Source organism: Glycomyces tenuis DSM 44171, assembly GCF_000427885.1.
Taxonomy (GTDB): domain Bacteria; phylum Actinomycetota; class Actinomycetes; order Mycobacteriales; family Micromonosporaceae; genus Glycomyces; species Glycomyces tenuis.
The window spans coordinates 55,618-111,922 of the sequence record NZ_ATYW01000004.1 but is presented as its reverse complement, the minus strand read 5'-3'; the positions used below and the strand labels follow the sequence as shown (position 1 = coordinate 111,922).

Below are 56,305 nucleotides of genomic sequence, written 5' to 3'. Positions count from 1 at the left end.
GCGCCCGAGGCGCCGAACGGCGGGCTCCACAGCCTCGGCGAGTACGAGAGCGAGGACATCGTCGACGCCGTCCGGTACGCGCTCGAGAACGGCGCGGACGACGTCGTCCTGCACGGCTGGTCCATGGGCGGCGCGATCGTCTCCACCGCCGCCCGCGAGCTCGCCGACACCGACGCGATCAGAGGACTGGTCCTCGACTCGCCGGTCATGGACTGGAACTCGACGCTCGACATGCAGGCCGACGCCCGCGACGTCATCGCCCCGATCACCTGGGCCGCCAAGCGGATCGTCGAGCTCCGCGCCGACATCGACCTCGACGGGCTGGACCAGCGGAACTTCGCCGACGAGTTCGACATGCCCGTGCTCCTGTTCGTCGACACCGCCGACGAGACGGTCGACCACACCGCGACACTGGACTTCGCCGAGCTCCTCCCGCCCGAGCGGGCCACGGTCGTCACCACCGCCTCGGGCCACACCGCCTCCTGGAACGAGGACCCGGCCGCCTACGCCGCGGCCCTGGAGGGCTACCTGGCCGCCCTGTGACGCCCGGTGGCGCTTCGGTCCCGGGCCGGTTCGCCGCCGCCGTTCGACGGGGCCGAGGCGCTCGCCACCGTTGTACGATCGTGAGGAATCCAGGAGGTGTCATGGCGGCGACCCTGCACGATGTCGCGAACCTTGCGGGCGTGTCGTTCAAAACGGTCTCGAACGTCGTCAACGGCTATCCGCACATCCGCCCGGCCACCCGCGAGAAAGTCGAGCGCGCGATCGCCGAGCTCGGGTACAAGCCGAACCTCAGCGCGCGCAGCCTGCGCTCGGGCCGCACCGGCGCGATCGCCCTCGCCGTGCCCGAGCTGAACCTGAGCTACTTCGCCGAGCTCGCCGGCTTCGTCATCGCCGCCGCCGAGCGGTCCGAGCTGGTCACGCTCGTCGAGCAGACCGGCGGCGACCGCGAACGCGAACTGGCGCTGCTCCAGAGCCCCCGGCTGCGGATGACCGACGGGCTCATCCTCGACCCCCTAGGGATGAAGCAGGAGGACGCCGCGGCGCTGGACGTCTCGTTCCCGCTGGTGCTGCTGGGCGAGCGGACCTTCGACTGGCCGTGCGACCACGTCACCATGCGCAACCTCGACGCGGCCCGCGCGGGAACGGAGTACCTCATCGAATCGGGACGCCGCCGCATCGCGGTCATCGGTGAGAACGAGGACGAGGTGATCGGCTCGGCCAGGCTGCGGCTCCGCGGCTACCGCGAGGCGCTCGAGGCGCACGGCATCGCCTACGACGAGCGGCTCGTGGCCCGGGCGACCCTGTGGCACCGCGCCGACGGCGCGCGGGCGATGCACGAGCTGCTCGAGCGGGGCGCGGAGTTCGACGCGGTCTTCGGGTTCAACGACACGCTGGCGCTCGGCGCGATGCGCGTGCTCCAGGAGGCCGGGCTCCGCGTGCCCGAGGACGTGGCGGTGCTCGGCTTCGACGACCTGGACGAGGCCGCCTATTCGATCCCGTCCTTGACCACCATCGATCCGGGTCGCGAGTGGATCGCGCGCACGGCGGTCGAGACGCTGCTCGAGCGCATCGGCCGCGGTGGATCGGCGCTTCCGCCGCGCACGAAGCTGGCGGACTTCGGCATCGTCGAGCGGGAGTCCGCGCCGCGCGCGTGACCGCGAGGCGACCGAGCGGGGCGGGCTCCCCCCCTCCCGGCCCCGTCTCCTGGATGCCCTCCTTCACCGGCCGCCACTGCCGGCAGGGGAGGCCGTTGGACGGCCATTGCCGGGCGACGGCCCGTCCGCGGTCGAGCAGGCGTCGATTTCAAGCGCCTTCCCGCTGTTGAGGTTGATCAGGGGGACGGCGCCTCCGGCGGGCTCGATCGTCCACCGCCGCGGCGCGTGGCCGGTGTCGCCCCACTGCCCTGCGGCCGCTCCGTCGGCGGTGAGGGCGCCCAGTGCCTCCGAGGATTCGGGGCCTCAAGCGGGTCGTTCCCGTGGAGTCGGGGTCGGGTGGTGTAAACTCGCTTGTACAACGTTGTAAAATGTGATGCGGCTCATCGCAGACCGAGCTCGTGGCGATAGTCGAGACCAGAGGTCACGAAACAGAGAAGATCCGAGGGGGCGCGCCACGCGGCATTGACAGCGGACGCGCGCATGGGTAGCTTACTGGAAATTACAACGTTGTAGAACGGTATTACCGGGGACAACGTCGAATCAAGCGCAGACAGCGCAGTCTCGCACTGAGGGAGAACTCGGATATGACACGCATGCGAACCCTGCTGGGCGCCGGAGCCGCGGCGCTCACGCTCATCGGGGCCGGCTGTTCAGGCGGCGGCGACGACGGCGGACCCGTCGAACTCACGTTCTGGCACGGATACACCGAAGCCGACGGCGACGTGCTGGAGGAGATCGTCGACGACTTCAACGCCTCGCAGAACGACATCACGATCTCCACCGAGGTGAAGACCTGGGACAGTATCGACGACACACTGCTGACGGCACTGTCCGCCGGCGAGGGGCCGAACATCGTCGCGATGCCCGCCGAGCGGCTGCCGGTGTACGCCTCGAAGGGCGCGTTCGCGCCATTGGACGACTTCTACGCCGACGAGAGCAGCAACACCGCGAATCTGAACCCCAACGCAGTCGCCATGGAAGAGATCGATGGCGAGAAGTACGGCGTGCCCAGCGGGTTCGTGCCATTGGCGGTCTACTACAACACCGCGCTCTTCGAAGAGGCCGGCATCGGCGAGTTCCCGCGGACGTGGGACGAGTGGGTCCAGGCGGCCGAGCAGCTCACCGTCGACGAAGACGGCGACGGCACACCCGAGCAGTACGGCATCGCCCTGCCCGACCACGCGACCGTCGCCAACGGCCTGTGGCCCTCGCTGTTCTACGGCAACGGAGGCGGCATCGTCGAGGACGGCGAAGCCGTGGTCGACTCGCAGGAGAACGCCGAGACGCTCGAATTCTGGCGCTCGGCGATCGTCGGCGACAGGATCTCGCCGACGGGCCTCGACGGCATCGGCTCCGACGAGCTGTTCAGCGGCGGCAAGGCCGCGATGACCGTCGGCGGGCCGTGGATGGCCTCGATCGCCACCGAGAACGACATCGACTACGCGATCGCGCCGCTCCCCGCCGGGCCCGCGGAGCAGGCGGCCTCGGCGATCGGCATCTCCATGGCGACGACCGTCGACTCCAGCGACGCCGAACTGGCCGCGGCCGAGGAGTTCTTCGCCTTCTTCCTCAACGAGGAGAACTCCGTGAAATGGTCGCTCGGCTCCGGATGGCCGCCGCTGCGGACCGACATCCCCGCCGAGGCGGTCGCGGAGAACCCGGTGGTGGCGTCGCTCACCGAGATGTCGGACCTCGGGCGGCCGCTGCTGCCCGGCGTCGTCAACAGCGTCGACGTGCTCACGGCCGTCGACGAGCTCACGCAGAAGGCGATCGCCGGCGAGGACGTCGACACCCTGCTCGGTGAGGCCCAGACCGAGATCCAGGACGCGCTCGACGACTAGCGCCGAACAGCGGACGGGGGCGCCCTGCCCGGGCGTCCCCGTTCCATGAAGGTTGAGAGGAAGCAATGAGTCTTCACCATCCGCCGACTCGCCGGTACCGCCCGCCGGCGCCGCTGGGCGGGCGGCGCCGCGCCGCGGGCGGCCGGCCGCTCCGAAACGCCAAGGCCGCCGCGTTCCTGGCCCCCGCGCTGATCATCCTCGGCCTGTTCGTCATATGGCCGATGCTCTCGGCCCTCCGCCTGTCGTTCACCGACGCCAGCGGGTTCGGCCGGGAGGAGTGGATCGGCCTGGAGAACTACATCGAGGTCTTCACCGACCCCGACATCCTGAACGCGGTCGGCAACACGCTCCTGTACACCGTGCTGTTCACGCCGACCGCGGTCGCCGCGGCGCTCGGGCTGGCGCTGCTCCTCAACAGCCCGCACATGCCGTTCCGCTCGTTCTTCCGCACGGCGCTGTTCATACCGTTCGTCATCTCGTTCGCCGTGGCCGCCTTCGCGTGGAGCTACCTCATCGATCCGCAGGTGGGCCTGCTGAACTACTGGCTCCGCGGCGCCGGGATCGAGCTGGGCAACGTGCTGGAGGACCCGACGCTGGCGATGCCGGCCGTCGCGTTCGTCGCGGTGTGGAAGCTGTTCGGGTTCTACTTCGTGATCTTCCTGGCGGGGCTGCAGGACATCCCGTCCTCGCTCTACGAGGCCGCGCGGGTCGACGGGGCCCGCGCGTGGTCGCGGTTCCGGCACATCACGCTGCCGCTGCTGTCGAACACGATGGCCTTCGTGCTCGTCTTCGCGATGATCGCCGCGCTCCAGGCCTTCGACCAGATCTACGTGATGACCGGCGGCGGCCCCTACGGCAATACGCAGACGGTGGTGATGGAGATCTACGAGTCCGGTTTCAGGAAGCTCGACGTCGGCTTCGCCTCCGCCTTGTCCTATGTGCTGCTCATCGCCACGCTGCTGCTGAGCCTCGTCCAATTCGTGTTCTTCGGCCGCAGGGAGAAGGAGCTGTCATGAGCGCCCTCGCCACATCGCGGAGGAGACTCCGCGACATCACGCCGGGCACGGTGATCGCGACGCTCGCGCTCGTCGTCGTCAGCGCCGTCGTGCTCCTGCCCATCGCGATCATCGTGTTCACGGCGTTCAAACCGGTCGCGGAGGTCAACGCCTTCCCGCCGAGCCTGCTGCCCGGGACGTGGACGCTGGACAACCTCCAGCAGATCACCTCCGAGCTGCCGTTCTTCAGGCTCATCGCCAACAGCTTCGTCTTCGCGGGCGGCGTGACCGCGTGCGCGCTCGTCTTCGACTCGCTCGCGGCCTACGCCCTGGCGCGCATCGACTTCACGGGCCGGCGGTTCCTGCTCATCACCATCATCGCGACGCTGATGATCCCGTTCCAGGCCACGTTGATCCCGCTCTACCAGCTGGTCTCCGACCTGGGGTGGGTGAACACGTACGCGGCGCTCATCGTGCCCCGCGCGGCCGACGCGTTCGGGATCTTCTTCCTGCGCCAGTTCTTCCTCTCGCTCCCACGCGACCTCGACGCCGCGGCCCGCATGGACGGCGCCTCCGAGTTCCGCGTGTTCCGGTCCGTCGTGCTGCCGAACGCCATGCCCGCGCTGCTGACGCTCGGGCTCTTCACCTTCGTGAACAACTGGAACGACCTGCTGTGGCCGCTGGTGTTCACCACCGACTCGGAGATGGGCACGATCACCTCCGGGCTGACGCTGCTGACCGGCCCGGGCGGCATCGTGCCGCACGGGGTGATGATGGCCGGCTCGCTCATCGCGATCCTCCCCCTCGTCATCGCGTTCCTCTTCGTGCAGCGCCGATTCATCGAGAACATCGCGACGACGGGACTCAAATGACCGGTTCACACCATTGGCACAAGGACGGTCTCCTGCACTTCGCCGTCGGCGTCGAGGACACCTTCGTGCCCCAAGGAGGGCCGGGCGAGCGGCCGATCGACGAGTACGAGCTCACCGAGCACTACGAACGGTGGCACTCCGACCTGGCGCTGGCGAAGGACGCCGGCGCGGAGCTCGTGCGCTGGGGCGTGCCCTGGTACCGGGTGCAGCCCGAACCGGACCGCTGGGACTGGGACTGGCTCGACCGCGTCATGGGCCGCTTCGCGGAGCTCGGCCTGCGCCCCATCGTCGACCTCATGCACTACGGCACGCCGCTGTGGCTGGAGCGCCAGTTCGCGCACCCCGACTACCCGGCGCTGGTCGCCGAGTACTCGGCGCGCGTCGCCGAACGCTACGCCCCGTACGGGATCACCGATTACACGCCGGTCAACGAACCGATGATCCACGCCCAGTTCGCCGGGGAGTACGCGTACTGGCCGCCGTACCTGTCCGGTCCGGACGGCCTCAGCTCGATCGTGTCGCAGCTGGCGCGCGGCTTCGTGCTCTCGCAGCGCGCCATGCGGGACGTGCTCGGCGAGCAGGCGGTCTTCGTGCACGTCGACGCGGGCATGCGCTATGTCGGCGACATCGACGCCCCCGAGCACCGCGAGCTCGCCGCGCGGCTGAAGGAGCAGGTCTTCCTCGTGGAGGACCTCGTCACCGGCCGCGTCGACGAGGCCCACCCGCTCGCGCCGTTCCTGCGCGGGCACGGATGGGGCGACGAGGACCTGGCATGGTTCCGACAGGCGCCGGTGCGGCCGGACGTGGTCGGCGTCAACTACTACCCGCTCCACTCGACCGAGGTGTTCGAGGCCGGCGTCTTCCACTCGGGCGGCTTCCCCGATCCGCGCCCGTTCCAGGACGACGGCACCGCGGGTCTGACCGAGCTGCTGCGGACGGCGGCGGAGCGGTACGGGGCCCCGGTCATGGTCACCGAGACCTGCGTGACCGATTCGGTCAAGGCGCGCATCGACTGGCTCGACGAGTCGGTCGCGGCGGTGCGGGGCCTGCGCGAGTCCGGAGTGGACGTCGTCGGGTACACCTGGTGGCCCCTGTTCGACATGTACGAGTGGACGTTCCGGCATTCGCGGCTGCCGCGCGAGGCGCACCGCCTGACGATGGGGCTGTGGGAGCTCAAGGAGGGCGAAGGCGGACTCGCGCGGGTCCGGACGGCGGTCGCCGACCGCTTCCGCCACCACGCCGCCGGCGGACGGTGACCGCCCGGGGCGTTCAGACCCGTTCGGCGCCGCGGGGCGCGGCGCGGAAGCCGTCGATCATCAGGGTGAACCAGCGGTCCCGCACCCGTTGGGGCTGGTCGATCGGGACGGTGGCGAAGAACAGGTAGAAGTCGTCGATGGTGAGGTCGGACCGCAGGTCTCCGGCGGCCTTGCCGGTCTCGATGAGGCGCTCCATGGCGCGGACGCCGCGGTGGCGGTCGCCGGCCTTCTCGTAGTCGGTGCCCAGGGCCCGCGCCGCGGCCTTGACGGCCTTGTTGCTCGCGCCGGTCTCCATGACCATGCGCGCGAAGGTGATCAGTTCGTCGAGCGCGCGGGAGCCGGCGTCGATGCGGTCGGCGGCGGCCTCGGCTTCGCGGGTCATCTCCTCCAGATGGGCCTCGAGCACGGCCTGGACCAGCTCGGTCTTGGTGGGGAAATGCCGGTAGAGGGTGCCGACGGCCACGCCCGCGTCCTCGGCGACGGCCTCCATGGGGACCTCAGGGCCGCGGGCGATGATCTGCCGGTTGGCGGCCTCCAGGATGCGGGCGCGGTTGCGGGCGGCGTCGGCGCGCATCGGCCTGGCTTCGGGCATCGGGTCTCCTTTCGATCACATCATAGGCCTCCACGCCTTGCACTAAGGTGAATTATGATTCACTATTATGGTGAAGCCAGGTTCATCATACGTCTCGACAGGAGCCGCCATGAGCAGCAAATGGACCACCGCCGACATACCCGACCAGGCCGGACGCACGTTCATCGTCACCGGCGCCACCAGCGGCCTCGGCCTGGAGACCACGCGGGCACTCGCCCGCAAGGGCGCGCACGTGGTCATGGCCGTCCGCGACGAGGCCAGAGGCCGCGCCGCCGCGGCCGCGATCACCGAGGAGCGGCCCGGCGCGGACCTGGAGGTCCGCCGTCTCGACCTGGCCGACCTCGAGACGGTCGAGTCCTTCGCCGCCGATTTCACCGGCCGCGTCGACGTCCTGGTCAACAACGCCGGGATCATGGCCCCGCCGCACTCGCTGAGCCCGCAGGGCCACGAGTCCCAGTTCGCCACCAACCACCTCGGGCACTTCGCGCTGACCGGGCTCCTGCTCGAGCGCGTCGAGCGGGGCCGCGAGCCGCGCGTGGTCACCGTCAGCTCCCTGGCGCACGGCCACGGGCGCATCCACTTCGACGACCTTGCCGGCGAGCGGCGCTACTCCCCGACCGCCTACTACGGCCAGTCGAAGTTCGCCAACATGCTGTTCGCACTCGAACTCGACCGGAGGCTCCGCGCGGCCGGCAGCCCGGTCCGCAGCCTCGTGGCCCATCCCGGTCTGGCGGCCACCAATCTCATCCAGAGCTTCAGCGCGCCGGTCCGCTTCATCTCGCGGCTGGTGGTCCCGCTGATCACGCAGTCGGCGGCGGACGGGGCGCTGCCACAGCTCTACGCCGCCACCGATCCGCGCGCCGAGAGCGGGCAGTACATCGGCCCCGACGGCAGGCGCGAGCACAAGGGCGCCCCGACCGTGGTCCGGCCGGTCGAGGCGGCGGGAGACCCCGACACGGCCCGGCGCCTGTGGGAGCTGTCCGAGAAGCTCACCGGGGTCCGCTTCCACCTTCCCGTCCCGACAAGGCCGTGAATCGGTGGCGGACCGCAGGGGCTGAGAGCAGACTTGGGCTCAGAGGCACGAGAGGGGACGGACATGTCGGATCGGGATCGAGGCCGGATCGTCGTCGGCGTGGACGGCTCGCCGTCGTCGACGAAGGCACTGCGGTGGGCGCTGCGGCAGGCGGCGGCGACGAATGCGCGCGTGTCGGCCGTGCAGGCGTGGCAGACTCCGGGCGTCTACGGCACCGTGATCACGCTCGTCCCCGGAGAGGAGCTCGCCGCGGCCGCCCGGGAGTCGCTGGACGCCGTTCTCGCCGCTGCCGACGCGGACGCCGACGCGCCGGACGTGGAGGTGGACCGCCGGGTCGTCGGCGGCCACCCGGCGAGGGTGCTGCTGGAGGAGGCCGAGGACGCGGACCTGCTGGTCGTCGGCAGCCGCGGGCACGGCGGCGTCGTGGGCTCGCTCATCGGCTCGGTGAGCCAGTACTGCATCAACCACGCGAGCTGCCCGGTGGTCGTCGTCCGCGACACCGAGTGAGGGGCGGCCCGCTCAGCCTCGGAACGCCTCGAGCTCTTCCTCGGGGACCCGGCGGCGGGAGCGGATGAGCTCCTCGACCTCTCCCATGCGGTCCCAGGTGTTGACGGCCATGGCGGCCTGGACCCGCCCTTCGGCGGTCCAGAAGGCGACGAACTCCAGCCGGTCGATCGAGCCGCTCACCACGGGCTCCGCGGCGGGATCGGCGACGAAGCCCAGGTACTCCATGCCGAGCTCGTACTGGTCGGTGAAGAAATAGGGCAGGCGGTCGTACGGCTCCTCCGAGCCGAGCATCGCCCTGGCCGCGTGCGGTCCGGTGTGGAGCGCGGTGTCCCAGTGCTCGACCCGGAGCGGGCGGTCGTAGTGCGGCGAGGGGACGCTCGCGACGTCGCCCGCGGCGAAGACGTCGGGGTCGCTCGTGCGCAGGGCGCCGTCGACGGCGATCCCGCCGCCGAGCTCCGCGCCGCGGAGCCGGAGCCCGGCCGCCGCGGCCAGCCCGAGGTTCGGCGCGGCTCCGACGGCGACGAGCACGAGGTCGGCCTCGACGGTGTCGCCCTCGGCGGTCCGGACGCCGGTGACGCGCCCGCCCGAGCCGGTGAAGCCGGTGACCTCGGCGTTTCGGCGCAGCTGGACGCCGCGATCGGCGTGCAGGCCCGCGAAGACCTCGCCCATGCGCGGTCCGAGGACGCTGAGCGGCCGCTCGCCGATGCCGAGGACGGTGACCTCCAGGCCGAGGCTGCGGGCGGAGGCGGCGACCTCCATGCCGATCCAGCCGTCGCCGACGATCGCCGCCTTGCCGCCGCCTTCGCGCGAGGCCGCCCGCAGTGATGCGGCGAGCAGGTCGGCGCCGTCGACGGTGCGCAGCGTCAGCACGCCTTGCAGGTCCGCTCCGGGCAGGCGCAGCGGGCGCGGCTCCGATCCGGTGGCGAGGAGCAGCTTCGCGTAGTCCACGGCGGTGCCGTCCGCGAGGCCGAGCCGGTGCGAGGCGGTGTCGAGGCCGACGACGGCCGAGCCGGTGCGCAGGTCGACGTCGTTGTCGCCGTACCAGGTCTCGTCCAGCGGGAACAGCGCCGTCCGCTCGGCCTCGCCGCGCAGGTAGTCCTTCGACAGCGGCGGGCGCTCGTAGGGCCGGTGCGGCTCGGCGGTGATCACCGCCAGGGCTCGGTCGTAGCCCTCTTCACGCAGCGTCTCGGCGGCGTGCGCGGCGGCGAGACCGCCGCCGACGATGACGAACGGTGCCTCGGCCATGAGCGTCCTCGCATCCGTGGTGCTTCGCAACGGTCAGGCTCCCATTGTCGCGCACCGGCCGCGCTTCGGCACGGCTTACTGGGCGGCGGTGAGGGCGAGCGTCGCGACCGCCAGCGCGAGGAACACGCCGGGAAACGGGATGTTGCCGAGGACGCGGGCCCGCAGATGGGCGATGATCGCCCCGACGAAGAACAGGACGAGGCCGAGCGCGGCGGCCACGCCGAGCGGGCGCAGCCCGAGCAGGCCCAGGGTGAGGCCGGCGGCGCCGGCGAGTTTGAGCACGCCGAGCCAGAAGAGCCAGGAGCGCGGGAGACCGAGCGCGTCCGAGTTGGCGACCACGGGATCGGCCTTCATGAAGTCGATGACGGCGGCCCACACGTTGGCCGCGATCGTGAGGACGGTGACAATGGCATAGGCGGCGAGCATCCGGTGCCCTCTCGTGTCGGCTGTGTTCGCCGCCAAGTCTTGTCGAGTTCTCCGAAGGCATCCAATACCTGTATGTATAACCTCTGGGAATGGATGTGGACACGCGGCTGCTCCGGTCGTTCGCCGCCGTCGCCCGGGAGGGCGGTCTGACGCGCGCGGCCGAGCGGCTCTTCATCTCCCAGCCCGCGCTCACCAAGCAGGTCAAGCAGTTGGAGCGGCTGCTCGGCGTCACGTTGTTCACCCGGTCGAAGGCCGGCATGGCGCTCACCGAACCGGGCCGGGCTCTGGCCGAGCGCACGCCGGAACTGCTGGAGAGCTGGGACGCGGCGGTGCGCGCCTGCGAGCTCGCCGGGCGCGCGGCGGCGCGGGTGCTCCGCGTCGGGTTCATCGCCAGCGCCGCCAACGAGGCCACACCGGACATCATCGCCGCGTTCAACCGCCTCCGTCCCGACTGGAGGGTCGACATGCGGCAGACCACCTGGTCCGAGCCGACGGCCGGGCTCGACACCGGGGAGGTGGACGTCGCGCTGCTACGCCTGCCCCTGCCCGGGCGGGAGCGGCTGCGGATCGCGGAGCTGTTCACCGAGCCGCGGTGGGTGGCGCTGGCCGAGGGCCATCCGCTGGCCGATCGCGAGGAGATCGCGTTCGCCGAGCTGTGGGACGAGCCGTTCGTGGCCGCTCCGGTCGAGACCGGGCCGTGGCGCGACTACTGGCTCGCGACCGACGAGCGCGACGGCCGCCCGCCTCGCATCGGCGCCGTCACCGAGCAGTCCGACGACTGGCTCAGCGCGATCGCCAACGGCTACGGGATCGCGCTCGCGCCGGAGTCGTCCCGACGCTTCTACTCGCGCCCCGGCGTGGTCTACCGGCCCGTCAGCGGCGTGAGCCCGAGCACGGTCGGCGTCGCCTGGACGCGGGCGGGCGACGACGACCCGGTCGTGCGGGATTTCGTGCGGTGCTGCGTCGAGTGCGCGCGCCGCTGAGGGCGTCCGTTCGTTTACATCAGGTTCACAGCCCGGTCCGTACGGTGCTCCCCATGAGACGAATCATCTCCATCGCCGCGGCGGCGCTGATGCTCACCGCCTGCGGCACCGAGCCCGCCGGATCCGACGAGACCGCCTACACCGAGGCGGCGGCCTGCGACGACGAACTGGTCGGCGCCCTGAGCCGTTGGGCCGAGGCCGGCTTCAGCGGCTCGATCGCGATCACCGGCGAGGAGGGCTTCGCCTGCGAGGCCGGCTTCGGCTTCGCCGACGCCGAGAACGAGGTCCCGAACACCGAGGAGACGGTGTTCGCCATCGGCTCGGTCAGCAAGTCGTTCACCGCCGCCGCCGTGCTCGACCTGGTCGACGCGGGCGCCTTGGCGCTCGACGACCGCGCGGGCGATCTCGTGCCCGGCCTCGGCGGCCCGGCCGCCGAGGCCACCGTGGAGCAGCTGCTGCTGCACACCAGCGGCCTGAGTGGCTCGCACGGCGACGACCACGTCCCGCTGGACCGGGACGCGGCGATCGCGGCCCTGAGCGAACTGGAGTCCTCGTTCGGGCCGGGCACCGGCTTCGGGTACTCCAACAGCGGATACACGCTGCTGGCGTTGATCATCGACGAGCTCTCGGGCAGCGGCTACCGGGAGTACATGGCCGCCGAGATCATGCGCCTGCCGGGATCGGACGGGCGGATCGGCGGCTTCTGGGACGGCGAGCCGGCGCCGCGGGGAGACAAGGCGGTCGGCCTGGTGGACGGGGCGCCCGCCGCCTCGCTCGGCGACTTCGCGGGGCCGTACTGGGCGATGGAGGGCAACGGGGATCTCGCGATGACCGCCTCCGAACTGGCCGCGTGGACGGCGGCCCTGTTCGAAGGGGAGGTCATCGCGCCCGAGGCGGTCGAGCTGCTCACCGGCACCGTCTTCGACCAAGGGGACGGCACCTCGGAGATCCCCGGCTGGGTCGCCCTCGACGAGACGGCCTACGGCGTCCCGGTCTACACGGTCGCCGGCGGAGGCGGGGACACCGGGCACAACGCGGTCGCCGTGTGGCTGCCGGAGACACGGCGATCGCTGGCGATCACCTCGAACACCTCGGAGATCACCGCCTCGGAGCTGCTCGACGCGATCGGCCCGGCACTGGCGGCCGGTGAGCCGCCGCCGGTCCCCGACACCGGTGTCGAGGTCGACCCCGCCGAGCTCGCGGCGGCCGAGGGGGCGTACGCCTTGGACTCGGGCTCGGTCTTCACCGTCACGGCCGCGGAGGACCGGCTCGAGGTCGCCGCGGACGGCGCGGACGCGATCGACGCGCTGTTCGTGCCGACCGGCGGTTTCACCGCCGAGGACGTCGAGCGGCACGAGGCGGCGGTCGCCGCGCTCCTGGCGGGCGGGACCGAGGCGGGCCGGGAGGAACGCGAGGTCCTGGAGTCCGAGCTGGGCCCCCTCGGCGAGATCACGACCGTGGGCACCGTGGTCGAGGAGGGCGAGCTGCGGACCTATGTGACGATCGAGGCCGACGAGACGACGCTCGCCTGGTACGCCGTCGACGAGCACGGCGGCGTCGCCGCGGTCCTGCTCGACCCCGGGCCTCCCGTGTTCACGCTGGTGCCGACGGGCGAGGGCGACTACCGGCAGGAACGCCTCGACGGCGCCGGACTCGGCGTGCGGGTGTCCTTCGACGGCGAGCTGATGACCGTCGCCGGCCCCGAAGGGGCCGTCGAGGCCGACCGGTCCTCCTGAGCGGCGCACGAGCGAAAGGCCTGAGCATGCGCATCCTGTTGGTCGAAGACGACCCCGAGCTGGGGGCGGTCGTCGCGCTGGGGCTCCGCAACGAGCACTACGCGGTCGATCTCGCCGCGAGCTGCGCCGAAGCCGAGGAGCTGCTGTGCTGCAACAACTTCGACGTCGCCTGTCTCGATCTGGGGCTGCCGGACGGCGACGGCATGGAGCTGGTGCGCAGGCTCGCCGACGACCCGTGCCTGCGGCGCCCGCGGCGCATCCTGGTGCTGACCGCGCGGGACGCGGTGGACGACCGCGTGGCGGGCCTGGACGCCGGGGCCGACGACTACCTGGTCAAGCCGTTCAGCTTCGAGGAACTGGCCGCGCGGCTGCGGGCGCTGGCGCGGCGGGCCGAGACCCGCAGCGCCGTCCTCACCGTCGGCGGCCTGCGGCTCGACCTGGCCGCCCATCGGGCTTGGAGAGGCGAGGAGGAGCTGGCCCTGACGCCGCGAGAGTTCTCGATGCTGCGCTACTTCATGCATCATCCAGGGCGGACGGTCTCGGCCGAGGACCTGTTCGAGCACGTCTGGGACGCGCAGGCCGACCCGTTCACCGGCTCGGTGCGGGTCATCCTGAGCCGGCTGCGGCGCAAGCTCGGCGCGCCCGCGCCGATCGTGACGATCACGGGCGTCGGCTACCAGCTGCAGGAGTCGCCATGATCCGGGCCATGCGTTCGCTGCGTTTTCGGCTCACCTTCGCGGGCTCGCTGGCGATCTACCTGCCGGTACTGCTGGTGTTCGTGATCACCTCCGTGACCGAGAGCGAGATAACCGAGCTCGACTCGGACGGCCAGGGCTGGAAGGCCGATCGGTCCATGGTGGATCCATCGGATTGGACGGTCGTCACGGTGGTGGCGCTCGGGCCGGTCGCGGTGGCGCTGGCGTGGTGGTGGTCGGGGCGGGCGGTGCGGCCGTTCGAGCGGATCCGCTCGGCCGCGGAGCACATCGAGGCCTCGGACCTGAGTCTGCGCATCGGGCCGGCGAGCGGGCCGAGCGAGGCGGTGGCGCTGGCGGCGAGCTTCGACGCCATGCTGGACCGGCTGGAGCACGCCGCGCAGGTGCAGCGGCGGCTCATCGAGGAGACCAGCCACGAGCTGCGCACTCCCCTGTCGGTGCTCATCGCGGGCGCCGAAGTGCTGCTCCAGCATCCGTCGCCGAGCCTCGAGCTGTACCGGGAGGGCCTGGAGCGGACGCGGACCTCGGCCGAGCGGATGCGGGAGACGATCAGCGAGCTGCTGATCGACGCGCGCGGGCGGGCCCGCCGAATCGACCGGCGGCCGGTGGACCTCGTGGCGCTGGCGCGGGGCGTGCTGGAGGACTTCGCCGCCCCGGCGGCGGCGAGGTCGGTGGAGCTGGCGGGGCCCGCCGGCGGGCCGGTGGAGTGCGCGGTGGACGAGGCCACGGTGCGCAGGGCGGTCGCGAACCTGGTGGACAACGCCGTGAAGCACGCACCGGTCGGTTCGGCGGTCGAAGTGGAGGTGGAGCGCTCGCGGGCCGGAGCGGAGGTGACGGTGACCGACCACGGGCCGGGCATTCCCGAGGCCGGGCGGGAGCGCGTCTTCGAGCGGTTCTGGCACGGCGGGGAGGGGGCGGGCACGGGCCTGGGTCTGCCGATCGCGCGCCAGATCGCGCAGGCGCATGGCGGTGAGGTGACGGTGGAGAGTCCAGGTCCGGCCGGGGACGGCTGCCGCTTCCGCCTCGTCTTCCCAGACCCCCGCTCCGACGGCATCGAGGAATAGAAAGGAGGTGCGGCGTCTTCGGCGGGGCTCACTGAGGCCCTGCCGTGTCGGAAGCCCGAGAACACGACGAATTCGGCGGGCGGTCGACCGGAACCGCCACACGAGCGCTAGAGGGCACGAGCGTTAGTAAGGAGGAGGTCGATGGCGTGAAGAAGCGGAGAGGCGACACCGAAGCCTCCCCGGGACACGGCTCGGAGCGGCAGCCGACAGCTGGAACCGACACATGTCCGCTCAGGGGGTGGTCGATGGCGTGAACGAGCGAAGAGCGGCGATGCCGAACTGCGCCGAGGCGCGGCACGGCGAAGCCGCCGGGGGGAACCCCGGCGGCTCGGCGGTCCCGCTGTCAGCTCTGGAGTTCTGCCAGGGCCTTCTGCCAAGCGCCTTGGTCGCGGGGCTCACCGGGCATGTTCATCTCGCTGAAGCGGACGACGCCCGCCTTGTCGATGACGAAGGTGCCGCGGTTGGCCATGCCCTTGTCCTCGTTGAAGACTTCATAGGACTGGGCCACCGCGCCGTGAGGCCAGAAGTCGCTCAAGAGCGGGAACTCGAAGCCCTCGCGCTGCGCCCACACCTTGTGGGCGAACGGGGAGTCGATCGAGACGCTGAGCACCTGGACGTCGTCGGACTGGAAGGCGTCCAGGTTGTCCCTGATGCCGCACAGCTCGCCTTCGCAGACGCCGGTGAACGCGAACGGGTAGAACACCAGCAGGACGTGCTTGTCGCCGCGGAAGCCCGAGAGCGTGACGTCCTGGTTGTTCTGGTCCTTGAGCGTGAAGTCCGGGGCGGTGGTTCCGGGTTCGATCGGCATGGGTGCTCCTTGCGCAATACCGGCCTCCGGGCGGAGGGCCGTCGGTGGTCTGACGGGCTCGACGGTAGCGCCGGGCCGCGGCCGCACGCCGAGCGGCCCGGTGCGAATGAGAACCAGTGCGGATGAGGCTCAAAAGCATCGGACCGCAAGCGGAGGTCCTGCACCGGCCGGTGCCGCCTCGCAGCCGAGCGCCGTTCTCGGCTCCGAAACCGGCGTGGCCGAGGCGCGTTCGGGGGTGCGACCGCCCGCGGGGGCCTGGGGAGTCCAACGTCTCGGGCCGGGCCGCAAGCGGCGGCCCCACCACGACCCGCGCTGCCGCGCCTCCCGCTCGGGCCGCCTCCCCGGCTCCGAAACCGGCGTGGCCCGATACAGGCTCGCCGCGAGGCGTGCCATGGCGCTGGGTGCGGCCGTCCGTTCCGAGGCGCGGCGCTGGGGGCGCCCGCCTCGGTGGCGCCTCAGCGCCGGGCCACGACCATTCTCGAGGCCACCCAGTCCGGGGAGGCGTTGAGCGTCTTGGTGGACTGGAGGCCCGCCAGGGCCGCCGACTCCTCGATCGTGACCGGGTCGATGTGCCCTTCCCGGCCGGCCTTGGGGGTCAGCAGCCACACCGTGCCCCCGTCGGCGAGCGGGTCGCGCGCGTCCAGCAGGAGGTCGACCAGGTCGCCGTCGTCCTCACGACACCACAGCAGGACGGCGTCGACGATCTCGTCGGAGTCCTCCCCGAGCAGTTCGCCGACCGCCTCGACCACCGCGGCGCGCAAGGTCGCGTCGACATCGGTGTCGAAGCCGATCTCCATGACGGCCTCGACGCCGTCGAGTCCGAGTCTCTGCGCCACGCTGCTTCCGTCCACCGGGCTGCCCGGAGCGTTCACGTCGTCGCCTCCATCCGTGTTCCATCTGAGCTTGTGCACAGCATATGAAGTAGAGCATATGAGGTGCAGCATATGGGTCGCTTGCGCGGCTTGCCGCCCGCCCACGCGGTCCGGAAGCATGCCGCTCCGAGGCGAATGCGAATGCAACACCGCTTGAAGCGGAGGTGAGCACACGTTCACGGAGTTGTGATCTTCGATGCCGTCGCCGTCGGGCGATCACGCAGGTGGGCGACGGTCGAGGTCGCCGAGAGTGTGGGCGCGGTCGCATCAACCCGGGTGGGCGGGCGACGGTCGCGGTAGATTCGGGGGAGGATGGTAGAAATCGATGACACTCTGCCCTATCGACAGTGCAGTCTAAGAACGAGGGATCGCCCGTGACCACGGAACAGAACCGGCCGCCCATCAGTGACGGATTGCCGACCCAAGTACCGGACACTGACCCCGAGGAGACCAGCGAATGGCTGGAATCCCTGGACGGCCTCCTTGACGCAGGCGGGCGGACTCGTGCCCGCTATGTAGTACAGCGGCTGCTCGAACACGCCCGCAAACGGCAGATCGCCGTCCCCGCGGCGACGAGCACCGACTACGTCAACACCATCCCGGTCGAAGACGAGCCGCACTACCCCGGCGACGAGGAGGTCGAGCAGCGCATCCGCGCCTACGTGCGCTGGAACGCCGCGATGACCGTCCACCGGGCCCAGCGCCCGGGCATCGGCGTCGGCGGCCACATCTCCACCTACGCCTCGGCCGCGAACCTCTACGAAGTGGGCTACAACCACTTCTTCCGGGGACGGGGCCACTCCGGCGGCGGCGACCAGGTGTTCTTCCAGGGCCACGCCTCGCCCGGCATGTACGCCCGATCCTTTATGGAAGGCCGTCTGACGGCCGACCAGCTCGACGGCTTCCGCCAGGAGGTCTCCCGCGCCCAGGGCGGCCTGCCGTCCTACCCGCACCCGCGTCTGATGCCCGACTACTGGCAGTTCCCGACCGTGTCGATGGGTCTGGGCCCGATCAACGCGATCTACCAGGCGATGTTCAACCGCTACGCGCACGACCGCGGCATCAAGGACACCTCGCAGCAGCAGGTGTGGGCCTTCCTCGGCGACGGCGAGATGGACGAGGTCGAGTCGCGGGGAGCGCTCCAGTTCGCCGCCGGCGCCGAGCTCGACAACCTCACCTTCGTCGTCAACTGCAACCTCCAGCGCCTCGACGGCCCGGTCCGCGGCAACGGCAAGATCGTCCAGGAGCTCGAGGCCTACTTCCGCGGCGCGGGCTGGAACGTCATCAAGGTCATGTGGGGCCGCGAGTGGGACCCGCTGCTCGCCGCCGACGCCGACGGCGCGCTGGTGAACCTCATGAACACCACGGCCGACGGCGACTACCAGACCTTCAAGGCCGAGTCCGGCGCGTTCGTCCGCGAGCACTTCTTCGGACGCGACACGCGCACCAAGGCCATGGTCCAGAACCTCAGCGACGACCAGATCTGGGACCTGCGCCGCGGCGGCCACGACGACCGCAAGATCTACGCGGCGTACAGGGCCGCCATGGAGCACGAGGGCCAGCCGACGGTCATCCTCGCCCACACCGTCAAGGGCTACAAGCTCGGCTCCACCTTCGAGGGCCGCAACGCCACCCACCAGATGAAGAAGCTGTCGCTGGACGACCTCAAGGGCTTCCGCGACTCCCTGGCCATGCCGGTCACCGACGAGCAGCTGGAGGCCGACCCGTACCGGCCGCCGTACCTCAGGCCCGAGGACGGCAGTCCCGAGGCCGAGTACCTGGCCGCCCGCCGCCACGAGCTGGGCGGCTCGATCCCCTCGCGCAAGAACACGGTCATCCCGTTGAACCTGCCGGGCGACGACGCCTACAAGTCGGCCAAGCGCGGCTCTGGCAAGCAGAAGGTCGCCACCACCATGGCGCTCGTCCGCCTGCTCAAGGACCTCATGCGCGACAAGGAGATCGGGAAGCGCTGGGTGCCGATCATCCCGGACGAGGCCCGCACCTTCGGCATGGACGCCATGTTCCCGACCGCGAAGATCTACTCCCCGCACGGGCAGCAGTACCTGTCGGTCGACCGCGACCTGTTCCTGTCGTACAAGGAGTCGGAGCAGGGGCAGCTGCTGCACCTGGGGATCAACGAGGCCGGTTCGGTGGCCGCGTTCACCGCCGCGGGCACCTCGTACGACACGCTCGGCGAGCCGATGATCCCGTTCTACATCTTCTATTCGATGTTCGGCTTCCAGCGCACGGCCGACGCGATCTGGGCGGCGGCCGACCAGCTGAGCAACGGCTTCCTGATCGGCGCGACGGCGGGGCGCACCACGCTCAACGGCGAGGGGCTCCAGCACGAGGACGGCCACTCGATCCTCATGGCCCACACCAACCCGGCGGTCGTGTCCTACGACCCGGCGTTCGGCTACGAGATCGGCCACATCATGCAGGACGGCCTGCGCCGCATGTACGGCGAAGGCGAGCACGTCTTCTATTACCTGACCGTCTACAACGAGCCGATCGTGCAGCCGGCCGAGCCCGAGGGCGTCGACGTCGAGGGCATCCTCCGGGGCCTGCACAAGGTCGCGTCCGGCTCCGGCTCGGGGCCGCGCGTGCAGCTGCTCGCCTCGGGCTCGGGCATGCCGTGGGCGCAGAAGGCCGCCGAGCTGCTCGCCTCGGACTGGGGCGTGTCGGCCGACGTCTGGTCGGTCACCTCGTGGTCGGAGCTCAACCGCGACGCGGTCGAGGCCGAGCGGCACAACCTGCGCCACCCCGAGGCCGAGAAGCTCGTCCCGTACGTGACGCGGAAGCTGTCGGGCGCCGAAGGGCCGTTCGTGGCCGTGAGCGACTACATGCGGTCGGTCCCCGACCTCATCAGCCGCTGGGTGCCGGGCGATTACACCTCGCTGGGCACCGACGGCTTCGGCCACTCGGACACGCGCGGCGCGCTGCGGCGCCACTTCAACGTCGACGGCGAGTCGGTCGCGGTGGCGGCGCTCCAGCAGCTGGCCGCGCGCGGCGAGGTCAAGCCGGAGCTGGCCTCGCAGGCCGCGGCGAAGTACCAGATCACCGACCCCACCGCCGCCGAGGCGGGCGAGGCCGGCGGCGACTCTTAGTCGCACACCGAACAGAGCGGGGCCGGGAGGTGATCCTCCCGGCCCTCTTTCCGTCGCGGCCGCGCTCGCAGCGCCCTTATAGACTCGGTGCCCGAAACGCGCCGCTCCCGCGCCTCCCCGAGAACGCCCCGGAGATCGAATGCAGCATCAGACCCCCGCCGAAACCTGTGCCCACCTCTGGCAGCACGGTGTCGCGCTGCTCAACAGCGGAGAGGCCGAGCGAGCCGCGGACAGCTTCGAAGCGGCCGTCGGACACGACCCGAGGGCCGCCGACGTGTGGCTGGGACTGCACGCGGCCGGGCGGCGCCGCCCCGAGGCGGTCGACGCCATGTACGAGCACCGGAGCCTCCTCGGCGGCCTGCGCTCCAGGTTCGGGGTGGAACTCCAGTCGCGGTTCGACATCGGGCTGTACGTGACCTACCGGCTCAGCAACGTCGGCGACGTCTGGCTCGCCAAGGTCGCGAAAGCGATCGACGAGGACGAGCACGACCAGGCGCGGGCCTGGTTGGAGTCGGTCGCCACCGAGGACGACCAGATCCGGTTCCTCCGCGCGCGGCACGCCTTCTGCAGGCAGGAGTGGCAGGACGTGGTCAAGTTCGCCCGCGGCATCGAGGACGGCTTCCTCAAGGACGAGACGCAGCTGTACAACGGCCTCGCCTTGGCTCTCCTGGGCATGCACTACGCGGCCCTCGACGCCTTGGAGCCGCTCCCCGCCACACTCGATCCCGGAGGCGCCTTCGAAGGCGAGGTCGCCTTCGCGCGCGGCCTCGCGTGGGAAGGCCTGGGAGAGAACGAGAAGGCGTCTCGCGCGTTCCAGCACGCCTACCGGTGCTCCCCCGAGACCGAGCTCTTCGCCGAGCGGGCCAAGGCTCCCGCCCCGGCGGAGACCACGTCGCGGCGCCGGGTGGAGCGGACGGACGGGCCTGAGGCCGCCACCGGCGAGCAAGGCGATCTCACCGCCGAACAACGATCCGAGATGCTGGCCGAGGCCAAGCGGCAGCTCGACGGGATGATCGGCCTTGAGCCGGTCAAACAACAGGTCAAGACCTTGACCGCCCAGTTCAAGATGGCGGCGCTGCGTCAGGACAAGGGCTTGAAGGCCGCCGCGCGGCCGCACCACTTCGTGTTCGCGGGGCCGCCCGGCACCGGCAAGACCACCGTCGCCCGCATCATGGGAGAGATCCTCGCCGGGCTCGGGCTGCTCGAACACGGCGAGGTCGTCGAGACTCAGCGCGGGGACCTGGTCGGCCAGTACCTCGGCCAGACCGCGAAACAGACCAGGGAGAAGATCGAAGCGGCGCTCGGCGGCATCCTGTTCATCGACGAGGCGTACGCCCTGTCCAACGCGGCGGGCTACGCGGGAGGCAAGGACGCGTTCGGCGACGAGGCCCTCCAGGAGATCCTGACCGCCGCCGAGAACCAGCGGGACCGGCTGGTCATCATCCTCGCCGGCTACCGCCAGGAGATCAACGAGCTGATCGCCACCAACCCGGGCCTGAAGTCCAGGTTCTCCACCGTAGTCGACTTCCCGTCCTATTCGGCCGCGGAACTGACCGACATCGCGGCCTCCGTCTGCGCCGCGGCCGGCGACGAACCGTCCGCCGCTGCCGAAGAGGCGCTCGCCACCTGCTTCCGATTCGCCGCCGACCAGGGCATGGTCGACGACCTCGGCAACGGCCGCTTCGCGCGCGAACTGTGCCGCAAGGCGGCCGCACAGCGCGACCTGCGGCTTCTCGAGACACTCGGCGACGCCGAGCCGACCGCCGAACAGATGGTGACGATCGAAGCCGCCGACGTGCTGAGCGCCTACAGGGAGCTCGTACCCGAATCGCCCTTCGGCTGACGGCCGGGCGCACGGCGGGGGCGGGCGTGCCGTGGCACGCCCGCCCCCGCCGATGTCGTATGCGGTTGCCCCCGGGATCGCCGGGTGCTACGCCTGAGCGTCCTCGGCGCCCTCTTCCTTGGCGATCTGCTCGCGGACCTCGTCCATGTCGAGCGCCCGCACCTGCCGGATGACCTCTTCCAGCGCCTCACCGGGCAGCGCGCCCGGCTGGTTGAACAGGAGGATGCCGTCGCGGAAGGCCATCAGCGTCGGGATCGACTGGATGCCGGCCGCCGACGCCAGCTCCTGCTGATCCTCGGTGTCGATCTTGCCGAACACGATGTCGTCGTGCTTCTCGCTCGAGGCGTCGTACGTCGGCGCGAACTGCTTGCAGGGACCGCACCAATCCGCCCACCAGTCCACCAGCACGATGCCGTTGTCGGTGACGGTGTCTTCGAAGGTGTCCTTGGTCAGTGCAACCGTGGCCATAAAATCAGGCCGCCTCTCTATCGTGGCTCGATTTCGGTGCTATTCGGGCAACGATAGTGGCAAGTCCCGTATTCCGCCCGACGTCGGCGCGAGGCGCGCACCACGTCTGGCAGGCTATAGGGCATGGATCTGGCCACCACCATTCAGAACATCGAACGCTCCTCATCGGCGCTGACGACCCAGTCGCTCACCCGAATGGATGAACGGCTCCCCTGGTTCCGCGAACTACCGGCCGAGCAGCGCTCGATGGTGACCCTGGTGGCCCAGGCGGGCGTGCGCCAGTTCCTCGAGTGGCTGCGCTCCGGCGGCGAGGACCTCGGCAGCTCCGACATGGTCTTCGAGACCGCCCCCGTCGAGCTGGCCCGCGCGATCAGCCTCCAGCACACCGTCGCCCTCATCCAGGTCGTCATCGACGTCGTCGAGGAGCAGGTGCCGGCGCTCGCCGCCGAAGACGACGAGGAGCAGCTGCGCGAATCGGTCCTGCGGTTCTCCCGCGAGATCGCCTTCGCCGCGGCCCGCGTCTACGCCCGCGCCGCCGAGACCCGCGGCGCCTGGGACGCCCGCCTCCAGGCCATGCTCGTCGACTCGCTGCTGCGCGGCGACTCCTCCGACGAGCTCATCGGCCGCGCCGCCGCCCTCGGCTGGTCCGAGACCCAGTCCATCACCGTCGTCTGCGGCAACACGCCCGGCGGCGAGGCCACCCTGGTCCTCCACAGCGTCCAGCGGGCCGCCCGCCGCCTCGGCCTCGACGTCCTCGCGGGCGTCCACGGCGCCCGCCTGGTCATCCTCCTCGGCGGCGTCGCCGACCCGCTGGAGATCGTCGAGAAGCTCACCGGCCAGTTCGGCGAGGGCCCGATCGTGGTCGGCCCCACGGTCACCGGCCTGGCCGAGGCCTCGAACTCCGCGCTGGCGGCCGTGGCCGGGCACCGCGCCGCACCGGCCTGGACCGACGCGCCGCGCCCGGTGACGGCCGTCCAGCTGCTGCCCGAGCGCGCCATCGCCGGCGACGAGGCCGCCCGCCTGCAACTGCGCGAGGGCGTCTATGTGACGCTGCGGCGCGCCGGAGGCGAGCTGCTGGAGACCATGGACGCGTTCATCGCCTCCGGCGGGGTCCTGGAGGGCACGGCCCGCGAGCTGTACGTCCACCCCAACACGGTGCGGTACCGCCTCCGCCGCATCCAGGAGGTGACCGGTTTCTCCCCCACTGATCCGCATCAGGCCTTCGTGCTGCGTGTGGGGTTGACCATAGGCCGCCTGGAGAGCTCGCCGAGCACGAGGCGTTCGCGCAGTTAACAACGAGTGTTGTAGATTTCCTACAAGAACCGGACGGGCTTTCAGTCTTCCAGAAGCTCCCGTTCCGGGTGGTCACTGAGCGAAAGTCTAGATGTGCTTGCCATTCTCGCTCCCGGGCAGGGTTCGCAGAAGCCCGGGTTCCTCACGCCATGGATCGACGCCGACCCCGCCGCGGCCGCGAAGCTCCGCGAGTGGTCGGAGCCGATCGGCCTCGACCTCGTCCGCCTCGGCACCGAAGCCGACCAGGCCGAGATCACCGACACCGCCAACACGCAGCCCCTGCTGGTCGCCGCCGGGCTCCTCGCGGCCGAGCGCCTCCCGCTCCGCAGCGCGAGCGTCGTCGCCGGCCACTCCGTGGGCGAGCTGACCGCCGCCGCGCTGGCCGGGATCCTCACCCCCGAGGCCGCGATCGAACTCGCCGCCGTCCGCGGCCGCGAGATGGCCGCCGCCTGCGACATCGAGCCCACCACCATGGCCGCCGTCCTCGGCGGCGTCGAAGACGACGTCCTCGCGGCCATCGAGGCCGCCGGCGCCTGGCCGGCCAACCGCAACGGCGCCGGTCAGATCGTCGCCGCCGGGCCCGTCGCCGCCGTCGAGAAGCTCACCCAGAACGCGCCCGAACGCACCCGCGTCATCCCGCTCAAGGTCGCCGGGGCCTTCCACACCCCGCACATGGCCCCCGCCCACGCGGCCCTGGAGGCCTTCGCGGGGAGCGTCACCACCGCCGACCCGCAGCGGACCTTCCTGTCGAACCGCGACGGCCAGGCCGTCCCGACCGGCGCCCAGGCCCTGCGTCAGCTGGTGGACCAGGTCACCTCTCCGGTCCGATGGGACGCCTGCATGAGTACGCTTGGAGAGCTGGGCGTCACCGCTGTCATCGAACTCCCGCCGGCAGGGACGCTCACGGGCCTGGCCAAGCGGGCCCTCAAGGGCGTGGAACGACTCAACATCAACACCCCCGAGGACCTGGCCGCCGCCGCCGAACTCGCCGCCAGTGAAGGAGTCCAGTGAGCGCCAACGGATCCCGCGTCATCAGCGTGGGCCACTACCAGCCTGAGAAGGTCCTCACCAACGACGACCTCGCCAAGATCGTCGAGACCACCGACGAGTGGATCGTCAGCCGGGTCGGCATCAAGGAGCGCCGGATCGCGGCCAAGGACGAGAAGGTCGCCGACATGGCGGTCAAGGCCGCCGAACGGGCGCTCGCGAACTCCGGATACGGCCCGGCCGACATCGACATGGTCATCGTCGCCACCGTCTCGGCCAAGGACGTCTGCCCCAACACCGCCTGCCGGGTCGCCGACGCCCTCGGCATCGCCACCCCGGCCGCCATCGACGTCAACACCGCCTGCTCGGGCTTCGAGTACGCCCTCGCCCAGGCCGACATGGCCATCAGGACCGGCAGCGCCACCCGCGCCCTCGTCATCGGCGCCGAGAAGCTCACCGCCGTCACCGACTGGGAGGACCGCTCCTCGTGCGTCCTCTTCGGCGACGGCGCCGGCGCGATCGTCGTCGAGGGCACCGACGACCCGGCGCTGGCCGTCAGCCCGGTCGTGTGGGGCTCGGAGCCCTCCATGAGCGACGTCATCCGGATCGAAGAGGACGTCCCCTTCATCAAGCAGGCCGGCCAGACCGTGTTCCGCTGGGCCACCACCCAGCTCGCACCGCTGATCGAGCGGGTCGCCGAACGGGCGGACGTCAAGATCTCCGAGCTGGCGGCGTTCGTGCCCCACCAGGCGAACCTGCGGATCATCCAGGGCATCGCCAAGCGGCTGGACTTCAGCGAGGACTGCGTCATCGCCGAGGACATCGTCTATTCGGGCAACACCTCCGCGGCATCGGTGCCGCTGGCGTTGTCGAAGTTGGTAGAAAGTGGCAAGGTCGCCTCCGGCGCCCCGATCCTCCTGTTCGGGTTCGGCGGCGGGCTCACCTATGCCGGGCAAGTCATCCGCTGCCCGTAATTATCGAGAGGAACAAACACATGTCTCGTGACGAGATCCGCGAAGGGCTGTCCGACATTCTCGAAGAGGTCGCGGGCGTGAACCCCGACGACGTCGCCGATGAGAAGTCCTTCACCGACGACCTGGACGTCGACTCGCTGGCGATGGTCGAGGTCGTGGTGGCCGCCGAGGAGAAGTTCGGCGTCAAGATCCCCGACGACGAGGTCGCCAACCTGAAGACCGTCGGCGACGCCGTCTCCTACATCGAGAAGGGTTGATGTGACTGAGGTAGTCGTCACCGGGCTCGGCGCGACTACCCCGCTCGGCGGGGACGTGGCGTCGACCTGGGAAGCTCTCGTCGCCGGGAAATCGGGCGTCAACGCCCTCGAAGAGGAGTGGGCGCAGCAGCTCCCGGTGCGCATCGCGGCCCAACTGGCCGTCGAGCCCTCCGAGGTGCTGCCCCGGATCAGGCTGCGTCGCCTCGACCGCTCCGAGCAGATCGCGCTCATCGCCGCCCAGCAGGCGTGGGGCGACGCGGGCTTGAGCGACGACCTCGACAGGGAACGCCTCGGGGTGGTGTTCGGCTCCGGCATCGGCGGCGCACTGACGCTGCTCGAGCAGGACGACATCCTGGAGGGGACGGGACCGCGGCGGGTCTCTCCGTACACCGTTCCGATGCTCATGCCCAACGGCCCCGCGGCCGTGGTCGGCCTGGAGTTCCACGCGAAGGCGGGCGTCCACGCCCCGACCAGCGCGTGCGCCACCTCGGCCGAGGCGATCTCGTGGGCGGCCGACATGATCCGCGCGGGCCGCGCCGACGTCGCCATCGCCGGCGGCGCGGAAGCGGTCATCGGCGGCCTGCCGATGGCCGGGTTCGCGTCCATGAAGGCGATGTCGACCCGCAACGACGAGCCCGAACGCGCCTCGCGCCCCTGGGACCGCGACCGCGACGGCTTCGTCATGGGCGAAGGCGCGGGCGCGCTGGTGCTGGAGCGCCGCGAGCACGCCGAGGCCCGCGGGGCGAAGATCTACGCGGTCGTGGCCGGCTCCGGTCTGACCTCGGACGGCTTCGACATCGTGCAGCCCGACCCCGAGTGCAACGGCGGCGGGCGCGCCATGCGCGCCGCCATCAAGCAGGCCGGGATCGACCCGAAGAGCGTCGGCCACGTCAACGCCCACGCGACGTCGACGCCGGTCGGCGACATGGCCGAGGTCAAGGGCGTCAAGCGCGAGATCGGCGACCACGTGGTCCTGACCGGGACCAAGTCGATGACCGGGCACCTGCTCGGCGGGGCCGGCGCGGTCGAGTCGATCGCGACGATCATGGCGATCCACGACGGGGTCATCCCGCCGACGATCAACCTGGAGAACCCGGATCCGGAGCTCGACTTGGACGTGGCGGCGAACGAGGCCCGCAAGAAGGACCTCGACGCCGCGATGAACACCGGCTTCGGCTTCGGCGGCCACAACGCGGCGGTCTTGTTCACGAAGGCGTAGCCGGAGTGAACCTGCGGTACAGCACGAAGGCGTAGCCGGAGTGAACCTGCGGTACGGCGTCCCATAGCGCGGTAGCGTTGGGCCCCATCGTTTCACGATGGGGCCCTTGCCGTGTTCGCCCCTTTCGACTACTGTGAGCGCGTTACTGCCCACACGGCCCCTCAGGAGCGGCGACGTGTCCCGGTTCCACATAGAACCCGACGAGGTCAGAGCGGCCGCCGCCGCGATGCGCGAATCGGCCTCGACACTGCCAGAGCAGATGGCGACCGTCGCCGAGGAGGCCGGACGGCTCCCCGCCGCCGCCGACACCGCCGAGTTCCCGGGCATCGGCGCGGTCGCGTCCATGGCCGAGACCTGGCACGAGCGGCACGTCCCCGGTCACCGGGCCGCCGTCGACGAGCTCGCCGGGCAGCTCGACGCCAGCGCCGACGCGACCGTCGAGACCGACGACCACAACGCGGGGACCTTCGATGAGCATCGGCTTTAGCGCCCTCCAAGAGGCCGACTTCGACGTGCTCGCCGCCGTGGGCGAGCGCTGGACGGCGTTCGCGGCGCACCTGAGCGAGCAGGTCGAGGCCCTGGAGGGCGTCCTCGACCGGCAGTTGAGCGAAGACCACTGGGCAGGGGACGCGCCCGACGCGGCCAGGGAGCGGATCAAGGCCGCCGTCGCCGAGCTGGAGCAGCGCATCGACCCGGCAGGGAAGGCCGCCGCCGCGATCGCCGACGCCGTCGAGGCCTTCCGGGAGTGCCAGGCAGACCTCGGCGAACTGGCGGCCGAGGCCGAAGCGGCGGGCGTCGTCCTCGGCGCCGAAGGCGACGGCGACTCCTCCCCCGAGTTCGCCGAACGGCTCGCCGCGATCCTGGACCGGGCCACCGAGGTCGACGAGGAGCTGGGCGCGCGGATCGGCCTCGTCGCCGACACGGCCGCCCCCGGTCGGACGCCGCTGTCGGCGGCGGAGGACCCGGCCGCCGAGCTCACCGAGATGCTCGCCTCCGGCGCCTCTCCGAAGGAGGTCAACGGCTGGTGGGACTCCCTGAGCGGCACTGCTCAGGACGCGCTCGTGGCCGGCAGTCCCGAACTGGTCGGGTCTGCCGACGGCGTCCCGAGCGACGCGAGGGACGAGGCGAATCGGCGACGGCTGGGCACCGAGCTGCAAAACCTCGATGCCGAGATATCTCATATAAATGAGGAGATTGCGTCCGCCGAGCGGTCCGGCCGCGGCGAGGACGCCGAGGAACTGCGCGGCCGCCTCGACGCGCTCACCGAGACCAGGCGGGACCTCGCCGCCCTCGAAGACCGCGTCGACGGCCCCGACCGGGTCACCGGCCAGGACCACTACCTGCTCGGCTACGACGCCTCCCGCGACGGCAAGGCGATCATCGCCATCGGCAACCCCGACACCGCCGACAACACCGCCGTGTTCGTGCCGGGCACCGGCGCCGAACTCGGCCGCAGCGGCGACTACGACCGCGCCGCGGCCATGGCCCACGACGCCCACGAGGCCGCGCCGAGGGAGGACACGGCGATGGTGATGTGGCTCGGCTACGACGCGCCCGACCACCCCGTCGCCGACGCCCACTCCCTGTCCTACGCCAAGGACGCCTCCGGCGGCCTCTCGTCGTTCATGGGCGGGCTGGAGGCCGCGAACCGCGACCCGGCCCACGCGACGACCACCGTCGTCGGCTACTCGTACGGCTCCACGGTCGTCGGCCAGTCCGCGAAGGAGCACGGGCTCGCGACCGACCAGATCATCGCGGTGGCGAGTCCCGGCATGAACGTCGACCGGGCCGCCGATCTCGGCATCGACCCCGACGACGTGTGGGCGACGACCGCCCCGGGCGACGTCATCCACGTGCCGGCGGTCATCGACATCCCGCTGCCGGGCGGCGACAGCCTCGGCATGGGCCCGAGCCCGGTCGACGACGACTTCGGCGCGCGTACCTTCGACAGCGACGCGATGAGCTGGAACCCCCTCGACATCCACACGAACTACTGGAACGAGGGCAACGCCGCCCGCGACAACATGGCGTTCATCGTCACCGGCCAGACCGACCGCGTGCATTAGGAGGAGACGGGCATGAGCCGAGGAGCACCCGAGCGGGAGGACCCCTGGCCGCGCATGGAGGACGCCGTGCGCGAGACCGTCGCCGCCCTGCCGGACTTCCCCGGCTTCGAGAGCCGCGCCTTCGCCGAGCTCGCCGGGACCGACCCCGACACGGTCCAGTACGAGCTGTCCTACACCTTCACCCTCGACGACTCCGAGACGGCGAAGGTCCGCCGCGACTACGTGGCGGCCCTCAAACGGCACCTCCCGGCAATCGGCTACACGGTCCACTCCGAGCGCTTCGGCGAGGACGGCGAGCCGCGCGCGCTCGAAGCGGTCCGGCCCGACGGAATCAACGTCTGGTACCGCGTCCTCGGCCTGGTCAGCGTCAAGGCCCAGACGGGACCGATGCCGCGCGACCCGGACTACGACCCGTACTGCCCGCCCCCGATCGGCGGCGTGGCCAGGGACCGGGACGCCGCCCTCGACTTCTGCGAGCGCGGCTACACCGACGAGGGGCCCGAGGCCGAGCCGACCACGGGGACGGACTACGCCATCTGAGCTACGCCGGCACTACTCCCGCGGTAGGACGGGAAGCCGGTGACAATCGACCGCTCGGACGACTCGGACCGAAGCGGCGTTTGCCTATATTGAGGGACGGAAACCCTTACACCACGTTTTTTGGAGCCCGATCATGCCAGTCTCCTCCACACAGGGGACCACTCCTGCGCAGCTCGGCCCGCCGAGCTCCATCACGAAGGCCGAGCGCTCGCTCGCGCCCGACATCGCCCGCGGCGGCATGCTGCTGTTCATCGCGATCGCGAACGTCGCGATCTACGTGCACGGCAGCGGCATCGATTCCTACGGCCACTTCACCGACTCCACGACGGCCGACCACATCGCACTGTTCTTCGAGAAGCTGCTCGCCGCCGAGCGCTCGCGGCCGATGTTCGCGATCCTCTACGGCTTCGGCATCGCCGTCATGGCCTCGCGTATGTTCGCCCGCGGCATGGACCCCAAGGGCGTCCGCAAGGTCCTGCGCCGCCGCTCCTGGTGGCTGATCCTGTTCGGCTTCATCCACGCCACCTTCCTGTTCTTCGGCGACATCCTCGCGCCCTACGGCGCCACCGGGCTCATCGCGCTCGGCTTCGTGCACCTCTCGGACAGGGCGCTGCGGCGCTGGCTGATCGGGTCCTCGGTCGTCGTCGTGGTCGTCTCGCTCCCGATCTTCGCGTGGGCGTACAGCGGCAACAGCGGCAACACCGGCGGCACCGACGAGCTGTCGAACTACGCCGTGCAGATGGTCTTCGGCGCCGCCGTGTCGATCGGGTTCACCACGGTCTTCACGGTCTTGGGCCTGTTCGTCCCGCTCGTGCTCATCGGCATGATGCTCCAGCGCTCCGGCTGGATCGACCACCCCGAGGAGCACCTGCCGGGGCTGCGGAAGGTCTTCGTCTCGGGCATGGTCGTGAACGTCCTCAGCGCCCTGCCGGTCGCGCTCGTCGGCCTCGGCGTGTGGGAGCCGCCGACATTCCTGTTCGTCTCGGCGATGTACCTGACGCTGCTCGGCGGCATGTACGCCGGGCTCGGCTACATCTGCGGCTTCGCACTGCTGGCGCACCGCTGGCGCGCCAAGAGCCGCCGCGGCCTGCCCGGGGCCTTCGCCGCCGTCGGCGAGCGCTCGCTGACGAGCTACCTGCTCCAGTCGATCATCATGGCGCCGCTGCTGTCCGCCTGGGGCCTCGGCGTCGGCGCGCACGTGGGCTACCTGGGCGCCTACGGCATCGCCTTCGGGACGTGGGCGGTCACCGTGGCGCTGGCCGTGCTCATGGACAAGGCCGGCAGGCGCGGGCCGTTCGAGGTGCTGCTGCGGCGGCTCACATACGGGCGCAAGCGCACCGCGTGAGAGGAGGCGGTGCGCCCGTGTCGGCTTTCCGATACGGGCGTACCGCCGCCGCGGGGCGCCGTGACACAATACGCCAATGCAGGTGAGGCAGATTCCGTTCCGACTGCTGCGGGCCACCGTGTTCGCGGCGGTCACGGTCTCGGCCTCGGCACTGCTCCACATCTGGGGCGGCGGGGCGGCGCCGCGGCCGGAGTTCTTCGCCGCCGGCCTCGCACTCGTCTTCGCCGGCGGCGTCGCCGCCGGAGGCCGCCAGCGCGGTTTCGCCGCTCTGGCGCCGCTGTGCCTGGCCGCCCAATGGGGACTCCACGAGTGCTTCTCGGCCGGCGCGGCCCCGCACGACCACGGCGCCGGCGTGAGCATGCTGCTGGTCCACGTGGTCGCCGCGCTCGCCCAGGCGTCCTGGCTGGCGCGCGGCGAGGCCGGCCTGGCCGCGCTGCTCGACCTCCTCACGCTGTTCCTGGCGCGGGCGGTGCGCCCGCGTCTCGCCCGGGCCCGCGTCCCGGTCTTCCGGCGCGCGTTCCGTCCCCGCACGCGGCGGCTGCGCTCGCTCGAGCCGCTCGCGACCGCGATCTCCAATCGCGGTCCTCCCGTCTTCGCTCTCTGATCCCTTTTCGTCCCCCCTTTTTCTTCTTCGGCGCCGCTGCGCGCCGTCTTCAGAGAGTGAGTCATGTCCAAAGAACGTTCTTGGGCTGCCGCGCGGCAGCTCCTCCTCCGGCTGCATTTCTACGCCGGGATCCTCATAGCCCCGTTCCTGCTCGTCGCGGCGGTCTCGGGGATGCTCTACGCGGCGTCCTACCAGGTGGAGGACGCCATATACCGGGACCTGCGGACCGTCGAGGCGTCCGGCGGCGAGCCGTTGACGCTGAACAAGCAGGTCCAGGCCGTCGCCGGGGCCTACCCGGAGGCGACGGTGACCGGCGTCCGGACCGGCGCCGGGCCCGAGGACTCGACGCAGGTCCTGCTCGCCGGGCCCGTCCGCGAGTCCGGCGCGGTCCCGGTCGTGTTCGTCGACCCGTACACCGGCGAGGTGCTGGGCGATTCGACGTCGTACGGCTCCTCGCAGGCCGGTCCGTTCCGTGAGTGGGCCACCTCGCTGCACCGGCACCTGCACCTGGGCGAGCCGGGACGGGTCTACAGCGAGCTCGCGGCGAGCTGGCTGTGGGTGGTCGCGCTCGGCGGCGTCGCGCTGTGGTTGAGCCGCAGGCGGCGCCCGGGCGGGCTGCTGTGGCCGCGCAGACCTCGCCGAGAGGGCCGGGCGGGGTCGCTGTCGTGGCACGCGCCGCTCGGCATGTGGCTGGTGCTGGTGCTGCTGTTCCTGTCGGTGACGGGCGTGACGTGGTCGCGGTTCGCCGGGGAGAACGTCGCCTCGCTCCGGGAGACGCTGGGCTGGCAGACGCCGACGCTGTCGGCCGACGCCGGGGAGCACGCCGCGCACGAGGGCCACGCCGGTCACCACGACCACGGGGCCTCGGCGTTCGACCTGACGCTGCTCGACGGCGTCCACGATGCGGCGGTGGACGCCGGTTTCGAAGGGCCCCTTGAGATCACGCTGCCGACCGGCGAGAGCGGCGAGTTCCTCGTCGCGGAGACGCAGCGGTCCTATCCGGTGCAGCAGGACACGGCCGTGATCGCGACGGCGAGCGGCGAGCCGGAGGTGGCAGAGGAGCTCCGCTTCGAGGACTGGCCGTTCATGGCGCAGGCGACGAACGTGCTCATCGCCGCGCACAGGGGGATCCTGTTCGGACTCGCGAACCAGGTGGTGCTGTTCGCTTCGATGGCCGCGCTGGTCGCCTTGATCGTGCTGGGGTACCGGATGTGGTGGCAGCGGCGCGCGAAGGACGCGGTCGTGGGCCGTCCGTACCCGCCCGGCTCGCTGCGGCGCCTGCCGTGGCCCGCGGTGGCCGCCGCGGTGCCGGTGGTGGCCGTCGTCGGCTGGTTCTTTCCGCTGCTGGGGATCTCGCTCGCGGTGTTCCTCGCCGTCGACGTCCTGCTCGGATGGTGGCGGCGCCGCCGACCCGATGCCGAGGATCGCTCTGGTGAGGGCGTCTCGCGCCGCACGGCGCTCGGCGCGGCGGCGGCCACGGCCGCGGTCGCGGGCGGCGCCGGATACGTGATCGGCGGGAACCACGAGCATCCCGAGGAGGGCCACGCGCACGGCACGGCGCCCGAGCCGTTCTACGGCGAGCACCAGAGCGGCGTCGAGACCGCGATCCAGCGCCACGCGCTGTTCGCCTCGTTCGATCTGGCCGAGGGCGTCTCGGCGGACGACCTGCGGGCGCTGCTGTCCGACTGGTCGGCGGTGGCCGCGGCACTGGCGAGCGGCCAGGAGCCGCCGAAGGCCGCGATCGACGGCGACGACCAGTTCGACGCCGAAGCCGTCGCGGCCGGGCTCGACCCGGCGCGGCTGACGGTGACGTTCGGCCTCGGGCCGGAGCTGTTCGCGAAGACGGGGCTGGAGGCGGCGCGCCCGGCGAAGCTGGAGGCGCTGCCGGAGTTCGACGGCGACCGGCTCCAGGACGCCTGGTGCGGCGGGGACCTGCTGCTCCAGATATGCGGTGACGACCTCCAGGTGGTCAGCAACGCGTTCTTGGAACTGCGCAAGCGCGCGGTCGGCTTCGGCACGCTCGGGTGGGTCCAGCAGGGCTTCTCCTCGCCGCCCGCCGACGGCGGGACGCCGCGGAACCTCATGGGCTTCAAGGACGGGAGCCTCAACCCCGAGCCGGGGAGCGCGGACTTCGACACCCGCGTGTGGGCGAGCGACTCGGAGCCGGACTGGTTCGCGGGCGGCACCTACCTGGTGTTCCGCAAGATCCGCATGAAGCTGCCGGCCTGGAGCATGGCCAGCGCCGAGGAGCAGAACCTGACGCTCGGGCGTGAGAGGGACTCCGGCGCGCCGCTGAGCGGCGGCGGGGAGTTCGACCACCCGGACTTCACCGCGGTCGGCGGCGACGGCCTGCCCGCGGTCCCGGCGGACTCGCACCTGGCGCTGACGCACGAGGCGGCCATGTTCCGCCGCGGCTTCAACTACGACTACGGCTTCCTGACGCAGGGCGACGTCAGCTCGGACGCGGCCGCCCATGAGCACGCGCCGGGCACCGCGGACCACGGGCACGACGAACACCCGTACGACGCCGGGCTGCTGTTCGCCTCGTTCCAGGCCGACCCGGGGGTCTTCATCGAGACGCAGGAGAAGATGGCGGCCTCGGACCGGCTGATGGAGTTCATCGTCGCCGAGGGCAGCGCGATCTTCGCGATCCCGCCGGGCGCCGCCGAAGGCGGCTTCGTGGCGGACGGCCTGTTCCGAACCTGAGGCGCGGGCCGTCGCGCGGCGAGCGGGGGTTTCGCGCTCCCGCTCGCCGCGGGGCCGCCCTCAAGTGGTGCCGTCGAGTCCGGCGTACCAGAGGCAGAAGACCATGACCGTCCAGACTTCGCGGCCGCGGTCGGTGCCGTCGCGGTGCTCGCGCAGGAGGCGGCGCGCGTACTCCAGATCGAGCAGGTGGCCGCACGCGGCGCCCGCGAGCAGCTCGTCGACCCATTCGAACATCGGCCCTGCCAGCCACTGCCGGTACGGGGTGGGGAAGCCCATCTTGGGCCGCTCCACGATCGCGGGAGGGACGAGCTTCTCGACCGCGCGGCGCAGCGCCACCTTCGTCTGGGCTCCGGCGAGGCGGTGCTCGACCGGGATGCGCGAGGCCGTCGCCCACACGCCTCGGTCGAGGAACGGCACGCGCAGCTCCAGGGAGTGGGCCATGGACATCCGGTCGGCCTTGACGAGGATGTCGCCCCGCATCCAGGTGTGCAGGTCGAGGTACTGCATCCGGGTGGCGGGGTCGAGGTGCGCCGACTCCTCCCAGACGCGCGCGGTGACCTCGCGGTGGTCGGGCGCGGGGCGGCGCAGCAGCGCGTCCTTGGCCTCGCCGGTGAAGACCTTGGCGTTGCCGACGAAGCGCTCTTCGAGTTCGACGGTGCCGCGTTCGAGGAAGCTCTTGCCCTTCACGCCGTCGGGCAGCGCCCGGGAGGCGCGGCGCAACAGGACCCTGGCCGATTCGGGGAGCGCGGTGACCGAGCGCAGCGAGTGCGGCTCGCGGTAGATCGTGTAGCCGCCGAACAGCTCGTCGGCGCCTTCGCCGCCGAGGGCGACGGTGACGTGCTCGGCGGCCTTCTTCGCGACGAAGTAGAGCGGGACGAGCGCGGGGTCGGCGACCGGGTCGTCGAGGTGCCGCACGATCCGCGGCAGGTGGCCGATCACCTCGTCCACGGTGATCGGCGCGGGGATGTTCGCCACGCCGAGCTCGGCCGCCGAGGCGGCGGCCACGCCGAGCTCGTCGCTGAGGCCGTGGCCGGTGAACTGGGCGGTGAAGGTGAGGATGCCGGGGTTGACCTCGCGGGCGAGGGCGACCAGCGCGGTCGAGTCGATGCCGCTGGAGAGCAGCGCGCCGACCGGCACGTCCGATCGCATGTGGAGCCGCACCGATTCGCGCAGCGCCTCGGCGATCTCGCCGTGGAGCCGTTCGGCGTCGTCGACCCTCCTGGGGCGGAACATCGGCTGGAAGTAGCGCTGCGGCCTGGGGTCGGTCCCGGGCCGGAACAGGGCGCAGTGGCCGGCCTCGAGCCGGTGGATTCCCCTGTGGAGTGTTCCGGGTTCGGGCGGGTACTGGAAGGTGGCGTAGTGCCCCAGCGCGTCGGTGTCGATCAGGTCGAGGCCGCCCGCGCCCGGCAGGGCCTTCTTCTCGCTGGCCAGCCACACCGCCGAGCCCAGGCGCGTCCAGTACAGCGGTTTGACGCCGAACGGGTCGCGCGCGGCGAACACGAGGTCGGCGTCGCGATCGTGGACGACGAAGGCGAACATCCCGCGCAGCCGGTGGACGACGTCGGGCCCCCAATGGCGGTAGCCCGCCAGGACGACCTCGGTGTCGCCGCGGGTGGCGAAGACCGCGCCGTGTTCGCGGACGAGCTCGTCGCGCAGTTCCAGGTAGTTGTAGACCTCCCCGTTGAAGACGATGCGGAGGCGGCCGTCCCCCGAGCGCATCGGCTGGTGGGATCCGGCGATGTCGATGATCGACAGCCGCTTGAAGCCCATGCGGACCGCCGTGTCCGGCGGGTCGACCGCGGTCTCGTCGGGGCCGCGGTGGTCGAGCAGTTCGAGCAGTCCGGCGAGGTCCGGCTCGCCGGGCCCGGGGCCGGCTCCGGCTCGGACGACGAATCCGCACATGAGCGCTCCTATGGCGACGGGGGTACGGGTGGGAGTTCTCATGCTGGTTCGCGCCGGGGCCGATCGCTCCCGGCGACCGTCGCCGATCGGCCCGTCGGCGGCATTCGGGTCCACCGCCGGTCGGTGTGGACGGTCGCCCGCCGACCGGGCGCATCGCCCATCCGATCGGCCGGAATCGCCCCCGCCGAGTGGCGCCGCCGAGCGCCGACTCGCGGATGCCGGATCCGGTGCGCGGTGAGTACGCTTCGGGAACCCCCGAAGAACAGGAGCGGCCCCCGTGATCCGCGTGCTCATCGTCGACGACGAAGCCCTCATACGCTCGGGCTTCACCCATATCCTCGGCACCGCCGACGACATCGAGGTGGTCGCGGCCGTCACCGGCGGCGAGGCGATCGACAAGATCATCGCGCTGCGGCCGGACGTGGTGCTGCTCGACATCCGCATGCCCGACGTCGACGGGCTCACCATCCTCAGACGGCTGGGCGACCTGTCCCGGCCGCCGATCACCTCGGTGCTGACCACGTTCGACACCGACGAGTACGTCGACGCCGCGCTCCGTCTCGGCGCCGCCGGGTTCCTGCTCAAGGACACCGACCCCGAGCACCTCATCTACCAGGTGCGGTCACTCATGAGCGAGGGCTCGGCGCTGTCGGCCAAGGTCGCCCGGACGATCATCGCCGGATACCTGTCCAGCACGGCGGGCTCGGTGACCGACCCGCTCGTCGAGCGGCTCACCGAGCGCGAGCGCCGCATCCTCACCCTGCTCGCCGAAGGGAAGTCGAACGGCGAGATCTCGGCCGAGGTCTTCCTCGGCATCGGCACCGTCAAGGACCACGTGAGCTCGATCCTGACCAAGCTGGAGGTCGCCAACCGCGTCCAGGCGGCGCTCATCGCCGAGCGCGCCGGACTGCTCAGGGCGGAGCCGGAGCGATGAGGTTCCCGCCGCTGCCGCAGTGGGTCTACGACGCGGTGGTGCTGGCCGTGGCCGCGGTGCACCTGGCGCTCGTCATCGACGTGAACAACCAGCCGCTGGCGACGTTCGCGGTCATCGCCGTGGGCGCGCTGCTGTTCCGCCGCCAGGCGCCGCTGACGGTCTTCCTGGTCACGCTGCCGCCGGCCGCGTGGGTCGGCGAGAAGGTGGCCTCGATGCTCGCCCTCTACTGCCTCGCCTACCGGGCGCGGCGGCCGTGGATCACCGCCGCCGCCGTCGCGCTGCTGACCGTCTGCTTCACGTTCTGGAACCTGGGGCTGCCGTATTGGATCGCGGACGAGCTCGACTACCACTACGGGTCCGAGACCAGCGTGGGGACCCTGTTCGAATACGGGTTCCAGAACGAGGGCGCCATCCGCGGGCACCTGTACTACCTGCTCGTCGCCGCCGTCCCGGCGATCCTCGGCCACCTCCAGCGGACCCGCAGGGACCTGGCCGACCGGCTCCGGGACATCACCGAGGCGCGCGAGCACGAGCAGCGGCTGCTGACCCAGCAGGCGCTCGCCACCGAGCGCGCCCAGCTCGCCCGCGAGATGCACGATGTCGTCTCACACCAGGTCAGCCTGATCGCCGTGCAGGCCGGGGCCTGGCAGATGCAGACGAAGGACCGGGAGGCGAAGGAGGCGGCCTCGACGATCCGCCGGCTCAGCGTCACCACGCTCGAAGAGCTGCGCCACATGGTGCGGGTGCTGCGTGCCTCGGGAGTCAAGACCACCGAGCTCGCGCCGCAGCCGACGATCGGGCAGCTCGAAGCGCTCGTCGGCGGCAGCGGCATCGAGGCGGAGCTGGAGGTCGGGGCGCTCCCCGAGCTCGAACCGCCGCTCCAGCGGGCGGTCTACCGCACCGTCCAGGAGGCGCTCACCAACGCCCGCAAGCACGCTCCGGGCTCGGCGGCGTCGGTGCGCATCGGCGCCGACGACGACGGCGTCGACGTCGAGGTGGTCAACACGGCCGCGCAGCGGCCGGTGGTCGACCTGCCCAGCTCGCAGTTCGGCTTGATGGGGCTGCGGCAGCGGGCCGAGCTGCTCGGCGGCCGCCTCGACTACGGCCCGACCGGCGACGGCGGCTGGCGGCTGGCGCTGCGGGTGCCGCTCGGGGTCACCAGCGCCGCCCGGTGAGGCGCTCGTAGGCCTCGACGTAGCGGCCGCGGGTGGCCTCGACGACCTCGGCGGGGATCTCCGGCGGGTCTCCGGCGTCGGGCTTCCAGCCGGTGGAGCGGGCCCAGTCGCGCACGTACTGCTTGTCGAAGGAGGGCTGCGAGCGGCCCGGCTCCCACCCGGCGGCGTCCCAGAAGCGGGAGGAGTCGGGGGTGAGGATCTCGTCGGCCAGGCGCAGCGTGCCGTCCGCGTCGGTGCCGAACTCGAGTTTCGTGTCGGCGATGAGGATGCCGCATTCACCGGCCACCTCGACGCCGCGCCGGTAGACCGACAGCGTCAGGTCGCGGACCTGCTCGGCGGGCCCGGGCCCGAGCTCGTCCTTCATCCGCTCGAAGGTGATGGGCTCGTCGTGGTCGCCCACGGCCGCCTTGGTGGTGGGGGTGAAGATCGGCTCGGGGAGCTTCGAGCCGTCGACCAGTCCGCCGGGGAGGCCGACGCCGCAGACGGCGCCGGTGGCGTTGTAGGCGGCGAGCCCGGAGCCGGTGAGGTAGCCGCGGGCGACGGCCTCGACGGGGAGCATGTCGAGGCGCATGACGCGGATGGCGCGCCCGGCGAACTCGGCGGGCACGTCGTCGGCGGAGACGACGTGGTTGGGGACGAGGTCGCCGAGGGCCTCGAACCACCACAGGCTCAGCGCGGTCAGCAGCGCGCCCTTGTCGGGGATCTCGGTGGGCAGGACGGTGTCGTAGACGCTGACGCGGTTGGAGGCGACGAGGACGAGGTCTCCCCCGTCGGCGTAGACGTCGCGGACCTTGCCCCGGTGAATGAGTTCCACTGCTGCTCCCTGTCGCTGGACTGCCAGCCTATTAGAGCAGCGCCCGCCCGCCGGGACGGCGGGGTCGCGGCGCGGCTGTGCGCAGCGACACCTGCCGGACGGGGAGGCCGCGGCGTAGGCTGGGCCCGTGACTTCCGAACAGCCCAAGGGACGCCGGATGCTTCGCCTCGAAGCGCGCAACGCCGAGACCCCGATCGAGAAGAAACCCTCCTGGATCAAGGTCAAGGCCAAGACCGGCCCGGAATACACCGAACTGCGCAGCCTCGTCAAAAGCGAAGGGCTGCACACCGTCTGCCAAGAGGCGGGCTGCCCCAACATCTACGAGTGCTGGGAGGACCGCGAGGCGACCTTCCTCATCGGCGGTTCGCAGTGCACCAGGCGCTGCGACTTCTGCCAGATCGACACCGGCAAGCCCTCCCCGCTCGACCGGCTCGAGCCGATGAAGGTCGCCGAGTCGGTCAAGACGATGGGCCTGAAGTACGCCACGGTCACCGGCGTCGCCCGCGACGACCTCGACGACGGCGGCTCCTGGCTCTACGCCGAGACCGTCCGCCAGATCCACGCCGCGATCCCCGGCTGCGGCGTCGAGCTGCTCATCCCCGACTTCAACGCCGTGCCCGAGCAGCTCGCCGAGGTGTTCTCCTCGCGCCCGGAGGTGCTGGCGCACAACGTCGAGACCGTCCCGCGGATCTTCAAGCGGATCCGCCCGGCGTTCAGCTACCAGCGCTCCCTCGAGGTCATCACGGCCGCCCGCGAGGACGGCCTGGTCACCAAGTCGAACCTCATCCTCGGCATGGGCGAGACCCGCGCGGAGATCTCGCAGGCGCTGCGCGACCTGCACGCGGCCGGGTGCGAGCTGATCACCATCACCCAGTACCTGCGCCCGACCAAGCGCCACCACCCGGTGGACCGGTGGGTCAAGCCCGAGGAGTTCGTGGAGCTGACCGCCGAGGCCGAGGAGATCGGCTTCGCCGGCGTCATGAGCGGACCGCTCGTGCGCTCCTCGTACCGGGCGGGCCGTCTGTACCGACAGGCGATCGAAGCGCGCTCCGAAGCCCTCGCATAGCGTCCCGGATCGCACCGTAGACTTGAGAGCATGGCAAAGCAGCAGGAGAAAGAGACATTCGGGTCGAGACTGAAGACCATCGGTCTGGCCATCAAGTTCACGTCGAAACGGGACAAGTGGTTCCTCCCGCTGGAGGCCGCCGCCATCCTGCTGCCGTTCGTCGTCGTGACGGCGCTGGTCGTCTTCGCCAGATTCTCACTGCTGTGGTACATCAGCGCGCTGTTCGTGGCGCTGCTGGCGGGCATGATCGTGCTGAACATGCGGACCAGCAAGGTGGTGAACGCGGAGGCCGTCGGCAAACCCGGCGCCGCCTACGCCCTCATCGACGGCATGCGCGGCTGGCACGTGACGGCCGGGGTCGCGGCGGTCTCGGAGACCCAGATGGTGCACCGCGCGGTCGGCAAGCCGGGCGTGGTGCTGCTGGCCGAGGGCGGCGGCAAGGCCCGCAAGCTCCTGGGCCAGGAGAAGAAGCGGATCTCGCGCGTGGTCGGCTCGACGCCGATCTACACGTTCATGGTCGGCGAGACCGCCGGTGACGACTTCTCGGTGACCGAGGTGCGCAAGCGGCTTCAGAAGCTCCCCCGGAACATCGACGCCAAGGGCGCGAACCACGTCGCCAAGCGCCTCGACGCGCTGGGCATGGGCATGGCGATCCCGAAGGGCCCGATCCCGACCAGCGCGAACGCCGGCAAGGGCGCGCGGCGGGCGATGCTGCGCGGGCGCTGAGCGGACGCCGCAGGACATACGAGGACGGGCCGCGCCTTCTCGGCGCGGCCCGTCCTCGTATGTGCCGTTCAGCTGTGCTTGAGCGGTGTCCGTGGCTCGACTGTGCTCGTCACTGTGCCGTCTGCGGGTCAGAACAGGTCGCCGTTGTCGCGGCGTCGGCGCCACCGCTCCTCCATGCGGGAGGTGAAGCCGCCGGGCTTGGGGTGCTTGGAGCCGCCGCCGCGTCCGGTCGTGCGGGTGGCCTTGCCGTCGACGGCCTTCAGCTTGTTGCCGCCCGAACCGCGGCGCTGGGCCCAGAGACCGAAGATGAGGCCGCCGAACATGAGCACCGCGCCGATCGGGGCCCCCCACATGGCGGAGCCGGCGATGACCGTACCGATGACGACGCCGATGCCGATGACGGAGACGATGCCGGCGAGGATGAGCCTGCGACGGGTGACGTGCGCGGGATCGTGCGCACGCACGGCAGAGGCGAACTGCGGGTCTTCGGACAAGGACTGCTCGATCTCTTCGAACAGCCGTTGTTCGTGGTCGGAGAGCGGCACGACACTCCTCCTGCACTAGTCTCGGCGGGCCCGTCGACGTCGCGGCGGGCCTGGGTGCTTGTGCTTTCAAGTCTACGAGGCTTTCGCTCAAGTCGGAAGGCAGTTCGTCCTTGAATCTGTCCGTTCCCGCCTTCGTGAGCGGGGATACCCTCGCGACCTCGGTACTAACCGTATTCACAGGCGTGTAAGCCGTCCGCGGCGGGTGTCTACTCACGAGCGGGGCGGCGCAGGCGACCGGCCGATCCGACCGCTCCTTTGCCGTATTTCGCGGCGGCGACGTCGATGGCGGTCTCGATGTCGCGCCAGCCGTGCTCGGGTTCGCCGAGGGCGACCTGGCGGCCGACCGCGGCGGTCTCGACCAGGTGATCGAGGCGGACGCCGATGAGCCTGACGGGCGCGGTGGCGGCGGCGTCGGCGAGCTCGCGGGCGGCGGCGTGGATCTCGTGGCCGACGTCGGTGGGCGCGGCGAGCGTCCGGGAGCGGGTGATGGTGCGGAAGTCGCCGAAGCGGATCTTCACCGTCACGCCGCGCCCGGCCCAGCCGGCGGCGCGGGCACGGGAGGCGACCTTGCGCGACAGTTCGAGCAGGGTGGGGCCCCAGGCCGCGGCGTCGGGGGCGTCGTGCCCGAAGGTGGTCTCGGCGCTGATGGACTTCTCGACGCGCTCGGGCCGGACCGGGCGGGGGTCGATGTTGCGCGAGAGCGCGTACAGGTGTTCGGCGGAGGCGGTGCCGACGGAGGCGGCGAGGCGGTCGACGGGGAGGCGGGCGATGTCGCCGACGGTGCGCATGCCGAGGCGCCCGAGCTTCTGGGCGGTCTTCTCGCCGATGCCCCAGACGGCGCGGATGGGCAGGGGGTGGAGGAAGCGGAGCTCGGTCTCGCGCGGGACGATGCCGAGGCCGTCGGGCTTGGACGCCTCGGAGGCGAGCTTGGCGAGGAATTTGGTGGAGGCGATGCCGACGGTGCAGGTGATGTCGTGTTCGGAGCGGACGCGGCGGCGGATGTCGCGGGCGATCTGGGCGGGCGTGCCGATGAGGCGGCGGGCCCCGGCGACGTCGAGGAAGGCCTCGTCGACCGAGATGGGCTGGACGTGCGGGGTGTACTCGCGGAAGATCGCCATGATCTCGCGGGAGACCGCGCCGTAGGAGGTGGTGGGCTTCATGAAGACGCCGTGGGGGCAGCGGCGGCGGGCTATGGCGGTGGGCAGGGCGGAGTGGACGCCGTACGTTCGGGCCTCGTAGGAGGCGGCGGCGACGACGCCGCGGGGGCCGAGCCCGGCGATGATCACGGGCTTGCCGCGCAGGGAGGGGTCGCGGGCGGTCTCGACGGACGCGAAGAAGGCGTCCATGTCGATGTGAAGAATATGAAGGTCGTCATCGGGCAGATCGTGACCGATGTACTGGTGTGACTCGCTGACCACGTTCGGATCGTATCCGGCCGGTCCGACATCGGCGCGGTTCAGCCGTTCCGGTACGTCCACAGCGGGACGGCCATCTCGGCGGCGGTGAGCCCGCCGTGCTGGCCGATGAGGCGGGGCACGTGCGGCGGCTCGCCTTCGACGCCGACGATCGCGAAGGTGTCGCGGCACGCCACGACCAGGTCGCCGATGCGCTCGCGGCCGGCGGCGGTGACGACCGGACCGAACCAGCCGCGGCCGATCGCCTCGTCGCGGCCGATGACTTCGGCGCGGTCGCGGACCGCCGCGCCCCAGGCCGCCGCCACTTCGGCGTCCGCGCCGGCCCGCGTGTAGAGGTAGCGCATCCGTCCGTCCCCGGCGATCGTCTCGACGCCTTCGAGCAGGTCGGGGTGCCGGTCGACGTGGAGGCGCTCGGTGAGGTTCACCATGCCGTGGTCGGCGGTCACGAACAGGGACGCGTCCTTCGGCAGGTCGGTGAGGATCCCGTCGATCGCCTCCGAGACCTCGGCGACGGCTTCGAGCCACTCGGGCGATCCGATGCCGTGGAAGTGCCCGGCGGTGTCGATGTCGGGCAGGTAGGAGTAGACGAGGCTGCGGCGGCCGCGGTGGAGCGCGGCGATGGTCTCCTCGGCGACCTCGTAGGGCGCTATGGCGGGGGTCCAGTCGGCACCGCGGTAGATGGCCCTGGTCAGGCCGGTGTCGCGGAAGGCGCCGTCGGAGACGACGGTGCAGACCACGCCGTCGGCGGCGGCGCGTTCGAAGCAGGTCGGCTCGGGCTGCCAGGTCTCGGGGTCGGGTTCGCCGTCCCAGCGGATGTGGGTGACGAGGTCGCCGCTGTCGGGGACCCGGACGGTGAAGCCGATGATGCCGTGGCGGCCGGGCGGCAGGCCGCATGCGAGGGAGGCGAGGCTGATCGGCGTCGAGGACGGCACGGTGGCGGTGATCGGGGTCAGCGTGCCGATGTCGCCGTTGCGGATGGCCTCGACGGTGGAGCTGGCCTGCCCGGCCTGGTGGAGCAGGTGGTAGCCGAAGCCGTCGAGCAGGAGCACGGCGACGCGCCTGACGCCGGAGAGTTCGCCGCCTCGCAGCAGCACGCCGTCCGCGCCGTCTGGAACGCCCAGGGCCGCAAGCGCGGTGGGCATGACGTCGGCGAGAGTGCCGGTGCCGTAAGCGGGCTGGAGCGGCTCAAGGTGCGGGCTCGGACGCATGGCCCGAGGCTAGCCGGTCGTGTAAGGGACCGCCAGAGGCAAGACGGATGAGATCACATGCCGCGTGCATAAGACCACGTTGCACCTTCCCGAGGAGCTCAAGCGCGAGATTGACACGGCTGCTCGAATCCTCGACATTTCGCGATCGGAGTTCATGCGCCGCGCCACGAGGTGGTACCTGACCGACTCTGATATTTCATGTATCATGAATAAGAAGCTTGATTCCTCTATATAAGGAGGGCCATGAGCGTGACGACTTTGGATCTCGATGACGCCGTGCTCGGACGGGTGCTCAAACTGTCAGGTATGCGCACCAAGAAAGACGCCGTCAACCTCGCGCTCCGTGAATACGCCGAGCGCCACGAGCGCATCGCCGCACTCGAGCACTTCTCAGAGATCGGGAAGCACTGGGACTATGAGTCGTGGAAATCCATCCACGACCGAGAGAAGGCGGGACTGGAGTGATCCGGTACCTCATCGATTCCTCGGCGTTGTGGCGCGTCATCCGCGATTCGGATGTGCGCCGGGCCTGGGAATCCGTGATCATCACCGAATCCGTCGGCTCCTGCCATCACCAACGGATCGAGTTCCGGCGATCCGCACGGGACCGCGACGAGTTCGACCAGATGTCCGAGATGTTCGAGCGCCTGTACCCCGATGTGCCGGTGCACAAGTCAGCCCACCGGTGGATCGATGCCGCCCAGTACCGGCTCGCGGGCAAAGGCAAGCACCAGGGCCTCTCGGTCGTCGATCTCACCGTGGCCGCCACGGCCGCTTACCACGGCATCACCGTCCTGCACGACGACAACGATTACGTGACCATCGCCGATGCGGTCGGCGACCTGTACCAGCGCAACATTCACGACCTCCCTGATCAGGGCTCGGGGATCTCCAGGCCGGACCGGTAGGCGATCGCCACGAGGCCCGCGCGGTCTCTGGCATCGAGTTTGGACAGGAGCCTGCCGACGTGGGTGCGGACCGTCGCCGGGCTGATGAACAGGTGCCTGCCGATCTCGTCGTTGGTCAGGCCGGTGGCCACCCAGCGCAGGATCTCCAGTTCGCGTTCGGTCAGCTCGCCGAGCTTCGGGTGGGGCCTGGAGGGGCCGCTGCGGCCTTCGGCGTAGGCGTCGATGACCTTGCGGGTGACGTCCGGGGACAGCAGTGAATCGCCTTCGGCGGCGAGGCGGACGGCCCGGAGGATCTCGGCGGGGTCGGTGTCCTTCATGACGAATCCGGCGGCGCCGTTCGAGAGGGCCTCGAAGATGTAGGAGTCGATCTCGAAGGTCGTCATCATGACCACGCGGGTCGCGTCCAGGCTGGAGTCGCGGCTGATGCGCCCCAGCACCTGGAGCCCGTCGAGACCGGGCATGCGGATGTCGAGCAGTGCCACGTCGGGTTTGATCTGGCGGATGAGCTCCCACGCCTGCTCGCCGTCGGTGGCCTCGGCGGCGAGCCGCATGTCGGGCTCGTCGGCGATGAGGGTGCGCAGGGCCATCCGGATGAGGGACTGGTCGTCGGCGATGACGAGCTCGATCATGCGCTCTCTCCGTCTCGGTGAAGCCCGTGGGCCGTGAGTCGGCTCCCTTGGCGATGCCTGCGAGCCATAAGTCAGCCTCCTTGGCGACGCTTGCGAGCCATAAGTTAGCACTGTGGGCGTAGGGAAGTTCGGCGTGGACGGCGAAGCCGCCGCCGCTCGCGGGACCGGCGCGGAACGTGCCGCCGTGGGCCTCGACCCGTTCCATCATCCCGGTGATGCCCTGGCCCACGCGGTCGGGGTCGACCTCGCCGCCGCGGCCGTTGTCGCCGATGTCGATGACGAGCCGCTCGGGGCCGCAGTCGATCCGCGCGGTCGCCCTGGTGGCCTCGGCATGGCGGATGACGTTGGTCAGCGCCTCCTGGACGACCCGGTAGGCCGTCGTGGCGATGCGCTGCGGGACGGCCTCGATGTCGCCGGTGATGTCGCAGTCGACCGCCAGGCCGCCTTTGCGGATGTCGTCGATCAGCGTCGGGACGTCGACCAGGGAGAAGGCCGGGCGCAGCTCGGGCTGCTCCCCCTGCCGCAGCGGTATGAGGGTCGCGCGCAGGTCGTCGAGGGCGCGGGTGGAGGTGTCGCGGATGGCCCGCAGGTTCTCGATGACGCCGGGCGCGGCGTCGGGCCGCTTCTCGAGGACGTGGAGGGCCACGCCGGCGTTCATGCTGACCACGGCCAGGCTGTGGCCGACGACGTCGTGGATCTCCCTGGCCATCGCCACGCGTTCGTCGGCGCGGTGCCGGTCGCGCTTGGCCTCGGCGGCCTGGGCGCGGGCGTTGCGGGCCTCGCGGGCGATGACGCCGCCGACGGTGGGGATCGAGAGGTAGATGAAGCTGATGGCGATGTTCACCACGAGGCGGTTCGGGTCGTCGATCACGAATTCGTAGAAGAGCGGGAACGCGACCATGAGCCCCCCGAGCAGGAGCAGGCTCGACTTCAAGGGGCGGGCCATGACATAGGAGAACACCGCCACCGCGGGCAGCAGGTAGATCGGTCCTTCGGGGTAGCCCATGGCCACGAAGTACCACAGCGCGAGCGTGGAGCCGAACAGCGCCGCCTCCGGCCAGACGCGGCGCACCGTCAGCATCGCCGCGCACAGCCAGATCAGCGCCAGCGCGCCGCCGCCGGGGTGGTGCCCGTTGTTGGCGCCGAACGTCGCCCCCGAGACGAGGAGCCCCAGGACGAAGGCGATGCCGACGTCGGCCAGGATGCTCAGCAGAGACGGGCGGAACTCGTTTCGCTGCATGTTCACGTGGTCCAGCGTACGGACGGCCGACGGCGGCGCCGTCGGTCCGGAGCCGTATGCGGGCGTACGCGCCTCAGCGTATGGGTTTGCGCGCGAGCAGGTGGATCTGCGTGCCCATGTCCCTGAAGGGGATGCGGGAGGCCGTGGCGAGCTCGAACTCGCGCAGCTCCTCGCCGGAGCCGGCCTCGGCGCCCGCGACGGACGCGGAGATGAGGTCGCCGACGATGCCGACGCCGTGGACCTGCTCGGTGACCAGGCCGGACGCGCCGATCAGGGCGGTGAGGGTGGCGGTCTCGAAGCGCCGTTTGATGGTGTCCTTGCCGTCGATGATGCCGTCGACGTCGACCAGCAGGTCGAGGGCGGTCGAGAAGTGCCCGGTGATGGCCTTGCCGAAGACGGCGGCGATCCGGTTGGCCACCAGGATGCTCACCGCCCCGCCCTGCGCGCACGAGGCTTCGAGCGCGTCGAGAGCGGTCTCGGGCTCCTCGATCACCTCGAGCACGGAGTGGCACAGCACCAGGTCGGCCGATTCGGGCTCGACGACGTCGGGCAGTTCGTCGGCGTCGGCCTGGACGGCGGTGACCCGGTCGTTCACGCCCGCGTCGGCGGCGCGCTGCCGCAGCGAGGCGAGCGCGTTCGCGGACGGTTCGACGACGGTGACCCGGTGCCCGAGTTCGGCCAGCGGCACGGCGAAGCCGCCGGAGCCGCCGCCGACGTCGATGATCCGCATGCGCGCGTCGCCCCCCGCGGCGAAGCGCTCGATCTCGGCCGACAGCACCGACCACACGACCGCGACGCGGTGGTGGTGAGCGGTCTCGGTGATCTCCCTGGGAATGTCGACCATGGCTTTCACCATATCCTTCGCTAGTCGCGCAGGTAAGGCGGATTGCGGCGCATCGCGCGCAGATATGCCGGGTTGTTGACCAGGTAGCGGCGCCACAGCCGCTTCGGTTCCTTGGTGAGCCGGAACAGCCATTCGAGCCCGTTGCGCTGCATCCACGGCGGGGCCTGCGGGACGAGCCCGGCGTGGAAGTCGAAGGCGGCGCCGACGCCGAACAGGGCCGGGGCGTTGAGGCGCTCCCGGTGCGCGGCCATCCAGCGCTCCTGTTTCGGCGTGGACAGGCCGACCCAGACCAGTTGGGCGCCGGAGGAGTTGATGCGGTCGACGATCTCGGCGTCCTCGGCCTCGGTCAGGGGGCGGAACGGCGGCGAGTAGGACCCGGCGATCTTGACGCCGGGGATCCGCTCGGCGAGCTTCTTGGCGAGCAGCTCGGGGACGCCTTCCTTGCCGCCGTACAGGAAGGACGACCAGCCTCGTTCGGCGGCGCGCTCGAGGACGCCCAGCATCAGGTCGGGCCCGTAGACGCGGTCCATCCAGTCGGCGCCGGCCTTGCGCCCGGCCCAGACCATCGGCATGCCGTCGGGGGTGGTGAGCCCCGAGGCGTTGTGGACGGCCTTGAGCTCGGGGTCGCGCTGGGACTCCATGACGCCGTGGACGCCGGTGACGCACACGTAGTGGCGTTCTCCGGCGTCGATCCAGCGGGTGATCTCGGCCAGTGCCATGGCCTGGTTGATCGTGGAGACGCCGACGCCGAGGACGTCGACTCTGCGGAGCTTGGGGTCGGGCATCGCGGCTCGCCTGCGCCTCAGAGCTTGTACTTGGCTTTGACCTGGTCGTAGACCCACTCGTAGGTCTTGGCCATGCCGTCGCGGAGGCTGATCGAGGGCTCCCAGCCGTAGTGCTTCTGGATGAGCGTGTTGTCGGAGTTGCGGCCCCGCACACCCAGGGCGCCGTCGACGTGCTTGAGCTTGATGTCGATGCCGGCGATGTCGGCGACCAGGTAGTACAGGTCGTTGATGGTGGTCAGCTCGGAGGAGCCGAGGTTGAGCGGCTCGGTGACGTCGCCGCGGGTGAGCATCTTGGAGCCGCGGACGCAATCGTCGATGTAGGTGAACGAGCGGGTCTGCTCGCCGTCGCCCCAGATCTCGACCTCGGTCTCGCCGGTGAGGGCGGCGACGGCGATCTTGCGGCAGGTGGCGGCGGGGGCCTTCTCGCGGCCGCCGTCCCAGGTGCCTTCGGGCCCGTAGATGTTGTGGTAGCGGGCGATGCGGGTCTGGAGGCCGAAGTCCTCGCGGAAGTGGCGGGCCATGCGCTCGGAGAACAGCTTCTCCCAGCCGTAGCCGTCCTCGGCGTCGGCGGGGTAGGCGTCCTCCTCCTTGAGGGCGGTGACGTCGGCGTCGGTCTGCTTGTAGCCGGCGTAGACGCAGGCCGAGGAGGAGTAGAAGAAGCGGCCGACCTCGGCGTCCTTGGCGGCCATGAGCATGTGGGTGGAGGGCAGGACCGAGAGCATGCACAGGGCCTTGTTGTTCTCGATGAAGCCCATGCCGCCCATGTTGCAGGCGAGGTTGTAGACCTCGGCGGCGCCGTCGCCGACGGCTTCGCGGCAGGCGGCGAGGTCGGCGAGGTCCCGCTGGAGGCTCTCGGCCTCCGCGTGGACCTGGTACCACTGGTCGACGGGTTTGACGTCGACGGCGCGCACGGTCTTGCCCTCGGCGAGGAGGTCAGCCACCAGATGTCCGCCGATGAATCCGCCGGCCCCCGCCACTACCGCGTCCACGCCTGCCGCCATCGTCACTCCTCATGCATTCGTACGAGAACTAGAGAGCCTTCAGCCTACCTAAGCGGCTTCGGGGCCCACCAGTCGGGAAACGGGACCTCAGTCACCTCTGAGCAGATGCGCGGGGCCGATTCTGAACAGTCCGGGTTCGGTGTCGGCGGCGATCTCGGCGTCGACGCGCGGGGCGATGCAGTACAGGCGCACCGGGGGGTCGCCGAGCAGGCGCCTGACGTACTTGAGCCGCTGGAGCTGCCGGTGGCGCATGCGGAACGCCCAGCGGACCGTGCCGAGGGCGAGGAGTTCGCCGGAACCGTCCCAGGCGGCGACCTCGAGGGTGCGCAGCTGCCGGTGGCGCGGGTCGGGGACGACGATGCGGGTGACCTGGGCGGCGGCCGGGTCGCCGAGCGCCCATTCGCGGGCGAGGCGGGTGAACTCGGGGCGGCAGACGTACCGGTCGAAGCGGGCGTGGGTCATGCTCCAGAGCTTGTCGGTGATGCGGCCGCGCCGCCACCGGTCCAGGTTCTCGGCCAGCATCGCGTAGTGGAAGCGGACGAAGCGGTCGTCGACGGTCCAGAACGGGTGGTCCGGCCGGAGGGGGTCGGGGTCGGCCCGGATGATCCCGGCCTCGGCGAGGCGGGTGAGCATCGGCTCGAGCTCGATCTCGGCGAGGCTGCTCATGGCGGTGAGGTCGTCGATGGCGCGGGGCCTGACGTTGAGGAGGCTCAGGACCTTGTCGACGCCTTCGTCGGGCTCCTCCCCCAGTCTGGTGGACACGGCGTGCTCGGCCAGGCCGAACAGTGGGTTGTCGGCGTTGAGGAACGTCGACTTGACCCAGTCGGGGACGTCGTTCCTGGTGCGGGGCAGCTCGCCGGCGTGGGCGAGCAGCGAGGCGTCGGAGCCGAGGAGGGCGTGGACGCTGATGGCGGCCTCGGGGTCGTCGATGCCGAGGGCGCGCACGGATTTGCGCAGTTCGCTCATGATCCCAGCACTCTATACATGATGTGCATCCCGACCAGTCCGTGGACGGGGTGGCGGAAGCCTTCGGGGACGACGGCGAGGGTCTCGAAGCCCAGCGAGTGCCACAGCTTCACGGCCTGGGTGTTGGTCTCGACGACGGCGTTGAACTGCATCGCGTGGAAGCCGTCCCGGGCGGCGCGGGCGATCGCGGCCTCGCCGAGGGCCCGGCCGACGCCGCGGCCGCGGAACGCCGGGTCGACCATGAAGCCGGCGTTGGCGATGTGCGAGCCCTGGCCGGGCTGGTTGGGGTGGATCTCGACGGTGCCGGCGACCTCCCCGTCAAGCTCGGCGACGAGCGTGGCGCCGGGCGGTTCCTTGTCCATCCAGAACGACCTGGCCTGCTCCTCGGGCGTGTCGCGTTCCCAGGGGTAGGTCTCCCCGGCGGCGATGATGGGCTGCGCGAAGGCCCAGATCGCGGGCCAGTCGCCCGCTTCGGCGTCACGAATCCGCATGTGCACGAGAATATTGGGAAGGCGTTCACCCCGGTTCGGGTGGTGGCGGGTGACGGGGGCCTTCGCCGGGTGCCGGGCGGGACCGGTCAGCGCGGCGGATGCCAGTCGGAGAGGGACGCGACGCGGTTCGACAGCCACGAGTCGGGGACGGCCCGCAGGAGGCCGCGGGCGACGCCGGACCCGCCGGAGACGATCATGTGGGCCCGCCTGGACACGCGCGCGACGCGGCGGATGCGGGCGGTCCTGGCCCGCTCGTAGGCGTGGAGCGCGTCGGGGATCGACTCGGGGCTGCGCCGCAGCGCCCACCCGAGCGTGACCGCGTCCTCCAGGGCGAGGCTGCCGCCCTGCGCGAGGATCGGGGAGACGCCGTGGGCCGCGTCGCCGATGAGCACGACCCCGTGGTTGCCCTCGGCGTAGTGGAGTCTGGTCGGCAGCGGCCACACGTACCTGACGGCCTGCTGGGTCAGCTCGGAGGGCCTGGTCGCGGCGATGAACTTGCCGACGGGGGCGGGCCAGTCGGCGAACCAGCGGTTGATGAGCTCGTGCTGGATCTGGGGGGACTCGGGCCGCATCCCGCCGGGGACGGTGGCCCACCAGCAGGCCCCCGCCTGGCCGAGGTCGCCGTAGCCGAAGCGGCGCCGGTCGGGGCCGTAGATCTCGACGGCGTCGGAGTCGCGCTCGGGCGCGCGGTGGGCCGGGATCGTGGCACGGAAGGCCACCACGCCGGCCTCGACGGTCGGCGCGCCCTTGGCGATGAGCTCCCTGGTGGGCGACTCGATGCCGTCGGCGGCGACGACGAGGTCGGCGTCCCAGCGGCGGGTGGCGTCGCCGGCGGCCAGATCGACCAGGTCGATCCGGGAGACCTGCGTGGCCGGGTAGACCTCGACGTCCCGGCCGAGGTGGCTGACGAGCGCCTCGTAGAGCACCGCGTTGTGGACCATGACCGACGGGGAGTCGTCGCCGGCGCCGAGGGCGGCCGCGGAGAAGGACCCGGCGAGGCGCTCCTCGGAGCGGATCTCGAAGCGGTCGACGGGCGTGCCTCCGGCGTCGAGGGCCGCGTCGATGCCGAGGGCGCGCAGCGCCCTGACGCCGGAGGCCCACAGGATCATGCCGAGGTTGTCGCCGCGCAGCCGCTCGCGCCGCTCCAGCAGCGCCACCCGCCACCCGAGCTTGGAGAGGACGATGGCGCTCGCCAGTCCGGCGACGCCCGCGCCGACGACTACGGCTCTACGGTTATGCACATTGCACCTGCCCGGGGGAAGCGGTGGAGGTCAGCGGTCGTCGCGGGGGGATCCCGCCTCGGTGGATTCCTCTGAGGTCGCTTCGCCGCCGCCGTCGTCGTCTTCGGCGGCGTCGTTCTCCGCATCGTCGCCGTCGGTGCCGTCGTTCTTGTCGGGCTCGGACGCGGAGAGCTCGGTGCCCTTGGGGAGCATCCCGTTCACGTACCCGGCGGCCTCGGCCTCCTCGGAGTTCCAGTCGACGGTGACGGGCCGCTCGCCGTCGAGCACGAAGACCTGCCGCGTGCCGCGCGCCCGCAGCAGGTAGATGACCGCGCCGACGATGATGACGACGCTCATCCACTGGTTCAGGCGCATCCCGGCGAAGGCCTCCGCCGGATCGATGCGCAGCCCTTCGATCCAGAACCGCCCGACGCCGTAGAGGGCGACGTAGATGGCGAAGGCGCGCCCGGCCCCGAGCTTCCACTTGCGGTCGGCGCCCCACGCCACGAGCGCGACGCCGAGGTTCCACAGCAGCTCGTACAGGAACGTCGGGTGGAACGTGGCGTACTGGCCGTAGCCGGTGAGGCGGTTCTCCATGTCGATCTCGACGGCCCAGAACACCTCGGTCGGCCTGCCGTACAGCTCCTGGTTGAACCAGTTGCCGAGCCGCCCGATCGCCTGCGCGACCGGTATGCCGGGGGCGGCGGCGTCGGCGAGCATCGAGAGCGGCAGCTTCATCTGGCGGCAGGCGAGCCACGCTCCGACACCGCCGAGCATGATCGCGCCGGGGACCCCGAGGCCGCCCTCCCAGATGGCGATGATCTTCCACGGGTCGCCGTCGGCTCCGAAGTAGGCGTCGGGGCTGGTGAACACGTGGTAGAGGCGGCCGCCGATGATGCCGAACGGCACCGCCCACACGGCGATGTCGAGCACGGCCCACTTGGGGGCGCCGCGGGAGCGCATCCGCGCCTCGGTGATCCAGCAGGCGGCGACGATGCCCGCGATGATCGACAGCGCGTAGGCGCGGAGGGGGATGGGTCCGAGGTACCAGACGGATTCGCTCGGGCTGGGTATGAATGCGAGGTCCACGACGGTTAAACCTATCGGTTGGCCGAGCGCGGCTCGACACAGGATCGGGTGGCGGAGCGGCGTCAGCGGCGCACGCCCTCGGCGAGGTCGGCGGTGAGCTCGGCGAGGCGCTGGTGCCCCGACGGGACGTCGTCGGTCTCTAGGTAGCAGCCGACGATGGCCGAGCCGACGATGACGGCGTCGCCGTAGGAGGCGACCTCGGCGGCCTGGTCGCCGTCGCGCACGCCCAAGCCGACGCCGATCGGCAGCTCGGTGTGGGCGCGGGTGCGTTCGACGAGCTTCGGGGCGGCCGCGGAGGTCGCGGCGCGGGCGCCGGTGACGCCCATGACCGACTGGGCGTACACGAAGCCGCGGCAGGCGGCGACGGTGGCGGCGATGCGCTCATCGGTGGAGGACGGGGCGACCAGGAAGACCCGGTCGAGCTCGTGCGCGTCGGAGGCGGCCAGCCACTCCTCGGCCTCGTCGGGGATGAGGTCGGGTGTGATGAGTCCGGCGCCGCCGGAGGCGGCGAAGTCGCGGGCGAAGGCGTCGACGCCGTAGCGCTCCACGAGGTTCCAGTAGGTCATGACGAAGATCGGGACGCGACCGGCGACGGCCTCGGCGACCTCGAAGACCTGCCTGGTGCGGAATCCGGCGGCCAGGGCCCGGTCGGCGGCGCGCTGGATGGCGGGGCCGTCCATGACCGGGTCGGAGTAGGGCAGGCCGAGCTCGATGATGTCGGCGCCGTGGTCGATCATGATGTCGATGGCCTTGATGGAGTCGGCCAGGGTGGGGAAGCCCGCCGGCAGGTAGCCGACGAGCGCGGCGCGGCCCTCGGCCTTGGTCTTCGCGAATGCGTCAGCCGCTCTCACTGCTGGTCCCCCTTGTCGAAGCCGAAGTAGTCCACGACGGTGCCCATGTCCTTGTCGCCGCGCCCGGACAGGTTGACCAGGACGATCGAGTCCGGGTCGAGCTCCGGTGCGAGGCGCAGCGCCCCCGCGACGGCGTGGGCCGACTCGATGGCGCAGATGATGCCCTCGGTGCGGGCGAGCTTCTCGAGCGCGTCCATGGCCTCGGCGTCGGTGACCGCCTCGTACACGGCGCGGCCGGTGGCGGCGAGGTGGGCGTGCTCGGGGCCGACCGCCGGGTAGTCGAGCCCGGCCGAGATCGAGTGCGATTCCTTGGTCTGGCCGTCCTCGTCCTGGAGGACGTAGGTGCGGGCGCCGTGGAGGACGCCGATGCCGCCCGAGTTGATGGCGGCCGCGGTGCGGCCGGTCTCGACGCCTTCGCCGCCGGCCTCGAAGCCGTACAGCTTGACGTCGTCGTCGATGAAGGCGGTGAAGGCGCCCATGGCGTTCGAGCCGCCGCCGACGCAGGCGGCGACGACGTCGGGGAGGCGCCCGGTCCGTTCGAGCAGCTGGGCGCGGGCCTCGTCGCCGATGCCGCGGCAGTAGTCGCGCACGAGCCGGGGGAACGGGTGCGGGCCGCCGACCGAGCCGATGAGGTAGTGGGTGTGGTCGACGGTGGCGACCCATTCGCGCAGCGCCTCGTTCATGGCGTCCTTGAGGGTGCGCGAGCCGGTGGTCACGGGCACGACCTCGGCGCCGAGCAGCCGCATCCGGGCGACGTTGAGCGCCTGCCGGCGGGTGTCCTCCTCGCCCATGTACACGGTGCAGTCGAAGCCGAAGTAGGCCGCGGCGGTGGCGGTGGCGACGCCGTGCTGGCCCGCGCCGGTCTCGGCGATGACCCTGGTCTTGCCCATGCGCTTGGTCAGCAGGGCCTGGCCGAGGACGTTGCGGACCTTGTGCGCGCCGGTGTGGTTGAGGTCCTCGCGCTTGAGCCAGATCTCGACGCCGGCCTCCTCGGAGAGCCGCTCGGCGCGGTACAGCGGCGAGGGCAGGTTGCCGTACTCGCGCAGCAGCCGGTCGAACTCGGCTTGGAACTCGGGGTCCTCCAGCGCCTTGGCGTGGGCGATGTCGAGCTCCTCGAGGGCGGCGATGAGCGCCTCGGGGACGAACCGGCCCCCGAACTCGCCCCAGTGACCGGACACATCTGGTTGCGGCACGGTGCTCCTCCTCCTAGATCGGTCGCGGCGTGGCCGGGTGGGACCCGGCGGTCACCAGTTCGGCGACGGCCTCGCGCGGGCTCTTCTGCTTGACGACGCCCTCGCCGACGAGGACGGCGTCGGCGCCGGCCGAGGCGTAGCGGATCAGGTCGCGGGTGTCCCGGACCCCGGACTCGGCGACCTTGGCGACGTCGCGCGGCAGGCCGGGCGCGATCCGCTCGAACACCGAGCGGTCCACTTGAAGCGTAGTCAGGTCGCGGGCGTTGACGCCTATGACCTTCGCCCCGGCGGCGAGCGCCCGGTCGGCCTCGGCCTCGGTGTGGACCTCGACCAGGGCGGTCATGCCCAGGCCGGTGACGCGCTCGTGGAGCGAGACGAGGGTGTCCTGGTCGAGGGCGGCGACGATGAGCAGGACGAGGTCGGCGCCGTGGGCGCGCGCCTCGAGCACCTGGTAGGGGGAGACGACGAAGTCCTTGCGCAGGACGGGCACCTCGACCTTGGCGCGCACGGCGTCGAGGTCGTCGAGGCTGCCCTTGAAGTAGTTGGGCTCGGTGAGGACGCTGATGACCGAGGCGCCGCCGGCGGCGTACTCGGCGGCGAGGACCGCCGGGTCGGGGATGTCGGCGAGCGCTCCCTTGGAGGGCGAGGCGCGCTTGACCTCGGCGATGACGCTCACGCCGCCGCCGTTGAGGGCGGCGTAGCCGTCGAGGGGCGCCGGGGCGCGCTCGGCGGCCTCGCGAACGGCCTCGATGGGAGTCTCGCGCTGCCGCCGCTCGAGGTCGGCGCGGACTTCGGTGATGATCTGTTCCAGCACGTTCACCTAAGATCGTCCCTTCTCCTGCGCCGATGCGGTGATATTAGGCGACGAGGGGTCCTGGCCGGAGTCGAGGGCGTTCCACAGCTTGGCCGGATCCTCTGCTATGGCGTCGCCGTCGAGGGATTTCGAATCGTAGCGGGCCGCGGGCTCGGGCCAGCGCCCGGAGTTGACGGCGGCCGAGGCGCCGGCCGCGGCCATCACGAGGCCGGCGACGGCCGCGCCGATCGGGGCGGCGCCGTCCATGAAGTTGAAGGCGCCGGTGAGGAGGACGGCGAGCCCGGCGAGCGCGGCGACGACGCTGACGACGCGGCGGGTGCGGCGCCCGGCGACGAGGAGGGCGAGGAAGGCGGCGCCCCCGGCGAGGACGCACGGCAGGAGCCACGGGACGACCTCGGTGCCGGCCCGGGACGCGGTGGTGGTGAGGCCGGCGGTGTTCTCGACGGTCTCGGAGGACCATTCGACGACGGCGCAGATCG

Annotated in this window: 55 protein-coding genes and 2 pseudogenes (2 of these 57 running past the window's edge); 32 read left to right on the top strand and 25 right to left on the bottom strand. The window is 71.1% G+C overall.

Annotated features, from left to right (window positions below; genetic code table 11):
• Positions 1-543, top strand: partial view of an alpha/beta hydrolase family protein gene (locus YWW_RS0107650; RefSeq protein ID WP_051325500.1) — the 3' end only. Its footprint begins 618 nt before the window's first position; the window shows 543 of its 1,161 coding nt (coding positions 619-1,161); its start codon lies beyond the left edge, outside the window; it ends in the stop codon at positions 541-543.
• Between the two features lie 101 nt (positions 544-644).
• Positions 645-1,658, top strand: coding sequence for a LacI family DNA-binding transcriptional regulator (locus YWW_RS0107645; protein ID WP_026929668.1), 1,014 nt, complete (start codon positions 645-647; stop codon positions 1,656-1,658).
• Positions 1,659-1,721: 63 nt separating this feature from the next.
• Here YWW_RS0107645 and YWW_RS38215 read toward each other — a convergent pair whose 3' ends face one another.
• Positions 1,722-1,940, bottom strand: coding sequence for an RICIN domain-containing protein (locus YWW_RS38215; protein WP_081687299.1), 219 nt, complete (start codon positions 1,938-1,940; stop codon positions 1,722-1,724).
• Between the two features lie 302 nt (positions 1,941-2,242).
• On the opposite strand from YWW_RS38215, the gene YWW_RS0107640 reads away from it, so the two are divergent.
• The 4 genes from YWW_RS0107640 to YWW_RS0107625 all read left to right on the top strand — a co-directional run bounded on the left by YWW_RS0107640 (position 2,243) and on the right by YWW_RS0107625 (position 6,622).
• Entirely contained in the window at positions 2,243-3,499 is a 1,257-nt protein-coding gene (locus YWW_RS0107640) for an ABC transporter substrate-binding protein (RefSeq protein WP_026929667.1), read from the top strand.
• Between the two features lie 65 nt (positions 3,500-3,564).
• Positions 3,565-4,515 (top strand): carbohydrate ABC transporter permease, encoded by a 951-nt coding sequence (locus tag YWW_RS0107635; RefSeq protein WP_026929666.1) that lies wholly within the window; start codon positions 3,565-3,567, stop codon positions 4,513-4,515.
• Positions 4,512-5,366 carry a carbohydrate ABC transporter permease gene (locus YWW_RS0107630; RefSeq protein WP_035696430.1) on the top strand — a complete coding sequence of 285 codons (855 nt, stop codon included), beginning with the start codon at positions 4,512-4,514 and terminating at the stop codon, positions 5,364-5,366. The genes YWW_RS0107635 and YWW_RS0107630 overlap by 4 nt, the downstream gene beginning before the upstream one ends.
• Complete coding sequence (locus tag YWW_RS0107625) at positions 5,363-6,622, top strand: family 1 glycosylhydrolase (protein WP_026929664.1); 1,260 nt, start codon at positions 5,363-5,365, stop codon at positions 6,620-6,622. Before YWW_RS0107630 ends, YWW_RS0107625 begins: the two co-directional genes overlap by 4 nt.
• A gap of 13 nt (positions 6,623-6,635) precedes the next feature.
• Here YWW_RS0107625 and YWW_RS0107620 read toward each other — a convergent pair whose 3' ends face one another.
• Positions 6,636-7,214, bottom strand: coding sequence for a TetR/AcrR family transcriptional regulator (locus tag YWW_RS0107620; RefSeq protein WP_026929663.1), 579 nt, complete (start codon positions 7,212-7,214; stop codon positions 6,636-6,638).
• Between the two features lie 109 nt (positions 7,215-7,323).
• On the opposite strand from YWW_RS0107620, the gene YWW_RS0107615 reads away from it, so the two are divergent.
• Positions 7,324-8,247, top strand: a complete 924-nt coding sequence (locus YWW_RS0107615) for an oxidoreductase (RefSeq protein WP_026929662.1) — start codon at positions 7,324-7,326, stop codon at positions 8,245-8,247.
• A 63-nt stretch (positions 8,248-8,310) separates the two neighbouring features.
• Entirely contained in the window at positions 8,311-8,754 is a 444-nt protein-coding gene (locus tag YWW_RS0107610; protein ID WP_026929661.1) for a universal stress protein, read from the top strand.
• A gap of 12 nt (positions 8,755-8,766) precedes the next feature.
• Here YWW_RS0107610 and YWW_RS0107605 read toward each other — a convergent pair whose 3' ends face one another.
• Entirely contained in the window at positions 8,767-9,999 is a 1,233-nt protein-coding gene (locus tag YWW_RS0107605; RefSeq protein WP_026929660.1) for an NAD(P)/FAD-dependent oxidoreductase, read from the bottom strand.
• A gap of 75 nt (positions 10,000-10,074) precedes the next feature.
• Positions 10,075-10,425, bottom strand: a complete 351-nt coding sequence (locus YWW_RS0107600; protein WP_026929659.1) for a DoxX family protein — start codon at positions 10,423-10,425, stop codon at positions 10,075-10,077.
• Positions 10,426-10,514: 89 nt separating this feature from the next.
• Here YWW_RS0107600 and YWW_RS0107595 point away from each other — a divergent pair, with 89 nt between their 5' ends.
• From YWW_RS0107595 to YWW_RS28915, 4 genes are read left to right on the top strand one after another with little or no spacing between them, the layout of a single operon-like run.
• Complete coding sequence (locus YWW_RS0107595; protein ID WP_026929658.1) at positions 10,515-11,408, top strand: LysR family transcriptional regulator; 894 nt, start codon at positions 10,515-10,517, stop codon at positions 11,406-11,408.
• Between the two features lie 53 nt (positions 11,409-11,461).
• On the top strand, positions 11,462-13,144 hold the full coding sequence (locus YWW_RS33860) for a serine hydrolase domain-containing protein (RefSeq protein WP_026929657.1): 1,683 nt from the start codon (positions 11,462-11,464) through the stop codon (positions 13,142-13,144).
• A 26-nt stretch (positions 13,145-13,170) separates the two neighbouring features.
• On the top strand, positions 13,171-13,842 hold the full coding sequence (locus YWW_RS0107585) for a response regulator transcription factor (protein WP_026929656.1): 672 nt from the start codon (positions 13,171-13,173) through the stop codon (positions 13,840-13,842).
• Complete coding sequence (locus tag YWW_RS28915) at positions 13,839-14,921, top strand: HAMP domain-containing sensor histidine kinase (RefSeq protein WP_051325499.1); 1,083 nt, start codon at positions 13,839-13,841, stop codon at positions 14,919-14,921. Before YWW_RS0107585 ends, YWW_RS28915 begins: the two co-directional genes overlap by 4 nt.
• A 343-nt stretch (positions 14,922-15,264) precedes the next feature.
• On the opposite strand, the gene YWW_RS0107575 is transcribed toward YWW_RS28915, so the two are convergent.
• Together YWW_RS0107575 and YWW_RS0107570 are read right to left on the bottom strand one after the other, a co-directional pair.
• Entirely contained in the window at positions 15,265-15,729 is a 465-nt protein-coding gene (locus tag YWW_RS0107575; protein ID WP_026929655.1) for a peroxiredoxin, read from the bottom strand.
• Between the two features lie 455 nt (positions 15,730-16,184).
• Positions 16,185-16,601, bottom strand: coding sequence for a DUF3052 family protein (locus YWW_RS0107570; protein ID WP_026929654.1), 417 nt, complete (start codon positions 16,599-16,601; stop codon positions 16,185-16,187).
• Between the two features lie 374 nt (positions 16,602-16,975).
• Between YWW_RS0107570 and aceE the strand changes: the two genes are divergently transcribed.
• Positions 16,976-19,708 (top strand): pyruvate dehydrogenase (acetyl-transferring), homodimeric type, encoded by a 2,733-nt coding sequence (aceE, locus tag YWW_RS0107565; RefSeq protein ID WP_026929653.1) that lies wholly within the window; start codon positions 16,976-16,978, stop codon positions 19,706-19,708.
• Between the two features lie 139 nt (positions 19,709-19,847).
• Positions 19,848-21,551, top strand: a complete 1,704-nt coding sequence (locus YWW_RS0107560) for an AAA family ATPase (protein WP_081687265.1) — start codon at positions 19,848-19,850, stop codon at positions 21,549-21,551.
• A gap of 87 nt (positions 21,552-21,638) precedes the next feature.
• Here YWW_RS0107560 and trxA read toward each other — a convergent pair whose 3' ends face one another.
• Positions 21,639-22,019 (bottom strand): thioredoxin, encoded by a 381-nt coding sequence (gene trxA, locus YWW_RS0107555; RefSeq protein WP_026929651.1) that lies wholly within the window; start codon positions 22,017-22,019, stop codon positions 21,639-21,641.
• A 123-nt stretch (positions 22,020-22,142) separates the two neighbouring features.
• On the opposite strand from trxA, the gene YWW_RS0107550 reads away from it, so the two are divergent.
• The 11 genes and pseudogenes from YWW_RS0107550 (at position 22,143) to YWW_RS34885 (ending at position 34,010) form a co-directional block, all read left to right on the top strand.
• Entirely contained in the window at positions 22,143-23,312 is a 1,170-nt protein-coding gene (locus YWW_RS0107550; RefSeq protein ID WP_026929650.1) for a PucR family transcriptional regulator, read from the top strand.
• Between the two features lie 93 nt (positions 23,313-23,405).
• Positions 23,406-24,305 (top strand): annotated as a pseudogene (locus tag YWW_RS0107545) (ACP S-malonyltransferase); the annotation flags it as partial.
• A gap of 14 nt (positions 24,306-24,319) precedes the next feature.
• A complete protein-coding gene (locus tag YWW_RS0107540; protein ID WP_026929648.1) occupies positions 24,320-25,273 on the top strand; it encodes a beta-ketoacyl-ACP synthase III in 954 nt (317 codons plus the stop codon).
• A gap of 20 nt (positions 25,274-25,293) precedes the next feature.
• Entirely contained in the window at positions 25,294-25,530 is a 237-nt protein-coding gene (locus YWW_RS0107535) for an acyl carrier protein (protein WP_026929647.1), read from the top strand.
• Between the two features lies 1 nt (position 25,531).
• Positions 25,532-26,749, top strand: a complete 1,218-nt coding sequence (gene fabF, locus YWW_RS0107530; protein ID WP_026929646.1) for a beta-ketoacyl-ACP synthase II — start codon at positions 25,532-25,534, stop codon at positions 26,747-26,749.
• Positions 26,750-26,924: 175 nt separating this feature from the next.
• Positions 26,925-27,236, top strand: a complete 312-nt coding sequence (locus tag YWW_RS0107525; protein ID WP_026929645.1) for a type VII secretion target — start codon at positions 26,925-26,927, stop codon at positions 27,234-27,236.
• Complete coding sequence (locus YWW_RS28910) at positions 27,220-28,815, top strand: alpha/beta hydrolase (protein ID WP_051325498.1); 1,596 nt, start codon at positions 27,220-27,222, stop codon at positions 28,813-28,815. The genes YWW_RS0107525 and YWW_RS28910 overlap by 17 nt, the downstream gene beginning before the upstream one ends.
• A gap of 12 nt (positions 28,816-28,827) precedes the next feature.
• On the top strand, positions 28,828-29,355 hold the full coding sequence (locus YWW_RS0107515) for a hypothetical protein (protein WP_155830004.1): 528 nt from the start codon (positions 28,828-28,830) through the stop codon (positions 29,353-29,355).
• A gap of 133 nt (positions 29,356-29,488) precedes the next feature.
• Complete coding sequence (locus tag YWW_RS28905) at positions 29,489-30,700, top strand: DUF418 domain-containing protein (protein ID WP_051325497.1); 1,212 nt, start codon at positions 29,489-29,491, stop codon at positions 30,698-30,700.
• 76 nt (positions 30,701-30,776) lie between these two features.
• Positions 30,777-31,304, top strand: coding sequence for a hypothetical protein (locus tag YWW_RS28900; protein ID WP_051325496.1), 528 nt, complete (start codon positions 30,777-30,779; stop codon positions 31,302-31,304).
• 63 nt (positions 31,305-31,367) lie between these two features.
• Positions 31,368-34,010 carry a Dyp-type peroxidase gene (locus YWW_RS34885; protein WP_081687264.1) on the top strand — a complete coding sequence of 881 codons (2,643 nt, stop codon included), beginning with the start codon at positions 31,368-31,370 and terminating at the stop codon, positions 34,008-34,010.
• A 60-nt stretch (positions 34,011-34,070) separates the two neighbouring features.
• Here the strand turns inward: YWW_RS34885 and asnB are convergent, their stop codons facing one another.
• Positions 34,071-35,912: an asparagine synthase (glutamine-hydrolyzing) gene (gene asnB / locus YWW_RS28890; protein ID WP_081687263.1), complete on the bottom strand. Its 1,842-nt coding sequence runs from the start codon at positions 35,910-35,912 to the stop codon at positions 34,071-34,073.
• 277 nt (positions 35,913-36,189) lie between these two features.
• Here asnB and YWW_RS0107490 point away from each other — a divergent pair, with 277 nt between their 5' ends.
• Complete coding sequence (locus tag YWW_RS0107490) at positions 36,190-36,846, top strand: response regulator (protein WP_026929643.1); 657 nt, start codon at positions 36,190-36,192, stop codon at positions 36,844-36,846.
• Positions 36,843-38,021 carry a sensor histidine kinase gene (locus YWW_RS0107485; protein WP_026929642.1) on the top strand — a complete coding sequence of 393 codons (1,179 nt, stop codon included), beginning with the start codon at positions 36,843-36,845 and terminating at the stop codon, positions 38,019-38,021. The genes YWW_RS0107490 and YWW_RS0107485 overlap by 4 nt, the downstream gene beginning before the upstream one ends.
• On the opposite strand, the gene YWW_RS0107480 is transcribed toward YWW_RS0107485, so the two are convergent.
• Complete coding sequence (locus YWW_RS0107480) at positions 38,002-38,835, bottom strand: phosphoribosylaminoimidazolesuccinocarboxamide synthase (protein WP_026929641.1); 834 nt, start codon at positions 38,833-38,835, stop codon at positions 38,002-38,004. The genes YWW_RS0107485 and YWW_RS0107480 overlap by 20 nt on opposite strands.
• 157 nt (positions 38,836-38,992) lie before the next feature.
• Between YWW_RS0107480 and lipA the strand changes: the two genes are divergently transcribed.
• Complete coding sequence (gene lipA, locus YWW_RS0107475) at positions 38,993-39,901, top strand: lipoyl synthase (RefSeq protein ID WP_035704187.1); 909 nt, start codon at positions 38,993-38,995, stop codon at positions 39,899-39,901.
• 30 nt (positions 39,902-39,931) lie between these two features.
• On the top strand, positions 39,932-40,627 hold the full coding sequence (locus YWW_RS0107470; RefSeq protein ID WP_026929639.1) for a DUF4191 domain-containing protein: 696 nt from the start codon (positions 39,932-39,934) through the stop codon (positions 40,625-40,627).
• A gap of 128 nt (positions 40,628-40,755) precedes the next feature.
• Here the strand turns inward: YWW_RS0107470 and YWW_RS0107465 are convergent, their stop codons facing one another.
• The 3 genes from YWW_RS0107465 to YWW_RS0107455 form a co-directional block, all read right to left on the bottom strand.
• Positions 40,756-41,172, bottom strand: a complete 417-nt coding sequence (locus YWW_RS0107465; protein WP_026929638.1) for a DUF3040 domain-containing protein — start codon at positions 41,170-41,172, stop codon at positions 40,756-40,758.
• 206 nt (positions 41,173-41,378) lie between these two features.
• Positions 41,379-42,632, bottom strand: coding sequence for a DNA polymerase IV (dinB, locus tag YWW_RS0107460; RefSeq protein ID WP_425402684.1), 1,254 nt, complete (start codon positions 42,630-42,632; stop codon positions 41,379-41,381).
• The gene (locus tag YWW_RS0107455) at positions 42,629-43,795 is read right to left on the bottom strand and encodes an alkaline phosphatase family protein (protein WP_051325495.1); all 1,167 of its coding nucleotides are present in this window, start codon (positions 43,793-43,795) and stop codon (positions 42,629-42,631) included. The genes dinB and YWW_RS0107455 overlap by 4 nt, the downstream gene beginning before the upstream one ends.
• A gap of 64 nt (positions 43,796-43,859) precedes the next feature.
• On the opposite strand from YWW_RS0107455, the gene YWW_RS38210 reads away from it, so the two are divergent.
• From YWW_RS38210 to YWW_RS28885, 3 genes are read left to right on the top strand one after another with little or no spacing between them, the layout of a single operon-like run.
• Positions 43,860-44,030 carry a ribbon-helix-helix domain-containing protein gene (locus YWW_RS38210; protein ID WP_162145923.1) on the top strand — a complete coding sequence of 57 codons (171 nt, stop codon included), beginning with the start codon at positions 43,860-43,862 and terminating at the stop codon, positions 44,028-44,030.
• An 8-nt stretch (positions 44,031-44,038) separates the two neighbouring features.
• On the top strand, positions 44,039-44,260 hold the full coding sequence (locus tag YWW_RS0107445) for a type II toxin-antitoxin system VapB family antitoxin (protein WP_026929635.1): 222 nt from the start codon (positions 44,039-44,041) through the stop codon (positions 44,258-44,260).
• Positions 44,257-44,703 (top strand): PIN domain-containing protein, encoded by a 447-nt coding sequence (locus YWW_RS28885; protein ID WP_051325494.1) that lies wholly within the window; start codon positions 44,257-44,259, stop codon positions 44,701-44,703. Before YWW_RS0107445 ends, YWW_RS28885 begins: the two co-directional genes overlap by 4 nt.
• On the opposite strand, the gene YWW_RS0107435 is transcribed toward YWW_RS28885, so the two are convergent.
• The 13 genes and pseudogenes from YWW_RS0107435 to YWW_RS33855 form a co-directional block, all read right to left on the bottom strand.
• Positions 44,670-45,332 carry a response regulator gene (locus YWW_RS0107435; RefSeq protein WP_026929634.1) on the bottom strand — a complete coding sequence of 221 codons (663 nt, stop codon included), beginning with the start codon at positions 45,330-45,332 and terminating at the stop codon, positions 44,670-44,672. The two genes, YWW_RS28885 and YWW_RS0107435, sit on opposite strands and share 34 nt — an antisense overlap.
• A gap of 175 nt (positions 45,333-45,507) precedes the next feature.
• Positions 45,508-46,041: pseudogene (locus YWW_RS38205) on the bottom strand (sensor histidine kinase); the annotation flags it as partial.
• Positions 46,042-46,645: 604 nt separating this feature from the next.
• Positions 46,646-47,416: a methyltransferase domain-containing protein gene (locus YWW_RS0107420; protein WP_051325551.1), complete on the bottom strand. Its 771-nt coding sequence runs from the start codon at positions 47,414-47,416 to the stop codon at positions 46,646-46,648.
• A 20-nt stretch (positions 47,417-47,436) separates the two neighbouring features.
• The gene (locus tag YWW_RS0107415; protein WP_026929630.1) at positions 47,437-48,201 is read right to left on the bottom strand and encodes a WecB/TagA/CpsF family glycosyltransferase; all 765 of its coding nucleotides are present in this window, start codon (positions 48,199-48,201) and stop codon (positions 47,437-47,439) included.
• Between the two features lie 17 nt (positions 48,202-48,218).
• The gene (locus YWW_RS0107410; protein ID WP_026929629.1) at positions 48,219-49,202 is read right to left on the bottom strand and encodes an NAD-dependent epimerase/dehydratase family protein; all 984 of its coding nucleotides are present in this window, start codon (positions 49,200-49,202) and stop codon (positions 48,219-48,221) included.
• An 87-nt stretch (positions 49,203-49,289) separates the two neighbouring features.
• On the bottom strand, positions 49,290-50,168 hold the full coding sequence (locus tag YWW_RS0107405; RefSeq protein ID WP_026929628.1) for a hypothetical protein: 879 nt from the start codon (positions 50,166-50,168) through the stop codon (positions 49,290-49,292).
• Positions 50,165-50,659, bottom strand: coding sequence for a GNAT family N-acetyltransferase (locus YWW_RS0107400; RefSeq protein WP_026929627.1), 495 nt, complete (start codon positions 50,657-50,659; stop codon positions 50,165-50,167). Before YWW_RS0107400 ends, YWW_RS0107405 begins: the two co-directional genes overlap by 4 nt.
• 86 nt (positions 50,660-50,745) lie before the next feature.
• Positions 50,746-51,900, bottom strand: a complete 1,155-nt coding sequence (locus YWW_RS28880) for an FAD-dependent oxidoreductase (RefSeq protein ID WP_051815328.1) — start codon at positions 51,898-51,900, stop codon at positions 50,746-50,748.
• A 30-nt stretch (positions 51,901-51,930) separates the two neighbouring features.
• Positions 51,931-52,968 carry a prolipoprotein diacylglyceryl transferase gene (gene lgt / locus YWW_RS28875; protein ID WP_035704184.1) on the bottom strand — a complete coding sequence of 346 codons (1,038 nt, stop codon included), beginning with the start codon at positions 52,966-52,968 and terminating at the stop codon, positions 51,931-51,933.
• A gap of 62 nt (positions 52,969-53,030) precedes the next feature.
• Positions 53,031-53,819 carry a tryptophan synthase subunit alpha gene (gene trpA / locus YWW_RS35790; protein ID WP_026929626.1) on the bottom strand — a complete coding sequence of 263 codons (789 nt, stop codon included), beginning with the start codon at positions 53,817-53,819 and terminating at the stop codon, positions 53,031-53,033.
• Complete coding sequence (gene trpB / locus YWW_RS35785; RefSeq protein WP_026929625.1) at positions 53,816-55,012, bottom strand: tryptophan synthase subunit beta; 1,197 nt, start codon at positions 55,010-55,012, stop codon at positions 53,816-53,818. Before trpB ends, trpA begins: the two co-directional genes overlap by 4 nt.
• Before the next feature lie 13 nt (positions 55,013-55,025).
• On the bottom strand, positions 55,026-55,832 hold the full coding sequence (trpC, locus tag YWW_RS0107375) for an indole-3-glycerol phosphate synthase TrpC (protein ID WP_211228473.1): 807 nt from the start codon (positions 55,830-55,832) through the stop codon (positions 55,026-55,028).
• Positions 55,833-56,305, bottom strand: the 3' portion of a protein-coding gene (locus YWW_RS33855) for a Trp biosynthesis-associated membrane protein (RefSeq protein ID WP_051325492.1). The gene runs 64 nt beyond the window's last position; 473 of the gene's 537 nt are visible here — the last part of the coding sequence; the start codon falls outside the window, past its right edge; the stop codon is at positions 55,833-55,835. It lies immediately after the preceding gene.

Excerpts from the sequence above, each read along its gene's own strand:
- YWW_RS0107645 (WP_026929668.1), top strand. The coding sequence starts at position 645 with ATGGCGGCGACCCTGCACGATGTCGCGAACCTTGCGGGCGTGTCGTTC.
- YWW_RS0107640 (WP_026929667.1), top strand. The coding sequence starts at position 2,243 with ATGACACGCATGCGAACCCTGCTGGGCGCCGGAGCCGCGGCGCTCACG.
- YWW_RS0107635 (WP_026929666.1), top strand. The coding sequence starts at position 3,565 with ATGAGTCTTCACCATCCGCCGACTCGCCGGTACCGCCCGCCGGCGCCG.
- YWW_RS0107630 (WP_035696430.1), top strand. The coding sequence starts at position 4,512 with ATGAGCGCCCTCGCCACATCGCGGAGGAGACTCCGCGACATCACGCCG.
- YWW_RS0107625 (WP_026929664.1), top strand. The coding sequence starts at position 5,363 with ATGACCGGTTCACACCATTGGCACAAGGACGGTCTCCTGCACTTCGCC.
- YWW_RS0107620 (WP_026929663.1), bottom strand. The coding sequence starts at position 7,214 with ATGCCCGAAGCCAGGCCGATGCGCGCCGACGCCGCCCGCAACCGCGCC.
- YWW_RS0107615 (WP_026929662.1), top strand. The coding sequence starts at position 7,324 with ATGAGCAGCAAATGGACCACCGCCGACATACCCGACCAGGCCGGACGC.
- YWW_RS0107610 (WP_026929661.1), top strand. The coding sequence starts at position 8,311 with ATGTCGGATCGGGATCGAGGCCGGATCGTCGTCGGCGTGGACGGCTCG.
- YWW_RS0107605 (WP_026929660.1), bottom strand. The coding sequence starts at position 9,999 with ATGGCCGAGGCACCGTTCGTCATCGTCGGCGGCGGTCTCGCCGCCGCG.
- YWW_RS0107600 (WP_026929659.1), bottom strand. The coding sequence starts at position 10,425 with ATGCTCGCCGCCTATGCCATTGTCACCGTCCTCACGATCGCGGCCAAC.
- YWW_RS0107595 (WP_026929658.1), top strand. The coding sequence starts at position 10,515 with ATGGATGTGGACACGCGGCTGCTCCGGTCGTTCGCCGCCGTCGCCCGG.
- YWW_RS33860 (WP_026929657.1), top strand. The coding sequence starts at position 11,462 with ATGAGACGAATCATCTCCATCGCCGCGGCGGCGCTGATGCTCACCGCC.
- YWW_RS0107585 (WP_026929656.1), top strand. The coding sequence starts at position 13,171 with ATGCGCATCCTGTTGGTCGAAGACGACCCCGAGCTGGGGGCGGTCGTC.
- YWW_RS28915 (WP_051325499.1), top strand. The coding sequence starts at position 13,839 with ATGATCCGGGCCATGCGTTCGCTGCGTTTTCGGCTCACCTTCGCGGGC.
- YWW_RS0107575 (WP_026929655.1), bottom strand. The coding sequence starts at position 15,729 with ATGCCGATCGAACCCGGAACCACCGCCCCGGACTTCACGCTCAAGGAC.
- YWW_RS0107560 (WP_081687265.1), top strand. The coding sequence starts at position 19,848 with ATGCAGCATCAGACCCCCGCCGAAACCTGTGCCCACCTCTGGCAGCAC.
- trxA (WP_026929651.1), bottom strand. The coding sequence starts at position 22,019 with ATGGCCACGGTTGCACTGACCAAGGACACCTTCGAAGACACCGTCACC.
- YWW_RS0107550 (WP_026929650.1), top strand. The coding sequence starts at position 22,143 with ATGGATCTGGCCACCACCATTCAGAACATCGAACGCTCCTCATCGGCG.
- YWW_RS0107535 (WP_026929647.1), top strand. The coding sequence starts at position 25,294 with ATGTCTCGTGACGAGATCCGCGAAGGGCTGTCCGACATTCTCGAAGAG.
- YWW_RS28910 (WP_051325498.1), top strand. The coding sequence starts at position 27,220 with ATGAGCATCGGCTTTAGCGCCCTCCAAGAGGCCGACTTCGACGTGCTC.
- YWW_RS0107515 (WP_155830004.1), top strand. The coding sequence starts at position 28,828 with ATGAGCCGAGGAGCACCCGAGCGGGAGGACCCCTGGCCGCGCATGGAG.
- YWW_RS28905 (WP_051325497.1), top strand. The coding sequence starts at position 29,489 with ATGCCAGTCTCCTCCACACAGGGGACCACTCCTGCGCAGCTCGGCCCG.
- YWW_RS28900 (WP_051325496.1), top strand. The coding sequence starts at position 30,777 with ATGCAGGTGAGGCAGATTCCGTTCCGACTGCTGCGGGCCACCGTGTTC.
- YWW_RS34885 (WP_081687264.1), top strand. The coding sequence starts at position 31,368 with ATGTCCAAAGAACGTTCTTGGGCTGCCGCGCGGCAGCTCCTCCTCCGG.
- asnB (WP_081687263.1), bottom strand. The coding sequence starts at position 35,912 with ATGTGCGGATTCGTCGTCCGAGCCGGAGCCGGCCCCGGGCCCGGCGAG.
- YWW_RS0107485 (WP_026929642.1), top strand. The coding sequence starts at position 36,843 with ATGAGGTTCCCGCCGCTGCCGCAGTGGGTCTACGACGCGGTGGTGCTG.
- lipA (WP_035704187.1), top strand. The coding sequence starts at position 38,993 with ATGCTTCGCCTCGAAGCGCGCAACGCCGAGACCCCGATCGAGAAGAAA.
- YWW_RS0107470 (WP_026929639.1), top strand. The coding sequence starts at position 39,932 with ATGGCAAAGCAGCAGGAGAAAGAGACATTCGGGTCGAGACTGAAGACC.
- YWW_RS0107455 (WP_051325495.1), bottom strand. The coding sequence starts at position 43,795 with ATGCGTCCGAGCCCGCACCTTGAGCCGCTCCAGCCCGCTTACGGCACC.
- YWW_RS0107445 (WP_026929635.1), top strand. The coding sequence starts at position 44,039 with ATGAGCGTGACGACTTTGGATCTCGATGACGCCGTGCTCGGACGGGTG.
- YWW_RS0107435 (WP_026929634.1), bottom strand. The coding sequence starts at position 45,332 with ATGATCGAGCTCGTCATCGCCGACGACCAGTCCCTCATCCGGATGGCC.
- YWW_RS0107420 (WP_051325551.1), bottom strand. The coding sequence starts at position 47,416 with ATGGTCGACATTCCCAGGGAGATCACCGAGACCGCTCACCACCACCGC.
- YWW_RS0107415 (WP_026929630.1), bottom strand. The coding sequence starts at position 48,201 with ATGCCCGACCCCAAGCTCCGCAGAGTCGACGTCCTCGGCGTCGGCGTC.
- YWW_RS0107410 (WP_026929629.1), bottom strand. The coding sequence starts at position 49,202 with ATGGCGGCAGGCGTGGACGCGGTAGTGGCGGGGGCCGGCGGATTCATC.
- YWW_RS0107405 (WP_026929628.1), bottom strand. The coding sequence starts at position 50,168 with ATGAGCGAACTGCGCAAATCCGTGCGCGCCCTCGGCATCGACGACCCC.
- YWW_RS0107400 (WP_026929627.1), bottom strand. The coding sequence starts at position 50,659 with ATGCGGATTCGTGACGCCGAAGCGGGCGACTGGCCCGCGATCTGGGCC.